The 56,630-nt window shown below is 72.5% G+C and carries 49 protein-coding genes (2 of these 49 only partly in view); 25 read left to right on the top strand and 24 right to left on the bottom strand.

Annotation, left to right across the window (positions count from 1 at the left end; all coding sequences use genetic code 11):
- The 7 genes from AB0K28_RS08020 to AB0K28_RS07990 form a co-directional block, all read left to right on the top strand.
- Positions 1-731 carry the 3' portion of a zinc-dependent alcohol dehydrogenase family protein gene (locus AB0K28_RS08020; RefSeq protein ID WP_345409726.1) on the top strand. The gene continues 238 nt to the left of window position 1, outside the view, so the window shows 731 of its 969 coding nt (coding positions 239-969); its start codon lies off the left edge, out of view; its stop codon occupies positions 729-731.
- 145 nt (positions 732-876) lie between these two features.
- The gene (locus tag AB0K28_RS08015) at positions 877-2,703 is read left to right on the top strand and encodes an ABC transporter substrate-binding protein (RefSeq protein WP_345401969.1); all 1,827 of its coding nucleotides are present in this window, start codon (positions 877-879) and stop codon (positions 2,701-2,703) included.
- A gap of 3 nt (positions 2,704-2,706) precedes the next feature.
- Positions 2,707-3,714, top strand: a complete 1,008-nt coding sequence (locus AB0K28_RS08010) for an ABC transporter permease (RefSeq protein WP_364366512.1) — start codon at positions 2,707-2,709, stop codon at positions 3,712-3,714.
- On the top strand, positions 3,711-4,628 hold the full coding sequence (locus AB0K28_RS08005) for an ABC transporter permease (RefSeq protein WP_345401963.1): 918 nt from the start codon (positions 3,711-3,713) through the stop codon (positions 4,626-4,628). Before AB0K28_RS08010 ends, AB0K28_RS08005 begins: the two co-directional genes overlap by 4 nt.
- Before the next feature lie 3 nt (positions 4,629-4,631).
- Entirely contained in the window at positions 4,632-5,618 is a 987-nt protein-coding gene (locus AB0K28_RS08000) for an ABC transporter ATP-binding protein (protein WP_364366510.1), read from the top strand.
- On the top strand, positions 5,615-6,625 hold the full coding sequence (locus AB0K28_RS07995; RefSeq protein ID WP_364366507.1) for an ABC transporter ATP-binding protein: 1,011 nt from the start codon (positions 5,615-5,617) through the stop codon (positions 6,623-6,625). The genes AB0K28_RS08000 and AB0K28_RS07995 overlap by 4 nt, the downstream gene beginning before the upstream one ends.
- Complete coding sequence (locus tag AB0K28_RS07990) at positions 6,625-7,488, top strand: GNAT family N-acetyltransferase (protein WP_364366504.1); 864 nt, start codon at positions 6,625-6,627, stop codon at positions 7,486-7,488. Before AB0K28_RS07995 ends, AB0K28_RS07990 begins: the two co-directional genes overlap by 1 nt.
- 8 nt (positions 7,489-7,496) lie before the next feature.
- On the opposite strand, the gene AB0K28_RS07985 is transcribed toward AB0K28_RS07990, so the two are convergent.
- On the bottom strand, positions 7,497-8,606 hold the full coding sequence (locus tag AB0K28_RS07985; RefSeq protein WP_364366501.1) for a DUF1343 domain-containing protein: 1,110 nt from the start codon (positions 8,604-8,606) through the stop codon (positions 7,497-7,499).
- A 57-nt stretch (positions 8,607-8,663) separates the two neighbouring features.
- Between AB0K28_RS07985 and murQ the strand changes: the two genes are divergently transcribed.
- From murQ to AB0K28_RS07970, 3 genes are read left to right on the top strand one after another with little or no spacing between them, the layout of a single operon-like run.
- A complete protein-coding gene (gene murQ / locus AB0K28_RS07980) occupies positions 8,664-9,563 on the top strand; it encodes an N-acetylmuramic acid 6-phosphate etherase (RefSeq protein ID WP_345401954.1) in 900 nt (299 codons plus the stop codon).
- 44 nt (positions 9,564-9,607) lie between these two features.
- Entirely contained in the window at positions 9,608-10,669 is a 1,062-nt protein-coding gene (locus tag AB0K28_RS07975) for a serine hydrolase domain-containing protein (RefSeq protein WP_364366498.1), read from the top strand.
- Between the two features lie 10 nt (positions 10,670-10,679).
- The gene (locus AB0K28_RS07970; RefSeq protein ID WP_345401948.1) at positions 10,680-11,060 is read left to right on the top strand and encodes a VOC family protein; all 381 of its coding nucleotides are present in this window, start codon (positions 10,680-10,682) and stop codon (positions 11,058-11,060) included.
- Here the strand turns inward: AB0K28_RS07970 and AB0K28_RS07965 are convergent.
- The gene (locus AB0K28_RS07965; RefSeq protein ID WP_345401945.1) at positions 11,057-11,944 is read right to left on the bottom strand and encodes a TIGR03619 family F420-dependent LLM class oxidoreductase; all 888 of its coding nucleotides are present in this window, start codon (positions 11,942-11,944) and stop codon (positions 11,057-11,059) included. The two genes, AB0K28_RS07970 and AB0K28_RS07965, sit on opposite strands and share 4 nt — an antisense overlap.
- 65 nt (positions 11,945-12,009) lie before the next feature.
- Here AB0K28_RS07965 and AB0K28_RS07960 point away from each other — a divergent pair, with 65 nt between their 5' ends.
- Positions 12,010-12,867 (top strand): phosphotransferase, encoded by an 858-nt coding sequence (locus tag AB0K28_RS07960; RefSeq protein WP_345401942.1) that lies wholly within the window; start codon positions 12,010-12,012, stop codon positions 12,865-12,867.
- Positions 12,868-12,926: 59 nt separating this feature from the next.
- Positions 12,927-13,187: a zf-TFIIB domain-containing protein gene (locus AB0K28_RS07955; RefSeq protein ID WP_364366495.1), complete on the top strand. Its 261-nt coding sequence runs from the start codon at positions 12,927-12,929 to the stop codon at positions 13,185-13,187.
- A 75-nt stretch (positions 13,188-13,262) separates the two neighbouring features.
- On the opposite strand, the gene AB0K28_RS07950 is transcribed toward AB0K28_RS07955, so the two are convergent.
- The gene (locus tag AB0K28_RS07950) at positions 13,263-14,237 is read right to left on the bottom strand and encodes a hypothetical protein (RefSeq protein WP_364366492.1); all 975 of its coding nucleotides are present in this window, start codon (positions 14,235-14,237) and stop codon (positions 13,263-13,265) included.
- A gap of 345 nt (positions 14,238-14,582) precedes the next feature.
- Between AB0K28_RS07950 and AB0K28_RS07945 the strand changes: the two genes are divergently transcribed.
- A complete protein-coding gene (locus tag AB0K28_RS07945; protein ID WP_364366489.1) occupies positions 14,583-16,337 on the top strand; it encodes a long-chain fatty acid--CoA ligase in 1,755 nt (584 codons plus the stop codon).
- Positions 16,338-16,368: 31 nt separating this feature from the next.
- Here the strand turns inward: AB0K28_RS07945 and AB0K28_RS07940 are convergent, their stop codons facing one another.
- The 4 genes from AB0K28_RS07940 to meaB all read right to left on the bottom strand — a co-directional run bounded on the left by AB0K28_RS07940 (position 16,369) and on the right by meaB (position 21,474).
- Entirely contained in the window at positions 16,369-17,460 is a 1,092-nt protein-coding gene (locus tag AB0K28_RS07940; RefSeq protein ID WP_364366487.1) for an acyltransferase family protein, read from the bottom strand.
- Complete coding sequence (locus tag AB0K28_RS07935; RefSeq protein WP_364366483.1) at positions 17,457-18,077, bottom strand: TetR/AcrR family transcriptional regulator; 621 nt, start codon at positions 18,075-18,077, stop codon at positions 17,457-17,459. The genes AB0K28_RS07940 and AB0K28_RS07935 overlap by 4 nt, the downstream gene beginning before the upstream one ends.
- Before the next feature lie 74 nt (positions 18,078-18,151).
- Complete coding sequence (locus AB0K28_RS07930; RefSeq protein WP_364366480.1) at positions 18,152-20,368, bottom strand: CehA/McbA family metallohydrolase; 2,217 nt, start codon at positions 20,366-20,368, stop codon at positions 18,152-18,154.
- Between the two features lie 146 nt (positions 20,369-20,514).
- Positions 20,515-21,474: a methylmalonyl Co-A mutase-associated GTPase MeaB gene (meaB, locus tag AB0K28_RS07925; RefSeq protein WP_364366477.1), complete on the bottom strand. Its 960-nt coding sequence runs from the start codon at positions 21,472-21,474 to the stop codon at positions 20,515-20,517.
- A 111-nt stretch (positions 21,475-21,585) separates the two neighbouring features.
- Here meaB and AB0K28_RS07920 point away from each other — a divergent pair, with 111 nt between their 5' ends.
- Positions 21,586-23,949, top strand: a complete 2,364-nt coding sequence (locus AB0K28_RS07920) for a serine/threonine-protein kinase (protein ID WP_364366475.1) — start codon at positions 21,586-21,588, stop codon at positions 23,947-23,949.
- 234 nt (positions 23,950-24,183) lie between these two features.
- Here the strand turns inward: AB0K28_RS07920 and scpA are convergent, their stop codons facing one another.
- From scpA to AB0K28_RS07895, 5 genes are all read right to left on the bottom strand, one after another.
- Positions 24,184-26,331: a methylmalonyl-CoA mutase gene (scpA, locus tag AB0K28_RS07915; RefSeq protein WP_364366472.1), complete on the bottom strand. Its 2,148-nt coding sequence runs from the start codon at positions 26,329-26,331 to the stop codon at positions 24,184-24,186.
- Complete coding sequence (locus AB0K28_RS07910; RefSeq protein ID WP_345401921.1) at positions 26,328-28,067, bottom strand: methylmalonyl-CoA mutase family protein; 1,740 nt, start codon at positions 28,065-28,067, stop codon at positions 26,328-26,330. The genes scpA and AB0K28_RS07910 overlap by 4 nt, the downstream gene beginning before the upstream one ends.
- Positions 28,068-28,112: 45 nt before the next feature.
- Entirely contained in the window at positions 28,113-28,886 is a 774-nt protein-coding gene (locus AB0K28_RS07905; protein ID WP_364366468.1) for an N-acetylmuramoyl-L-alanine amidase, read from the bottom strand.
- Between the two features lie 77 nt (positions 28,887-28,963).
- Complete coding sequence (gene mtnA, locus AB0K28_RS07900; protein ID WP_364366465.1) at positions 28,964-29,902, bottom strand: S-methyl-5-thioribose-1-phosphate isomerase; 939 nt, start codon at positions 29,900-29,902, stop codon at positions 28,964-28,966.
- 46 nt (positions 29,903-29,948) lie between these two features.
- Positions 29,949-31,823, bottom strand: coding sequence for a potassium transporter TrkA (locus AB0K28_RS07895; RefSeq protein WP_364366462.1), 1,875 nt, complete (start codon positions 31,821-31,823; stop codon positions 29,949-29,951).
- A 213-nt stretch (positions 31,824-32,036) separates the two neighbouring features.
- On the opposite strand from AB0K28_RS07895, the gene AB0K28_RS07890 reads away from it, so the two are divergent.
- A complete protein-coding gene (locus AB0K28_RS07890; RefSeq protein WP_364366460.1) occupies positions 32,037-33,146 on the top strand; it encodes a DUF5925 domain-containing protein in 1,110 nt (369 codons plus the stop codon).
- Positions 33,147-33,191: 45 nt separating this feature from the next.
- Here the strand turns inward: AB0K28_RS07890 and AB0K28_RS07885 are convergent, their stop codons facing one another.
- Positions 33,192-35,726 (bottom strand): hypothetical protein, encoded by a 2,535-nt coding sequence (locus AB0K28_RS07885; protein WP_364366457.1) that lies wholly within the window; start codon positions 35,724-35,726, stop codon positions 33,192-33,194.
- Positions 35,727-36,130: 404 nt separating this feature from the next.
- Positions 36,131-36,256, bottom strand: coding sequence for a hypothetical protein (locus AB0K28_RS07880; RefSeq protein ID WP_364366454.1), 126 nt, complete (start codon positions 36,254-36,256; stop codon positions 36,131-36,133).
- Between the two features lie 83 nt (positions 36,257-36,339).
- On the opposite strand from AB0K28_RS07880, the gene AB0K28_RS07875 reads away from it, so the two are divergent.
- From AB0K28_RS07875 to AB0K28_RS07865, 3 genes are read left to right on the top strand one after another with little or no spacing between them, the layout of a single operon-like run.
- Complete coding sequence (locus tag AB0K28_RS07875) at positions 36,340-37,410, top strand: C39 family peptidase (protein ID WP_364366981.1); 1,071 nt, start codon at positions 36,340-36,342, stop codon at positions 37,408-37,410.
- 4 nt (positions 37,411-37,414) lie between these two features.
- Positions 37,415-39,271, top strand: coding sequence for a prolyl oligopeptidase family serine peptidase (locus AB0K28_RS07870; protein ID WP_364366452.1), 1,857 nt, complete (start codon positions 37,415-37,417; stop codon positions 39,269-39,271).
- Positions 39,268-40,530 carry a M20/M25/M40 family metallo-hydrolase gene (locus AB0K28_RS07865; protein ID WP_364366449.1) on the top strand — a complete coding sequence of 421 codons (1,263 nt, stop codon included), beginning with the start codon at positions 39,268-39,270 and terminating at the stop codon, positions 40,528-40,530. Before AB0K28_RS07870 ends, AB0K28_RS07865 begins: the two co-directional genes overlap by 4 nt.
- Before the next feature lie 3 nt (positions 40,531-40,533).
- Here the strand turns inward: AB0K28_RS07865 and AB0K28_RS07860 are convergent, their stop codons facing one another.
- From AB0K28_RS07860 to AB0K28_RS07850, 3 genes are all read right to left on the bottom strand, one after another.
- Positions 40,534-41,277 carry a DUF427 domain-containing protein gene (locus AB0K28_RS07860; RefSeq protein ID WP_345401900.1) on the bottom strand — a complete coding sequence of 248 codons (744 nt, stop codon included), beginning with the start codon at positions 41,275-41,277 and terminating at the stop codon, positions 40,534-40,536.
- A gap of 40 nt (positions 41,278-41,317) precedes the next feature.
- On the bottom strand, positions 41,318-41,905 hold the full coding sequence (locus AB0K28_RS07855; RefSeq protein WP_345401897.1) for a hypothetical protein: 588 nt from the start codon (positions 41,903-41,905) through the stop codon (positions 41,318-41,320).
- Positions 41,906-42,113: 208 nt separating this feature from the next.
- Positions 42,114-42,581, bottom strand: a complete 468-nt coding sequence (locus tag AB0K28_RS07850; protein ID WP_345401894.1) for an adenylyltransferase/cytidyltransferase family protein — start codon at positions 42,579-42,581, stop codon at positions 42,114-42,116.
- A 171-nt stretch (positions 42,582-42,752) separates the two neighbouring features.
- Here AB0K28_RS07850 and AB0K28_RS07845 point away from each other — a divergent pair, with 171 nt between their 5' ends.
- Positions 42,753-43,205, top strand: coding sequence for an ATP-binding protein (locus AB0K28_RS07845; protein ID WP_364366444.1), 453 nt, complete (start codon positions 42,753-42,755; stop codon positions 43,203-43,205).
- Positions 43,206-43,296: 91 nt separating this feature from the next.
- On the opposite strand, the gene AB0K28_RS07840 is transcribed toward AB0K28_RS07845, so the two are convergent.
- Positions 43,297-44,268 carry a LuxR C-terminal-related transcriptional regulator gene (locus AB0K28_RS07840; protein WP_364366441.1) on the bottom strand — a complete coding sequence of 324 codons (972 nt, stop codon included), beginning with the start codon at positions 44,266-44,268 and terminating at the stop codon, positions 43,297-43,299.
- Here AB0K28_RS07840 and thrS point away from each other — a divergent pair.
- From thrS to AB0K28_RS07820, 4 genes are all read left to right on the top strand, one after another.
- Positions 44,239-45,633, top strand: a complete 1,395-nt coding sequence (gene thrS, locus AB0K28_RS07835) for a threonine--tRNA ligase (RefSeq protein WP_345409717.1) — start codon at positions 44,239-44,241, stop codon at positions 45,631-45,633. The genes AB0K28_RS07840 and thrS overlap by 30 nt on opposite strands.
- Positions 45,634-45,724: 91 nt before the next feature.
- Positions 45,725-47,698 (top strand): TRAP transporter fused permease subunit, encoded by a 1,974-nt coding sequence (locus AB0K28_RS07830; protein ID WP_364366438.1) that lies wholly within the window; start codon positions 45,725-45,727, stop codon positions 47,696-47,698.
- Complete coding sequence (locus AB0K28_RS07825; protein WP_364366435.1) at positions 47,695-48,648, top strand: TAXI family TRAP transporter solute-binding subunit; 954 nt, start codon at positions 47,695-47,697, stop codon at positions 48,646-48,648. Before AB0K28_RS07830 ends, AB0K28_RS07825 begins: the two co-directional genes overlap by 4 nt.
- Positions 48,649-48,668: 20 nt before the next feature.
- A complete protein-coding gene (locus AB0K28_RS07820; protein ID WP_364366432.1) occupies positions 48,669-49,121 on the top strand; it encodes a DUF1850 domain-containing protein in 453 nt (150 codons plus the stop codon).
- Here AB0K28_RS07820 and AB0K28_RS07815 read toward each other — a convergent pair.
- Both AB0K28_RS07815 and AB0K28_RS07810 read right to left on the bottom strand, forming a co-directional pair.
- Positions 49,088-50,059: a magnesium transporter CorA family protein gene (locus AB0K28_RS07815; RefSeq protein WP_364366429.1), complete on the bottom strand. Its 972-nt coding sequence runs from the start codon at positions 50,057-50,059 to the stop codon at positions 49,088-49,090. The genes AB0K28_RS07820 and AB0K28_RS07815 overlap by 34 nt on opposite strands.
- Positions 50,059-50,778, bottom strand: coding sequence for a DUF72 domain-containing protein (locus tag AB0K28_RS07810; protein ID WP_364366426.1), 720 nt, complete (start codon positions 50,776-50,778; stop codon positions 50,059-50,061). The genes AB0K28_RS07815 and AB0K28_RS07810 overlap by 1 nt, the downstream gene beginning before the upstream one ends.
- Positions 50,779-50,859: 81 nt before the next feature.
- Between AB0K28_RS07810 and AB0K28_RS07805 the strand changes: the two genes are divergently transcribed.
- On the top strand, positions 50,860-52,287 hold the full coding sequence (locus AB0K28_RS07805; RefSeq protein WP_364366423.1) for a YibE/F family protein: 1,428 nt from the start codon (positions 50,860-50,862) through the stop codon (positions 52,285-52,287).
- A 48-nt stretch (positions 52,288-52,335) separates the two neighbouring features.
- On the opposite strand, the gene AB0K28_RS07800 is transcribed toward AB0K28_RS07805, so the two are convergent.
- Positions 52,336-53,193 (bottom strand): NAD(+)/NADH kinase, encoded by an 858-nt coding sequence (locus tag AB0K28_RS07800; RefSeq protein ID WP_364366420.1) that lies wholly within the window; start codon positions 53,191-53,193, stop codon positions 52,336-52,338.
- 80 nt (positions 53,194-53,273) lie between these two features.
- On the opposite strand from AB0K28_RS07800, the gene AB0K28_RS07795 reads away from it, so the two are divergent.
- On the top strand, positions 53,274-54,125 hold the full coding sequence (locus AB0K28_RS07795) for a DUF72 domain-containing protein (protein WP_364366417.1): 852 nt from the start codon (positions 53,274-53,276) through the stop codon (positions 54,123-54,125).
- A 3-nt stretch (positions 54,126-54,128) separates the two neighbouring features.
- Here the strand turns inward: AB0K28_RS07795 and AB0K28_RS07790 are convergent, their stop codons facing one another.
- The 3 genes from AB0K28_RS07790 to AB0K28_RS07780 form a co-directional block, all read right to left on the bottom strand.
- Positions 54,129-55,451 carry an enolase C-terminal domain-like protein gene (locus AB0K28_RS07790; RefSeq protein WP_364366414.1) on the bottom strand — a complete coding sequence of 441 codons (1,323 nt, stop codon included), beginning with the start codon at positions 55,449-55,451 and terminating at the stop codon, positions 54,129-54,131.
- A 15-nt stretch (positions 55,452-55,466) separates the two neighbouring features.
- Positions 55,467-56,381, bottom strand: coding sequence for a 5-dehydro-4-deoxyglucarate dehydratase (gene kdgD, locus AB0K28_RS07785; RefSeq protein ID WP_345401859.1), 915 nt, complete (start codon positions 56,379-56,381; stop codon positions 55,467-55,469).
- Positions 56,382-56,515: 134 nt separating this feature from the next.
- Positions 56,516-56,630, bottom strand: partial view of a LysR family transcriptional regulator gene (locus AB0K28_RS07780; RefSeq protein WP_364366411.1) — the final stretch only. 800 nt of this gene lie beyond the right edge of the window; the window shows 115 of its 915 coding nt (coding positions 801-915); the start codon falls outside the window, past its right edge; it ends in the stop codon at positions 56,516-56,518.

The following is a 56,630-nucleotide window of genomic DNA, read 5'->3' as shown; positions in this document are numbered from 1 at the left end:
CGTGGCTGCGCTCGACCTGCGGCCGGTGCCGGTACTGCCGCAGGGGCATGGAGAACCTGTGTCCCGCCTCGACGTACACGGGGTGGGACGCCGACGGCGGCTACGCCGAGTACCTCGTCGCCCGCGAGGACTACGTCTATCCGCTGCCCGGCGACCGCCCGGCCGAGTGGCTGGCGCCGCTGCTGTGCGCGGGCATCATCGGCTACCGGGCGCTGGCCAGGTGCGACCTGCCGCAGGAGGGGCGGCTCGGCATCTACGGCTTCGGCTCGTCGGCGCATCTGACCGCGCAGGCGGCGATCGCGCGCGGGGCCACGTTGCACGTGGTCACGCGGTCGGAACAAGCACGTAGGCTGGCGCTTGAGCTGGGCGCGGCCTCCGCGGACGCGCACCGGCCGCCCGAGCCGCTGGACGCGGCGATCCTGTTCGCGCCCGTCGGCACGCTGGTGCCGCCCGCGCTTGAGGCGCTCGACCGGGGCGGGACGCTCGCCGTGGCGGGCATCCACCTCACCGACGTCCCGGCGCTCGACTACGACCGGCACCTGTTCCAGGAACGCACGCTGCGCAGCGTGACGGCCAACACCAGGGCCGACGGGCACGCCTACCTCGAGCTGGCCCTGTCGCATCCGCCCAGGGTGTCGGCGGTGGCCTATCCGTTCGAGGAGGCGGACAGGGCGCTGTCCGACCTGGCCGCCGACCGGGTCAACGGGGCGGCCGTCTTGGTGTTGACCTGAGGTTTTACTTGATGGCGCTTAGCGTCACTTCCTACACTCATGAAGGAAAGTTACATTAGCCTCACAACCGCTGGAGATTATTGACGCCGATCTGGCGCGATCGTAATGTCCGGTCAATCCCTAGAGACATCCCCCGGAGCGGCAAATGAAGCGACTGGCAGCGGTAGTGGCGTTGCTGGGTCTTGCCACCGCGACTGCGGCGTGCAGCGGTGGCACCACCAACAAGTCCGGCTCGGGCGGTGGAGGCGGGCTCTTCACCACGATCGACGTGAACAGGCCGGGCCTTGAGGCGTCGGCGCCGGCCAACCCGTACAACCCGAAGGGCAACTCCTTCCCCGGCTACAGCTCCATGAAGCTGGGCTGGGTCGTCAACCACCTGACCGACCCGAACAAGGCCCTGCCTGGTCTTGCGGCGAGCTGGGAGCTCGCGGACGACAACTCCGCGATCACGTTGAAGTTGCAGCCCAACGCGAAGTGGTCCGACGGCAAGCCGGTCACGGCCGAGGACGTCAAGATGTCCATCGGCATCGCCTACACGCAGGGCAGCACGGCGTTCTCGACCACCCCGGGCGCGGCGGGCGCCGCCGCGGAGGTCGAAGTGGTCGACCCGCAGACGGTGAAGATCACGCAGGACATGGCCAACCCGAGCCCCAAGTTCGCCCGCGGCGTGCTGGACACCACGATCCTGCCGGCGCACGTGTGGAGCAGTGTGCTCCCCGCCGACTTCTGGGACAAGCTCAAGGCCGCGCGCGGCGACGGCGCCGAGGCCGAGAAGGCCCGTGAGGAGATCTCGTCCCTGGGCGAGAAGGTCATCGCCTTCGCCCCGCCGAAGGACGTCTCCGCCGGCCCGTTCGTGCTGGAGCGGGTCAACCCCTCCGAGGCGCTGCTGGTCAAGAACAAGTACTTCTTCAACGCCGCCAACGTCGCTCCTTCGCAGGTGAAGTTCCTCAACTACACCGGCAACGAGCAGATCTGGAACTACCTCACCGCCGGCAAGCTCGACCACGCCGGGTTCACCGCCGCGCCGACGGACGTGATGAACCGGATCAAGGCCGCCTCCGGCAACGAGGTCATCAAGGGCTACTCGCCGGTGGCCGTGGGCATGGCCTTCAACCAGACCAAGAAGCCGTACGACAACGTGCACGTGCGCAGGGGCCTGGCCTACCTGATCGACCGCGATCAGGTCACCAAGGTCGCCTCGCCCGAGGGCGGCACGGCCGCCGCCACCACCAGCGGCATCCACCAGAAGGCCGCGCAGGCGTGGATCCCTGACACGGTCCCGCAGCTCGAGCCGTACAAGGTGGACCTGGCCAAGGCCGAGACGGAGTTCAAGGAAGCCGGCCTGGTCAAGAAGGACGGCAAGTGGACGCTGGCCGACGGCACGCCGTGGAAGGTCTCCATGCACGCGCCCGCCGGCTTCTCCGACTGGCTGTCGGCGCAGGAGAACATCAAGGGCCAGCTCATCAAGGCCGGCGTGGACGCGGAGGTCGTGACGACCGCCGACTACCCGCTGTACCTGGAGGAGCTGGCGGCCGGCAAGTACGACGTCGGCTTCTGGCTGATGGCGCTCGGCCCCGCGCCGTACGACATCTTCCAGCGCCTCTACGGCGCCTCCAACGGCTGGAACAACGTCGCGGGCAAGGTCACGCACAGCGCCCCCGGCAAGAACAACAACTGGATGGGCGGCCCCGAGGAGATCGAGGTCGACGGCGAGAAGATCAACCCCGGTGAGCTGACCGCCGAGCTGAACTCCGCCGACGAGGAGGCCGCCAAGCCGATCATGGCGAAGCTGGCCAAGGCCGCGAACCAGGACCTGCCGGTCATCCAGCTCTGGGACTACGTGAACACGCAGTTCGTCAACAACAACCGTTTCACCGGCTGGCCCCACGACGACGAGGTCCTGCGAATGGGCACCGGCGTGCTCCCCTCCGGCGTGTGGATCCAGCAAGGTCTGATCAAGGCGAAGCAGTAGCCTATGACGTCCATCGCACGGCGACTCGCGGGCCACCTGGCCCGCGGGTTCGTCATGATCCTCGTTGTCGCGACGATCAGCTTCTTCATCATCAACAACATCCCGGGCGACCCCATGGCCGCCCGCTACGAGAAGCTGATCGAGGGCGGCATGGCCCCCGAGGCGGCTCAGCAGGCGGTGAAGGTGCTGTACGGCTTCCAGCCGGACGGCACGCTGTGGCAGCAGTACAGCGAGTACATCACCGGCCTGCTCCGCCTCGACCTCGGTGTCTCGGTCACCAGGCCCGGCACCCCCGTGCTCGACGTGCTGACCGACGCGGCCAAGTGGACCGTTCTACCGGTGCTGGCCGGCACGCTGCTGAGCTTCCTCGTCGGAATCATCCTCGGCGTGTACGCGGCGATCAAGCGCACCGGCAAGCTCGGCGACGCGCTGTCCATCTCGGGCTCGCTGCTGCACGGCATCCCGCAGTACGTGCTGGCGATGCTGCTCGTGGTGATCTTCGCCACGCTCATCCCCATCCTGCCCGCCGACGGGTCGGTGGACATCCTGTACGAACCGGGGTTCAACGCCGGCTACATCGGCTCGCTCGTCGAGCACGCGATCCTGCCGGTCCTGACGTACGCGCTGTCGGCGTACGGCGGGTGGATCCTGGCGATGAAGTCGAGCGTCGTGACCGTGCTTGGTGACGACTTCATCCTGGCCGCCGAGCTGCGCGGGATGAAGCGTTCGATCGTCTTCAGGTACATCGCGCGCAACGCGATCCTGCCGCTGTTCACCATGCTCGCCCTGTCACTGGGGCTGCTGCTCGGCGGCGCGGTCTTCATCGAGAAGATCTTCAACTATCCGGGCCTCGGCTGGCTGCTGATCAGCAGCGTCACCGACCGCGACTACGCCCTGATGGGCGGCGCCTTCCTGCTGATCACGGCCGGGACCATCATCGCCAACATCGTGGCGGACCTGTTCTACACGGTCATCGACCCGCGGGTGCGCAGCGGAGAGGAGGCGTCGTGAGCGCCACGCTCATTCCGGAGACCGGTGCGGGCACCGGCTCGGCGGCCTCGGCCATGCGCCGCAACTTCTGGCGCGGCGTGTGGCGGGTGATGAGGCGCAAGCCCAGCCGCATGGTCGGCGTCGTCATCCTCGCGGGCTTCGTGATCATGGCGGTCGTCGGGCCCATGCTGCTGCCCGCCAACCTGCCGGGCGACACCAACGCGATCACCCAGCCGCCGAGCTGGGAGCACTGGTTCGGCACCGACCCGCAGGGGCGGGACGTGACCGCGCTGGTCATCAAGGGCTCGCGCTACGTGTTGCTGACCGCCGCGGTGACCGCGGTCATCACGGTCGTCGTCGGCACCGCGATCGGGCTGTTCTCGGGTTTCCGCCGGGGCCGCTGGGACACCGTGCTCATGCGGCTGACCGACATGAAGCTCACCATCCCCGGCCTGCCGCTGCTGCTGGTCCTCGCGACCGTGTGGCGCTTCAGCAGCCCGGTGCAGATGGGCCTCGTGCTCGGCCTGCTCGGCTGGGGCGGCGTGGCGCGGGCCGTGCGCTCGCAGACGCTGTCGCTGCGCGAGCGCGGGTTCATCGAGGCGGCGCGCGGGCTCGGCCTGTCCACGACGCACATCATCGGCAAGGAACTGCTGCCGAGCATGGCGCCGTACATCGCCATGAACATGCTCATCTCGGTCACCGGCGCGGTCTACTCGCAGGTGGGCCTGTTCTTTCTGGGCGTGCTGCCGTACGAGTCGGACAACTGGGGCGTGATGCTCAACCTGGCCGTGTTCCAGGCGGGCGCCATGATCACGCCGAACGCGCTGGGCTACCTGCTGGCTCCGCTGCTGGCGATCCTGCTGCTCACGCTCGGGATCGTGCTCGTGGTGGACGCCATGGACGAGATCTTCAATCCCCGGCTGCGCGAGGAGTAGAGGGTGAGCAACAAGGCGCCCGGAGTGCGCATCGGCGGCCTGACGGTCGTCTACAAGACCCCCGCGGGCGAGCTGCCCGCCGTCAGGGACGTCAGCCTGACGCTGGAGCCAGGCTCGATCACCGGCATCGTCGGCGAGTCGGGATCCGGCAAGTCGACGCTCGCGCTGTCGCTGCTCAACGCCGTGCAGCCGCCCGGCAGGATCGCGGCGGGCAGCGTCGAGATCGACGGGCTGGGCGACGTGGCGGCGCTGTCGGGCGAGCAGCTGCGCAAGGCGCGCGGCAAGCACATCGGCTACGTCTTCCAGGCCGCCCAGAACTCCCTCAACCCGCTCAAGACGGTCGGCAAGCAGCTGCTCGACCTGGGCCGTTCGCACGGGATCGAGGATCTGCGCGGGCTGGTGCGCGAGGCCAAGGAGCTGCTCGGCCGGATGGGCCTGGACGGCGCCCGCGTGCTCGACTCGCACCAGCACGAGCTGTCCGGCGGCATGCGCCAGCGGGTCGGCATCATGCTGGCGCTGGTGCTCAACGCCCACCTGGTGGTGCTGGACGAGCCGACGACCGCGCTCGACATGATCACCCAGGCGAACATCCTGAAGATCGTCCGCGAGGTGCACGCGGAGCGCGGCCTGACCACGCTGGTCATCACGCACGACATCGGCGTGGTGGCCGAGGTCGCCGACCGGCTGGCCGTCATGTACGGCGGCCGCCTCGTCGAGCAGGGCCCGACCAGGGAGGTGCTCGGCGCGCCCAGCCACCCGTACACGCGCGGCCTGATCAAGGCCATCCCGCGGCTCGTCGGCGACATCGACGAGGCGCAGGCGCTGCCGGGCCGGCCGCCCACGCTGGCGACCGTGCCGAAGCAGGGCTGCGTGTTCAGGGAGCGGTGCGCGCTGCGCATGGACGTGTGCGACACCGTGGACCCCGAGGCCGTCGAGCACGGCACGCGTACCGTGGCCTGTCACGCCGTGACCGTGAAGGAGCACGCATGATCACCGGAACCGGCGTCGTCAAGACGTTCAAGCAGCGGGGCAAGGTGCTCGGCGCCCGCGAGGTGCGGGCGCTGCGGGGCGTGGACTTCGCGATCCCCAAGGGCGGCGCGGCCTCGTTCATCGGCGAGTCCGGGTGCGGCAAGACCACGCTGGGGCGGATCATCGCGGGGCTGGAGTCGTACGACGAGGGCGAGATCGCGATCGACGGCGTCGAGCTGTCGGGGCTGAAGCCCAAGCAGCGCCAGCCGCACTTCCGCAAGATCCAGATGATCCACCAGGACCCGTACTCGGCTCTGAACCCGACCAGGACCGTCCACCAGACGCTGTTCGCGCCGCTCAGCCTGCGGGCCAGGCAGACCGGCCGCTCGCGCGCCTGGATCGAGGAGCGGGCCGCCGAGGTGCTCTCGCTGGTCGGCCTCGACCCGGGCTCGGTGCTGTCGCGCTACCCGCACCAGCTGTCCGGCGGCATGCGGCAGCGCGTGGTCATCGCCCGCGCGCTGACCGTGGACCCGGAGATGCTGGTCGCCGACGAGGCCGTCTCGATGATCGACGTCTCGCTGCGGCTGGGCATCCTCGCGCTGCTGAAGGATCTGCGCGAGCGGCTGGGCGTGAGCGTGCTGTTCATCACGCACGACGTGGCGACGGCCCGCTACATCGGCGGCGACGGCGAGCTGTACGTCATCTACCGTGGCCAGGTCGTCGAGCACGGCCCGGTGGACACGATCATCGCCGACCCGGTGCACCCGTACACGCAGTCGCTGCTGTCGGCCATCCCCGTCCTGCACGGTCTTGAGCAGCCGGGCGAGCAGCCCGTGGTGCCGCTGGAGTCGCTGGACGAGAGCCAGGCCGACGAGGGCTGCCTGTTCGCCCGCCGCTGCCCGTTCAGCACCGAGCGGTGCGCGTCGGAGCGGCCGCTGCTGCAGCTCACCGAGGGCGTGCCGCAGGAGCACGCGTGCTTCCACCCCGAGCGCCGCAGCGTGATCGCCCGCCCGATGAGCGAGGTGTGATGACGCACTCCGTGCGGGAATTCGACGCCGGAGAGGCCGCGCGGGTGGCCGAGTCGGCGCTGACGTCCGACGCCGGCGAGGGCGCCGCACTGGTGCGCAGCCTGGCGCGGCCCCCGGCCGAGCGGCGCTGGACCGCGCTGGCCGTGGACGGCGGCGTCGTGATGGCCTCGCTCAACTCGGTGGACCCGGCGATCGGTCACGTCGACCTGCTGGCCGTGGAGCCCTCGGCCCAGGGCGCAGGGCGCGGGCGGGCGCTGGTGCGGGCGGCCGAGGACTGGCTGCGCGGCCAGGGCGCCCGCGAGGCCCGCTTCGCCGGCAACCCGCCCTGCTACGCCTGGCCGGGCATCGACGTGCGCTACACCGCCGCCGCCTGCCTGGCCGAGCGCCTCGGCTACGAGCGCTACGAGGTGGCCTGGAACATGACCGCCGACCTGCGGCACGCCGACCTGTCCGTCGAGGACGAGCTGGCCGGGCTCAAGCGCGCGGGCGTGTCCGTGCACGGCCTCGGCGCGGAGGCGGACCGTGGGCGGGTGGGGGCCTTCGTCGCCGAGCATTGGAACGATCGCTGGGCCTGGGAGGCGGTCAACGCGGCCGGGCTGCACTACGCGGAACGCGACGGCCGCGTCCTCGGCTTCGCGGCCTGGGGAGCGCGGCCGTCCTGGTTCGGCCCCATGGGCACCGCGCCCGACGCCCGCGGTCTCGGCCTCGGGCGCGTGCTGCTGCGCAGGTGCCTGGCCGAGCAGCGGGCCGCCGGGCAGGACCACGCCCAGATCGGGTGGGTGGGGCCGTTGCGGTTCTACTCGCGCGCCGTGGGCGCGCGAGCCGAACGCGTCTTCTGGCTCTACCGGCGCGATCTGGCGTGATGGGCCGGTCAGTACAGAAGTCCTCCCTCAGGGTGGGCGGGCGGCGGGCACAGCTCGCGCGGGTCCCCACCGGCCTCCAGGCACTTCTTGAGCGTGCCGGACCCCCACAGGTGGTCGAGGAACAGCTCAGGGCCCTCCCAGCGCAGCTCGTCCGGGTGGAGGGTGCGGGCCACGTGCAGCATCGACAGGCCCGTCAGCACCGGCCGGAACGCGGCGGGGTCGTGCACGTGGAGCTGCACCCCCCGTACGGGGACGCCGGCGTGCTTGTGGAACGTCGGCGTGAACCACGCCTCCCTGAACCGCACCCCCGGCAGGCCCAGCTCGCCGAGCGCCGGGGCGAAGCGCGCGTCCAGGTACGGCGCCCCGACCAGCTCGAACGGCCGGGTCGTGCCGCGCCCCTCGGAGAAGTTGGTGCCCTCGAACAGGCCGGTGCCGGGATAGACCAGCGCGGTCTCCGGGGTCGGCATGTTGACCGAGGGCATCACCCAGGGCAGCCCCGTGCCGGCGTGGGTCATCTCCCGCCGCCAGCCCTCCATCGTGACGACGGTCAGGTCGAGGTCGAAGCCGTACAGGCCGGCCAGTTCCCCGGCCGTCCTGCCGTGCCGCAGCGGCAGCGGGAAGCGGCCGACGAAGCTCGCGTACGCCGGGTCGAGCAGCGGCCCCTCCTCGACCGTCCCGCCCAGCGGGTTGGGCCGGTCCAGCACCACGAACCGCAGCCCGAGCCGGGCCGCCGCGGCCATGAGGTCGTACATGGTCCACACGTAGGTGTAGAAGCGGGCGCCCACGTCGGCGATGTCGAAGACCAGCGTGTCCACCCCGGAGGCGGCCACCACCGCGTCGAGGGCGTCGCCGGAGAGCTTGTGCGTGTCGTAGACCGGCAGGCCGGTCCGCTCGTCCACGCCGTCGGCCTCGCTGCCCGCGGCCTGCGCGGTGCCGCGCAGGCCGTGCTCGGGGCCGAAGAGCGCGGTCAGGTTCAGGCCCGCCGCCAGCAGGGCGTCGGGTGTGGGGGTCAGATCGGGCAGGACGCCGGTGGGATTGGTGATCAGGCCGAGACGCGTGCCGCCCGCCAGGGCGGGATCCGCGGCCAGCCGTTCGGCTCCTGTTCGTACGTGTGGCATGAACCCATTGTCTGAAAGATATTTACAAGAGAGAAGTAGAGGGTGGAAATTAGCGACATGATTGATCCGCTATCAGAGCCGTCCACCGAGCAGAGCGACCCCCGCTACGCCCAGATCGACAGGCTGCCGACCGTGCAGCTCGCCCGGCTGATGAACCAGGCCGACGCCGCCGTGCCCGCCGCCGTCGCGGTGGTGCTCCCGGCGATCTCGGCGGCGATCGACGCCATCGCCGAACGGATGGGCCAGGGCGGCCGGCTGCTCTATGTCGGTGCCGGCACGTCGGGGCGCTTGGCCGTGCTCGACGCCAGCGAGTGCCCGCCGACGTTCGGCACCGACCCGTCGCTGGTGCAGGGCATCATCGCCGGCGGGCCGGACGCGCTCACCCGTTCCGTTGAGGGGGCAGAGGACGACGCCGAGGCCGGCGCCGCCGCGCTGAAGGACCTGGAGGTGGGACCGCTCGACTCGGTGGTGGGCGTGTCCGCCAGCGGGCGGGCTCCTTTCGTGCTGGGCGCGCTGGCGGAGGCGCGCGGCCGCGGCGCGCTGACCGTGGGGCTGTCGTGCAACGACGACGCGCCGCTGTCGGCCGCCGCCGAGCACGCCATCGAGGTGGTCGTGGGGCCCGAGGTGGTGACCGGCTCGACCCGGTTGAAAGCGGGCACGGCCCAGAAGCTCGTGCTGAACATGATCTCGACGATCTCGATGGTCAAGCTGGGCCGCACGTACGGGAACAAGATGATCGAGATGTCGGCCATGAACAGCAAGCTCGCCGGGCGGGCGCTGCGCATCGTCAGCGACATCACCGGCGCCGACCAGGAGACGGCCGGCGCGGCGCTGGACGCGGCGGGCGGCCAGGCGAAGGTCGCGGTGCTGATGATCAGGCACGGCCTCGACGCCGACGCGGCCAGGGCGCTGCTGAGCTCGCACGGCGAACGCCTCAGCGACGCGCTCAGCGGCTGAGACGTCCGGGCGGGCGGTCGAACTTCACGATGAGGAGGACGGGGATGTCGGACCGGCTGGAGGCGATCCTGACGGCGGCGGTGCCCGAGGTGTGCCCCGCCGCGGTGGCGCTGATCGCCGTGGACGGCTCCGTGGCGGCCCAGGCGTCCGCCGGGGAGCTGGTGCGGTACGCGGACGCCGGCGGCACGCTCGCCGCCGGCCGCCCGCCGGCCCGCCGCGACTCGATCTTCGACCTGGCCTCGGTCAGCAAGCTGTTCACCACGACGGTGCTGCTCTCACTGGCCGAGGAGGGCAGGCTGGACCTCGACGCGCCGGTGACCGCGCACCTGCCGCACGCCGATCCCCGCATCACCCCGCGCCGCCTGCTCACCCACACGGCGGGCCTGCCGCCGACCCGCCGCATCGACCAGGAGCTGCCGGACGCGGACGCCGGCGCCCGCCTGGCCGCCATGGTCGCCACGCCGTCCGCGCATCCGGTCGGCGGCCCCTACCTCTACAGCGACGTCGGCATGATCATGGCCGGCCGCCTGGCCGAGCTGACCGGAGGGGCGCCGCTGGACGTGCTGGTACGCGAGCGGGTCACCGGCCCGCTGGGGTTGCCCGACACGGGCTACCGGCCGGGCCCCGAGGTGCTCGGGCGGGTGGCCGCCACCGAGTGGAAGGCCGAGCGTCCAGTGCCGGGGTGCGTGCGGGGCGAGGTGCACGACGAGACCGCGTACGCGCTCGGTGGCGTGGCGGGGCACGCGGGCGTCTTCGCCCCCGCCGACGACCTGCTGGCCTTCGGCGAGGCGCTGCGGCTGGGCGGCGGGCCGGTGCTGGGCGCGGCGGCCGTGGCGGAGATGACACGCGACCAGGGCGCCGAGGGGGCGCCGTTCCGTCACGGGCTGGGCGTGCGGATCGGCGATCCAGGCATCGTCGGGCCGCTCAAGGACGCGTACGGCCACTCGGGCTTCACCGGCACGTCCCTGGTGGTCGACCCGGCCCGCCGCCTCACCGTGGTGCTGCTGACGAACGCCGTGCACCCCGTACGCGGCCGCGAGGGCGTCAGGGAGCTGCGGAAGGCGGTGGCGGAGGAGGCGGCCCGCCTGTCCGGCCTCTTGACGTAGCCTGCGAAGTATGAGCGTCGAGCTGAACCACACGATCGTCCCCGCGAGGGACCGGGACGCCACGGCGGATTTCCTCGTGGACGTGCTCGGTCTCGAGCCGGCGCCGGTCTACGGGCCCTTCCGCGTCGTCACGCTCGCCAACGGCGTCTCGCTCGACGTCGTGCAGGCCGGCGATGACGTGCCGGGGCAGCACTACGCGTTCCTGGTGAGCGAGGAGGAGTTCGACCGCATCCGGGGCCGGATCGAGGAGCGCGGGCTGACCTACTGGGCCGATCCGTACCACCAGGAGCCGGGGCGGATCAACACCAACGACGGCGGGCGCGGGCTCTACTGGTCCGACCCCGACGGGCACAATCTGGAGATCATCACCGTGCCCTACGGCGGCGGCTAGGGAGCCAGCGCCTCCAGGGCCTCCTCGGCCCTGCGCATCGCCTCCTCGGGGCCGGCGGCCGGGATGTCCTGGTCGAAGTTCAGGTCGTGGAAGACGTCGGTCACGCCGACCGCGCCCAGGGCCGCAACGTCGCGGCGGATCTTGTCGTACGTGCCCGACAGCGGCCGGTCCTCGTCGGCGGCCCGCACCCGCGTCACCCCGCGCACCACGAAGCGGAACGCGCCGGGGTCGCGCCCGGACGCGGCCAGCTCCGCCTTGATCATCTCGATCCTGCCGCCGATGGCCGCCAGGTCCTCCCTGCTGGAGCTGACCCACCCGTCGGCCAGCCGGGCCGCCCTGCGCAGCGCGACGTCGGCCGACCCGCCGAGCAGGACGCGCGGCGGCCCCGGCTCTGGCTTGGGGTCGATGTGGGCGGCCGGCACCCGGTAGAAGTCGCCGCTGTGCTCGACCACGTCGTCGCTCCACGCCCGGCGCAGCAGTTCGACGAACTCCTCGCCCCTGCGCCCGCGCCGCTCCATGCCGACGCCGCTCGCCTCGAACTCCTCGGGCAGCCAGCCCAGGCCGATGCCGGCGGTGACCCGGCCGCCGGACAGCGTCTGCAGGGTGGCGAGCTGCTTGGCCAGCAGGATCGGCGGCACGTACGCGTTGATCACCGCGACGCCGAGCCCGATGCGGCCTGTCACGGCCGACACGTGGGACAGCGTGATCAGCGGGTCGTGGACGGCGCGGTAGGTGGGGCCCATGGTGCTGCCGACCGGATAGAGCAGCCGCTGGAACGTCCACAGCTCCGCGTAGCCGAGCTCCTCGGCCCGGACGGCGACACGGCGCATGTGCTCGGGTGTGGCCCACGGCCCTGACACGGGTACGGCGAAACCGATTCTCATGCGCCCAGTTTTCCCTACGCCGCCGCCGGGAGCCGCGCCACCTGCGGACGAAATAGGCTGTACGCGTGGGTCTCGAGGAGGAGCTGGCGGGCATCGCCGCCGCGTACGGCGGCACCGGAACGCCCGTGTGGCACCCGACGCGCACCGACGTGAAGGTGTTACGGCTGGGCGAGGTCGTGGTGAAGGCCCACTCGGCGCGCGACGACGCCGAGTCGCTGCGGCCACGGCTGCGCGCCGCCGCGTCGGCCGCGGTGAGCGGCGTGATGCTGGCCCCGCTGGTGCCCGAGGTGCTGTCGGCGGCGGGGCGCGCGGTCACGGTGTGGCCGGCCGGGCGGCCGATCTCGCAGGACGACGACCCCGGCGCGGCTCCCTGGGAGGAGGGCGCCCGGCTGCTGGCCAGGCTGCACGCGGTGCCGCTGACGTTCCTGCCGGCGCTGCCGCCCGCCGGAGGCCCGGCCAGGGCGGCCCGCGCGGTCGATCGCATGCCCGGCGACGGGCCGGTGGAGCAGCTGATCAGGCGGGCGTTCAAGGAGCTGCCCGAGCCGCCGCCGCTGCCCGGGCTGCCGACGCACGGCGACTGGCATCTCGGCCAGCTCGTCCACCGCGACAGGTGGCTGCTCATCGACGTCGACGACCTGGGCGTGGGCGACCCGGCGTGGGACCTCGCGCGGCCCGCCGCCTGGTACGCGGCCGGCCTGCTCGAACCGGCCGTGTGGGAGCGGTTCCTCGGCGCCTACCTCGCCTCCGGCGGGCCCGCCCTGGGCCCTGGCGACGACCCGTGGCGGTGGCTCGACGTGCCGGCCAGGGCGCTGACCGTGCAGCTCGCGGCGGTGGCCGTGGTCAACGCGGACCGCGAGGGCCGGGAACTCGACGAGGTCGAACATTCGTTAGTCGAGGCGTGCAACAGAATCGTCAGGGCGTGACGGCGTTGCGCGCGGTAGGTTTCAACCCTGAGACCTCGAAGTCAAGGAGAGCGACTTAGATGCAGTGCCCCAAGTGCCGCGGGAACATGCGGACTTACGAGCGCAACGGCGTCCACATCGAGCAGTGCGACAACTGCCGGGGTATCTTCCTCGACTACGGCGAGCTCGAGACGCTGACCCGGATGGAGTCGCAGTACCACGCGGCTCCCCCGCCCCCTCCGTCGGCTCCCGGGCCGGCCTGGGGAGCCCCCCACCACGGCGGCCACCACTACGGCCACCACCGTCAGCGCAGCTGGGTGGGCATGCTCTTCTCCACCTGATCCTCTTGAGGCCGCGCCCCGCCAGGGAGCGCGGCCTTTCCCGTCGCCGGGCTCCTGGCGGGCCTGGTCGCGGGGCTAGCCCGGGAAGTCCTCGGGGTCCACCGGCGCGGTGCGGGCGTTGCCGCCGCTGATCGTGTGCAGCGTGAGCCGCCAGTCGTGCCAGAGGATCTGCGTCGCCGTGTACGTCGTCTTGAACTTCACGGTCTTCTCGAAGCGTTCGAAGCTGCACTCGCGGGTGAAGGCGCCCGACTTGCCGTCCCAGTCGGTGCCGTGCGTGAAGTAGATCTTGTAGTTGCCGTCGCGCACGCCCTTGACCTTGAACGTCGCCTTCCTGCGCACGTACACGCTGAACACCTTGCTGCCGCCCCTGAGCGCGGTCACCACGGCGTCGAGGCTGCCGCCGTTGTCGATCTCCAGCGAGCTGCGGCCGTCGAGCGTGCCGCCCTTCTTGACGAACGCGCCGTTGCGCAGCCGCCGCGTACGCCGCTCGCCCGCCTTGACCGTCACCACGTCGGCCGGGTAGTCGCCGGCGGTCTGCAGGGCGCGGCCCGCCTTGTCGAGCGCGGTCAGCTTGTCGCCGAGGTCGGTGAGCACCGCCGACGGGGTGCACAGGTCGCGGGAGCCGACCTTGCCCGCCGTCGAGCCGAGGCCGGTGGCGACCTCGCGCAGGCTGGCGACGTACGCCTCGTGCTGGGCGCGTACGGCGTCGGGCGGGGTGAGGGCGGACAGCGCCTCGGCGGCGCCGCTCAGCGCCTCCTCGGCCCGTCCCACCCGCGTGTCGAGCGCCTTGACGCCGCGTGCCTTGGTCAGGCCGCTGATCGCGTCGGTCATCGCCTTGCGCCGGCTCTCCAGCTCGCCCTTGTACGCCTCGGGCGTCAGAGCGGCCGAGGTCTCCTTGCCGTCGGTGGCAGGGGCGGTGCCCTCGCCGCCCGCGACGCCGCTCACCTTCGACTCGCCCCCGGTGGGTGACTCACCGGCCGCTGAGCACGCGCCGAGCGTGGTGAGGGTCGCCAGAGCGAGAACGGAGGAGATCAACCGGGGTGTAGCCACCTGCCACACTATCTCCGGGTTGATCCCCAACCGTCAATTCACGATTCCGACAGTCCCTCCTCCCGGTCCTGCCGCAGCCACCGGGTGATCCCGAGCGTCTCCAGGAACGGCAGGTCGTGGCCGGCCACGATCACTGCGCCCCGGTACGCCGCCGGCGCCTCGGCCGGCCGCCTGACGCCGGGCAGGTCGAGCTTGTCGGTCGGCCCGGTCCCCGCGGAAGCGCTCGCCGCTCGGCCCGCTCCTCCGCGGAACAGGAAGCGTCACGCCCCACGGCATGGCGAGAACCATCGACTGGAGCGCCACCGCCGCCTTAGAGTCGGGCCATCACCCCCCAGGAGGTCAGGCATGTCCAGCATTCCCTCCCTGCTCCGCGACCGGATCGCGGCCACCCCCGACGCCGAGGCGTACCGCGTGCCCTCGGACGACGGGTGGACCTCGTTGTCATGGCGTGAGGTGGGCGACCGGGTGCGCGGGCTGGCCCTCGGCCTGGCGCAGCTCGGCTCGGGCCCCGGCACCCGCGTGTCGATCCTCTGCTCGACCCGCCTCGAATGGATCCTGTGCGATCTCGCCGTGCTGGCGACCGGAGCGGCCACGACCACGATCTACCCGTCCAACACCGCGGCGGAGTCCGCGTTCATCATCAACGACTCCGGCAGCACGATCGTCGTCGCCGAGAACGACGACCAGGTCGCCAAGCTGAGGTCGGTGCAGAAGGAGCTCCCCGACGTCACGCACGTGATCGTCATCGACGGCGCGGCCGGTGACGACGGCTGGGTGATCCCGCTCGCCTCGGTCGCCGCGAGCGAGGGCGACTACGACGCCATGGTGGACGCCATCGCCCAGGACTCCCTGGCCACGCTCATCTACACCTCGGGCACCACCGGCCGCCCCAAGGGCGTCGAGCTGACCCACGACAACTGGCTCTACACCGCCGAGGCGGTCCGCGAGGTCGGCCTCATCTCCCCCAGCGACCTGCACTTCCTGTGGCTGCCGCTGTCGCACTCGTTCGGCAAGCTGCTGGAGGTGGTGATGATCGGGCAGGGCGTGCCGACCGCGATCGACGGCCGCCTCGACAAGATCGCCGAGAACCTCGGCGTGCTGCGGCCGACCGTGATGGCCGCCGCGCCGCGCATCTTCGAGAAGATCCACAACACGGTCGTGGCGAACATGCGCAACGACGGCGGGCTCAAGCTGCGCATCTTCGAGTGGGCGCGCAGGACCGGCATCAGGGTGAGCAGGGCCCGCCAGCGCGGCGTGCCGGTGCCGGTGACCACCCGCGCCGAGTACGCGCTCGCCGACCGGCTGGTCTTCGCCAAGCTGCGCGAGCGGTTCGGCGGCCGGATCCGCTTCTTCATCTCGGGCGCGGCCCCGCTGTCGCAGGACATCGCCGAGTTCTTCGACGCGGCCGGCCTGACCATCCTCGAGGGGTACGGGCTGACGGAGTCGTCGGCCGGCGCCTTCCTCAACCGGCCGGAGTCGGTCAGGTTCGGCACGGTCGGGCTGCCGTTCCCCGGCACCGAGGTGCGCATCGCCGAGGACGGCGAGATCCTCATCAAGGGACGCGGCATCATGCGCGGCTACCACGGCCTGCCCGAGGAGACGGCCGAGGCGCTGGAGGACGGCTGGCTGCGCACCGGCGACATCGGCGAGGTGGACGAGGCCGGGCGGCTGCGCATCACGGACCGCAAGAAGGAGCTGATCAAGACCTCGGGCGGCAAGTACGTCGCCCCGACCTACCTGGAGGGCCGGATCAAGGCGGCCTGCCCGTACGTGTCGCACGTGTTCGTGCACGGCGACCGCCGCAACTACGTCACCTGCCTGGTCACCCTCGACATGGAGGTGGTCAAGCCGTGGGCCGAGGCGGAGTCGCTGCCTCTCGACCCCGAGGAGCTGCGCGAGCACCCGCGCGTGCGCGCCGAGGTCGAGAAGGCGATCGAGCAGGTCAACGCGGGCGAGGCCAGCTACGCCACGGTCAAGAAGTTCGCGATCCTGGCGAGCGACTTCACGGTGGAGACGGGTGAGCTGACCCCCAGCCTCAAGATCAAGCGCAGGGCCGTCGAGGAGCGCCACGGCGGCGTCCTCGACGCCTTCTACAGCTGACGCCTGAGCGCTGCCGGGCCCGGGAAGGGGCTCAGAGCACCCGCTTGGCGCCCGGCAGCGACCGCACCAGATAGGCCAGCCCCCAGCACAGCGGCAGCGCGAGCACCAGCATGATCGCGAACTTGACGATGGCGATCGCCTGGATCCAGCTCAGCGCGTGGCCGAGCCCGACCAGCACGAGCGGGTGCAGGATGTAGACGGTGAAGGCGTGCTGGGCGAGGAAGCGCCCGCGCGGCCCCTGGGTGCCGAACCGCTCCCTGAACAGCACGGTCAGCCCGATGATCATGCTGACGGCGAAGACCGACTCCCACAGCGCGGTCAGCGAGCTGGAGACGAGGCCGGTGGTCACGAGCGAGGCGGGCAGCACGGTCGCGCTCGCCCCGGCGGCCGTGAGCAGCCCGATCCGGCCGGCCCGCGCGGGCAGCGAGGCGAACCAGCCGCGCCGCCAGGCCACGCATCCGGCCGCGAACATGGCGATGTACTGCGGCAGGAAGCTGACCGACGGCAGCCCGAGCACGGGGATGTACGTGCCGGTCGGCACCGGGATCCGCCACAGGGCCGTCACGGCCGCGAGCCCGAGCGTGAACAGCACGACCTGCCGCGTGCGCAACGGCACGTCCGCGCGCTCCGGCGCCGGCCTGCGGGCCCGCCAGGCGGCGTAGACCAGCGCGAACACGATCAGCACCTCGGCGAACCACATCGGGCCCGGGTCCCAGGAGAACAGGTAGAACTGCCAGTACGGCATGCCGGGCAGGTCCGCCAGCGCGCCGAAGTTCACCATCGGGCGCAGCACCACGAGGAAGGCGAGCAGCGGGACGCCGAGCCTGATCAGCCGGTCGCGCACGAACGCGCGCCCGCCCTTGCGCGCGTGGGAGCCCGGCGTGAAGAAGCCGGAGATGAGGAAGAAGAAGCCCATGAAGAACGCCTGGTTGAAGACCACCAGCAGGTCCAGCAGGCTGCCTGAGGGGTCACGGGCCGGCTCCAGGTAGAACCAGACGGGGATGTTGCCGTACGTGAGGGCGACGTGGTGGGCGACCACCAGCACGGTCAGCACGACGCGCAGGTTGTCGACGGCGTGGAGCCTGGTGGTCCTGGTGGCGGGGGCGGCGGTCTCTGTCGTCATGCGCGGCAGGCCCTTTCGAAGAGGTCGGCGAGCTCGGTGGCGTGGGCGTCGAGGTCGTGGTCGGGGTGGGCGGCCCAGTAGGCGAACATGCTGTCGATGGCGGCCGAATGCGTGACGGCCATGACCCGGGTGTCGAAGCTCCTGAACTCGCCGCTCTCCTGGCCCATCCGGTAGAAGTACTCAAACGTCTGGTAGATCGGCTCGCTGGTGTGCACGCCGTAGCGGGGCTGGCCGTCGGCTCCCCTGAAGTTGTTGAAGATCTCTCCGAGGGCAGCGAGCTGGGTGCGGTGGCCGCGCATGTGCTCGGCCACGGCCAGCACGTACGTCCTGAGCAGCTCGCTCGCCGTGGTGCGGCCCTCCATCCTGGCCGCGACGTGCTCGGCGATGCGTCCGTAGGTCCGCTCGACCACCTCTTCCATCAGCTCGTCCTTGCCGGCGAAGTGGTAGGAGATCACTCCCTTGCTGATGCCGGCGTGCTTGGCGATCCGGGCGAGCGACGCCTGACCGTAGCCGGCCTCGGCGATCACCTCGATGGCCGAGGCCACGATCTGCGCCCGCCTGGCCTCCTCGATGAACGAGCGAGACTTCTGGCCGCCCGGCTCATTTTCTGACCGCATGGCCAAAATCTAACACACATGGCCAGAAAGCACGACGACCCCCCGCGTCCGCGGGGGGTCGTCCATCGGGGCGTCTAGGACTCGAGCCGGCTCGTGTAGACCGCCCTGGCCTGCTGCAACAGCGACATGTGGTCGCCGAACTGGTACGGGCTGGCCAGCCGCCCGTGCTGGCGGATGAGCTGCTCCAGCAGGTCGAGCCACTCCAGGCACCACAGCACGTCCTCGCGCCTGGCCACCGGCCGGCCGTCCACGTCCACGTAGACGGGGCTGGTCAGCGCGTAGCCGGTGGCGGTCAGCGTGCGCGGATGCGGCGCGCACAGGACCTCGGCCACCACGTACGTGGACGCGTCCAGCGTCAGCTCGGCCGTCACGGTCAGCGGCTCGTCGCCGCAGTCGCGGCCGTCGGGGGCCAGCCGCTCGGCCCCCGCGCACAGGCCGTCGGCGGTGCGGATGCGGATCGCCACCGCCTCGGGCCCGACGGTGGCGGCCGTGACGCTGATGCGGTCGCCCGCGGTGGCGTGGATGACGTGGCCGGGGCCGTGGCCGTTCACGCTCAGCTCCAGCCAGGGGCCGGTGGTGGCGAACGTGCGGCCCGCGCGTACGGCGGCGGCGAACGAGCGCGCCGTCAGCCCTCCCTCGACCTGCGCGTAGACGCGGGCCCAGCCGGGCGGGTTCGACTGGGTGTCGGAACGGGTGAAGGAGATCATCGCGTCGGTGCCCGCGGTGACGGCCAGCCGGTTGCCCGCGCCGATCAGCCGCCGGTAGACCGCCGCCGTGGCCGGGATGGAGGCGTGGGTGAGCACGTCGAGGCTGTCCACCAGCCCGAGCGCGGCGTCGGCGACCAGCTCGCGGGCGGCGCAGTTGCGCGGCACCGGCGAGACCACGCCCGTGGGCGGGTCGCCGTCGCCGATCGGGGTGCGGAAGGGATGGCTGTAGCCGACCAGCGCGCCGAGTCCGCGCAGCTCGCGCAGCCCGTCGGCGTTCGGCGGCCAGTCGGCGTCGCCGTCGAAGCCCGTGTGGTAGCGGCCTGGGGCCGAGCGCGGCGCGAAGGCGTAGACGTGGCCGAGCAGGTCGTTGCGGTATTCGACGCCCATCCTGGCCACGTGGGTGCCGTCGGACCAGGGCAGGTCGCGGCCGGTCCAGTGTTCGAGCGCCTCCCTGTCGTAGACCCGGCGGCCCGAGACGTTGCCCGCCAGCAGGTTGAGCACGTGGAGGTCCTCGCCGTGCTGGGCGGCGGCCGCGTCGGCGGGCACGGCCACCAGGTCGCCCGCCCAGTTGAGATGGACGTGCAGGTCGCCGCCGTACCAGCCGCGGGCGGCGGCGTCGTACAGGCGGTCCGGGGTCAGCTCGACGAGCCGCTCGGCCCCGGGGCCGGGGGTGAGGGCGAGCTCGCGCTCGCCGTACTCCATGCCCCTGGCCGCCCGCACGGTCAGCGGCAGGCTGGGGACCTCGACGACGAGGTCGTCGCCGTGGAAGTAGGGGCGGCCGTGGTAGTCGTAGCGGTGCGGCACGCCGGAGGGGAACCAGCCGCTGCCGTCCTCGTCCACGACGCTCCACCGGCACGGCGTGCCCGCCGACAGCCGCAGCCTGGCCGCGGGCACGTGGCGTACGAGCGTGTCGAGCCTGACGCGCTCGCCGTCCACCAGGATCGTGCTGTCCTCGTCCACCTCCACCAGCCAGGCGCCGTGCGGCGCCAGCACCCGGCCGGCGCCGTCGACGGCGACCTGGCAGGGCTCCTCGCGCTTGGAGTCGAACAGCAGCGAGATCCGCTCGCCGCCGCGGCCGGGCAGCCCCGCCGTGCGCGCCTCCTGCCAGGGCGCGGCGGACCCGCCGTGCTCGGGCGCCTGCGCCTCACCCGGCTCCACCACGAACGGCACGTGGCCGCGCGCCTGCTCCTTCGTGCCGCCGCCCGCGCGGGAGGTCCGCGTGCCGACCAGCACCGTACGCGGCGCGCCCTCCAGCACCGCGCCGCCCTGCTTGATGCGGACGGCGACGAGGTGGCCGGGCAGCTCACCGTCGAGGGTGTCGCGCAGGACGCGGTCGTAGTCGGGCTCGGCGAGCCGGGCGGCGAGCCGGTCGTGCGGCTCGTCCGGGTGGTCGGCCGCGACGGCCTGGAGGACCAGGGACCAGAAGCGGTCGAAGAGCGCGGGCGGCAGGACCCTCCGCCGGGCGAAGAACTTCACGTAATGGATCTCCGGTTCTCCCCAGGTGATGCCGTGTCGGTCGAGGAGGCGGCCGTACTCCTCGAGCTCGTCGGTCACCCTTCCGGGCAGCATCGATTCCGCACCCATGTGCGCCTCCCCCACGTCGGTTGGGCGCCATCGTGGCATGGTTCACCGGGCGGTTTCGCCGGGCCGGAGCGGGGCGGAGGGGGAATCCTCATCCCCGGGAGAGGTATCTCCACCTGCGGGGTTCCGATGCTGCTCCGCCCGCCGGTTCAGGATCGGGTGAATGCGGACAGAATGCGTTCCGCCGCCAGCGCGGGCGTCAACTCGCCCGCCAGCACCTCGCGCTCGACCTCCGCGCTGATCTCCGCCACCCGGGGGTCGGCGCGCAGCTCGGCCAGCAGCCGGTCCTTGACCAGGGTCCAGGTCCAGCCCACCTGCTGGCGGCGGCGCTTGGCGGCGAGGTCGAGGCCCTCCTGATGGGCGAGCACCTTGGCCCAGACCTCGTCCAGCCCGTCGCCGGTCAAGGCGCTGCAGGTCAGGACCGGGGGTGGGGGCGCGTCGGAGCGCAGCATGCGCAGCGCGCCCGCCAGCTCGCGGGCGGCCTTGCGCGCGGGCAGCTCGTACTCGCCGTCGGCCTTGTTGACCGCGATGACGTCGGCGAGCTCCAGCACGCCCTTCTTGATGCCCTGGAGCTGGTCGCCGGTGCGGGCCAGGGTGAGCAGCAGGAACGTGTCCACCATGTCGGCCACCGCGGTCTCCGACTGCCCGACCCCCACGGTCTCCACCACGACGACGTCGAAGCCGGCCGCCTCCACCACCACCATGGCCTCCCTGGTGGCCTTCGTCACGCCGCCGAGCGTGCCCGAGGTGGGCGAGGGCCTGATGAAGGCGGCGGGGTCGGCCGCCAGGCGGGACATGCGGGTCTTGTCGCCGAGGATGCTGCCGCCCGTCCTGGTGGAGGACGGGTCCACGGCCAGGACGGCCACCTTGTGCCCCTGCCCGGTCAGGCGGGTGCCGAGGGCGTCGATGAACGTGGACTTGCCGACCCCCGGCACGCCCGAGACGCCGACCCTGCGGGCGTGCCCGGTGAGCGGGGTCAGCTCGACGAGCAGCCGTTGCGCGAGCGCGTTGTGGTCGGGTCTGGTCGACTCCACCAAAGTGATCGCGCGGGCGATCCAGGTGCGCGAACCGGCCCGTACGCCGCGGGCGTAGTCCTCCAGCGAATGCACCCTACTTACCCCTTTCTTCGCAGTTGATCAGCCTAACTTCTGACAAATCTTGACTTTTGCCAGTAGGGTGCTGGAGTTCTGATCTCAGCCGTCACAGGAGTCACTCCCCTCATGCCCAATGTCGAACCCCTCCGCGAGGGCGACCCGGCAGCGGTGGGACCCTACCGGCTGGTCGGGCGCCTCGGCGCGGGCGGCCACGGTGTCGTCTACCTCGGTCAGGCACGCAACGGAACCCCGGTCGCCGTCAAGGTGCTGCGCGAGGGGCTCACCGTGGACGACCGCGTGGACGACCGCCTGGCCGCGGCCATCGCCGCCGCGCGCACGGTCGAGCCGTTCTGCCTCGCGCGGGTGCTCGACGCCTCGACCAGCGGCAGGGCGTACATCGTGGCCGAGTACGTGGACGGGCCCTCGCTGCAGCAGGCCGGCCGGCGCGGCGGCGCGGAGCTGCAGCGGCTCGCCGTCGCCACCGCGACCGCGCTCGACGCCATCCACCAGGCCGGCGTCGTGCACGGCGACCTCACGCCGTCCAACGTGCTGCTCGGCCCCGACGGGGCCAAGGTCGTGGACTTCGGCATCGCCGCGGCGCTCGGCTCGGGCATGAAGGCCACCAGCAACATCGTGGGGACGCCCGCGTACATGGCGCCCGAGCAGCTCGCCGGGCGGCCCGTGGGGGCGGCGGCCGACGTGTTCTCGTGGGCGTCCGTCCTGGTGTTCGCGGCCACCGGCGTGCCGCCGTTCGGCGACGACGCGCTGCCCGCCGTGATCAACCGCATCCTGCGGGAGGAGCCGCAGCTCGGCGAGCTGGGCCGGCCGCTGCGCGACATCGTCGCCGCCTGCCTGGTCAAGGACCCCGGGGCGCGGCCGTCGATGCGTGACGTGCTGCTGGAGCTGACGGCGCCCTCGCGGCGCACCCTGGCCCCGCACGCGGCCCCCGACGCCTACGACACGCCGGACAGGCAGGGCGTGCCCCCGATGCCCCGCCGCCGCCCCGCCGAGGCGACGACCCGCGACTTCGGCCCCACCCAAGACCCCGCCTCCGGGGACCCCCACGCCCGCACCGGCGCGGCGCACGGCAGCGAGGCCCCTGGTGTCGCCGCAGGACACTCGCACGACGGCAGACCCTCATACGACGCGCACCTCCACGACTACGACGTGCGTCCCGGCGCCCGGCCGCACGATCCCCACGGCGACGGTCACCCCCGCGACGCGCACGGCGGGGCGCATCCGCACGACCCGCGCGGGCGGGCTCGTCCGCACGACGCTCACAGTGACGTATGGGGTGACGTGCGCGGGCGCGACGAACACCAGCGGCCCGGGCAGGGCGAGCACGACGTCAGCGGGCAGAACGGGCAGACCGCCGCGTCGCTGCAGGCGCTGTTCGACATGTCGTCCACGGTGGAGCCGTCTTCCGGCGAGCGGGAACGGCCCGGAGCGGGCATGGCGCTGGGCGCCCCCGTCGCCTTCGACGCACCGCCCGCCTCGCGCACGGCCGACGGCCACACCTCGGCGGGCGGACCCGGCGGGACGGGAGCGAGCGGGTTCGGGTCCGGCGTCGCAGGCGCACGCTCCGGGTTCGAGGACCGGGCGGCGGGACTCGGCGCCGCGGAGGCCGGGCACGGCGGTTCGGCCAGCGGGCGCGGCGCTGCGGAGGCCGGGCACGGCGCTGCGGCGGATGGGCACGGCGCTGCGGCGGATGGCTTCGGTGCCATCGCCGGTGGATTCGGCGGCGCCGGTGGATTCGGCAGCAGCGGTGGTGACGGCGGGATCGGCGGCGCCGAGGGCGGTGGGCAGGCTGCGGCCGGCGGGCAGGAGAGCGGGAAGGGCGCGGGTAAGGCGGGCAAGCCGTCGCGGCGGCGGCGGGTCAAGACCGTGGCCGTCGCGGGCGTCTCCGGCGTGTCCGTGTGCGCGCTGGCCGGCGCGATCGTCTGGCTCACCCCGACGGAGCCGACCCCCAAGACGGGAGAGGTGCCCGCGAGCAGCGGCACCCCCACCGCACCGGCGGCCACACCATCGGCCACCGCACCGGCCACCGCACCGGCCACCGCACCGGCCGACTCGTCCTCCGATCAGGCCAGGAGCCGGCGCCCCACCCCGCAGTCGGACGGCACCGCGACCACCGTCCCGGCCGACGACCGCACGACCAGCACCACCTCGGGCGCGAACCGGCTCCGCCTCGTCTACGTGCGCCCCGGCGGCACGAGGAGCGGCGACTGCTGGTCGGGCGGCCAGGTGACGCTCCAGGCCCTGGTACGGCGTAGCGGCACCGCGACGACCTTCACCTATGCCTGGCTCGTGGACGGCACGTCGATCGCCCGCTCCTCGGCGGTGATCTCGGCGAACGGCGAGCGCTACCTCGCCGCACCCCGCACCCTGCGCAGCACCGGCGGCGTCCACCGCGTCACCCTGCGCATCACCACCCCGGTCACCGTCGAACGCACGGTCTCGGTCCCCATGTGCGAACAGGGCACCTACTGACCCTCCCGACCAACCCGGCACACACCTCCCGAGCGGCCCAGGCCCTGCACCCCCTGCGGGCCCCCGGGCCCTCACCTTCCGCGCCACCCGGTCCCGCACACCTCCGTGACGGCCGAGGCCCCGCAGCACCCCTGCGGGCCCCCGGGCCCTCGCCTTCCGCGCCCCCAGCCCCGCACGCCTCCTGAGACACGCGGGGTGAGCGGATCCGTCGGCTTGCTCGGGTCCGGCCGGGGCCTAGTGGCGTTTGCTGAGTTGTTCGAGCAGGTCGAGGGCGGCGTCGGCGATCACCGTGCCCGGGGGGAAGATGGCGGCGGCGCCGGCGGCGCGGAGTTCGTCCTGATCGCCGGGTGGGATGACGCCGCCGACGACGATCATGATGTCGGCGGCGTCGAGGGCGGCGAGGGCGTCGCGCAGCGCGGGGACGAGCGTGAGGTGCCCGCCGGCCAGCGTCGAGACGCCGACGATGTGCACGTCGGCCTCCACGGCCTGGCGAGCGACCTCCTCGGGCGTCTGGAACAGCGGGCCGACGTCGACGTCGAACCCCAGGTCGGCGAAGGCGGTGGCGATCACCTTCTGGCCCCGGTCGTGGCCGTCCTGCCCCATCTTGGCCACCAGGATGCGCGGCCTGCGCCCCTCCGTCGCGGCGAAGGCGTCGCAGGCGCGCCGGGCCCGCTCGATGTTGGCGGCCTGGCCTGACTCGTCGCGGTACACGCCAGTGATCGTACGCACCTGCTCGGCGTGCCGGCCGAAGACCTTCTCCAGGGCCTCGGAGATCTCCCCCACGGTGGCCTTGGCGCGGGCGGCGTCCACGGACAGCTTGAGCAGGTTGTGCTCCAGGCCGGGCGCGGGGTGCGAGGCGGCCTTGGTGAGGGCGTCGAGCGCGCGGCGTACGGCGTCGGGGTCGCGCTCGGCCCGCAGCCGGGCCAGCTTGTCGAGCTGGCTGGCCCGTACGGCGCTGTTGTCGACCTTGAGCACCTCGATGTCGCGGTCACCCTCGGCCCGGTACTTGTTGACCCCGATCACCGGCTGCCTGCCGGAGTCGATGCGGGCCTGCGTACGCGCGGCGGCCTCCTCGATGCGCAGCTTGGGCAGCCCCGCCTCGATGGCCTTGGCCATGCCGCCGGCCGACTCGACCTCCTGGATGTGGTCCCAGGCGCGGGCGGCGAGGTCGTGGGTGAGGCGTTCGACGTAGTAGGAGCCGCCCCAGGGGTCGATGACGTGCGTGGTGCCGGACTCCTGCTGCAGCAGCAGCTGGGTGTTGCGGGCGATGCGCGCGGAGAAGTCGCTGGGCAGGGCGAGCGCCTCGTCGAGCGCGTTGGTGTGCAGCGACTGGGTGTGGCCCTGGGTGGCGGCCATGGCCTCGACGCAGGTGCGGGCGACGTTGTTGAAGACGTCCTGTGCGGTGAGCGACCAGCCGGAGGTCTGGCTGTGCGTACGCAGGCTGAGCGACTTGGGGTTCTTCGCGCCGAACCCGGACACGAGCTTGGCCCACAGCAGCCGGGCGGCGCGCAGCTTGGCGACCTCCATGAAGAAGTTCATGCCGATGCACCAGAAGAACGACAGCCGGGGCGCGAACCGGTCGATGCCGAGCCCTGTGGCGGTGCCGGCGCGCAGATATTCGACGCCGTCGGCGAGCGTGTATGCCAGCTCCAGATCCAGCGTGGCTCCGGCCTCCTGGATGTGATAGCCAGAAATGCTGATGGAGTTGAATTTCGGCATCTTCTCACTCGTATAAGCGAAAATATCCGAAATAATGCGCATTGACGGAGCTGGCGGATAAATGTAGGTGTTGCGGACCATGAACTCCTTGAGGATGTCGTTCTGAATGGTCCCCGCGAGCTGCTCGGGCGCGACGCCCTGCTCCTCCGCCGCCACGATGTAGAGGGCCAGGACGGGCAGCACCGCGCCGTTCATCGTCATGGACACCGACATGCGGTCGAGCGGGATGCCCTCGAACAGCTGCCGCATGTCGTAGATCGAGTCGATCGCCACCCCCGCCATGCCGACGTCGCCCGCGACGCGCGGGTGGTCGGAGTCGTAGCCCCGGTGCGTGGCCAGGTCGAACGCCACCGACAGGCCCTTCTGCCCGGCCGCCAGGTTGCGCCGGTAGAAGGCGTTGGAGTCCTCGGCGGTGGAGAAGCCGGCGTACTGGCGGATCGTCCAGGGCTGGTTGACGTACATGGTGGGGTAAGGGCCGCGCAGGTAGGGCGGCGCGCCGGGATACGTCCGCAGGAAGTCCAGCCCGTCCAGGTCGGCGGCGGTGTAGAGGGGCTTGACCGCGATGCCCTCGGGCGTCTCCCACACCTCGCCCTCCGGCTGCGGGCCCGCCGGCCCGTCCGCGGGCAGGGGTTCGAGCGGGATGCCGGAGAAGTCCGGGATCATCGGGTCACCTCCAGGTCGTCGAACGTCTCGCGGAGCACGGCGGGCACGTCGCACCCGGCGTAGAGGTTCGCGTCGATCCCCTCATGACGTCCCTTCCCCGCCAGCCACACCTTCTTCGCACCGGCCTCGCGCAGGGCGGCGGCGACGGAGGCGGCGTGCTGCTCGTAGAGCTGGTCGGTGGAGCACAGGCAGGCCACGGTGGTGCCGCTGGCGGCGAACGCGGCGGCGATCCGCCCGGGGTCGGTGCCCGGCCCGGCCGTCTCGACCGCCAGCCCGCCGGACTGGAAGAGGTTCGCGGCGAACGTGGCCCGCGCGCTGTGCGCGGCCAGGGGGCCGATCGTGGCCAGGAACACCTTGGGCCGCTCGGGCTGCGCGTCGGCCAGGTCGCGCAGCCGCTCGTACGGCTCGGCGTACCGGATCCTGGGCGGCTCCGCCCGCTCGTCCGTGCGGTCGGGAGCCCGCCGGAGCGGTTTCTCGGCAGGGTCGGGGAACTCGCTCACCCCGGTGATGGGGAAGCGGCGGTGCGCGATGTCGTCGTCGCGGCGAGCGCGGGTGGCGGCGATGCGGGCGGCGATCAGCGGCCCCGCCGCCAGGATGCCGCCGGCCGCCTCGATCTCCTGGAAGAAGGCCCAGGCGGCGGAGGCGAGGTCGGCGGTGCGGCGCTCGACGTACCAGGAGCCGCCGGCCGGGTCGATGACGCGCCCCAGCCCCGACTCCTCCAGCAGCAGCGACTGGGTGTTGCGGGCGATGCGGCGGGAGAAGTCGTCGGGCAGCCCGAGGCAGGCGTCGAACGGCTGCACGGTCACCGCCGCCGCTCCGCCGACCCCGGCGCCGAAGCAGGCCAGGGTGGTGCGCAGCATGTTGACCCACGGGTCGCGGGCGGTCATCATCGCGGAGCCGGTGACGGCGTGCTGCCGCTGCCCGCCCGCGTCCGGGGCGCCGCAGACCTCGGCGACTCTGGCCCACAGGCGGCGCGCGGCGCGCAGCTTGGCGATGGTGGCGAACTGGTCGGCGGTGGCGGCGTACCGGAACTCGAGCTGCCCGAGCGCCTGCCCGGCGCTCAGCCCGGCCTCGGTGAGCGCGCGCAGCTCGGCGACGCCGGCCGCGATCGAGCAGGCCAGTTCCTCGGCGTCGCTGCCGCCCGCGTCGTGGTACGGCGTGGCGTCCACGGTGACGGCCCGCAGCCCCGGATGCCGCTCGGCGCAGCGCAGCGCCAGCTCGGCCCCGCCGGTGCCGTACGCCGCCGACGCGCCGAGGTTGCCCGACGGCTCGACGCCGCGTTCCGCGGCCAGCGCGAGCAGGGCCTCGGCGGCCTCGGGGGTCTGCTCCCCCGCTTCCAGGACGACGGGCGCGAGGTCGAGGTAGACGTTCTCCAGCACCCTGCCGAGCGCGCCCACCGGGATGGCGTCGTCGCCGACGACCAGCCAGAGCGAGGTGACGCCGTTCTCCAGATCGGCGAGCACGGCCTCGGGGTCGGCGACGGCGTGCCGCTGGCGTACGTCCCAGCCGCCGGTGACCCGCGCGCCGCGCACGTAGGGGGCGGCGCCCGGGGAGCCGGGGTCGCCGGGCAGGTCATCGGCGTCGTAGAGCGGGGCGATCGTGAGCCCGTCGTACGTCGTCCTGGACAGCGCCTCCTCAGGCGCGGACGTCTCGGCTCCCGACTTGCGCAGCACCTCCGCCGCCAGCGCCCGCCAGTCGTCCCGTGAGGTGGGCGCGAACCCCGCTGCCAGTTCCATGGTTCGGATAGTAGGCGGAACCACCCGAACCCAGTAACCCCGGGCCTAAGCCTCCCAAGTCAGACGCCAGGTGATCGGGCCCACGATGCCGTCGTCGCTGACGTTCTGCTGACGCTGGAAGCTCCGGCACACCTCGCGCGACTCCGGCCCGTACGCGCCGTCCACCGCGAGCTCCCAGCCGCGCCGCCGCATCTGCGTCTGCCAGGTGCGGACGTCCTGGCCCCGCGTGACGGGCGGGTAGCTGAGCAGCCTCCCGGGGAACGGCGGTGCGGTCGGCCCGCCTCCCCCGCCGTCGTCGCCGCCACCCGCCGGGCGCGGCGCGCCGCGTCTGACCCAGGCGTAGAGGGGCTCGCCGGGGCAGTCGGTGGCGTAGCCGTCGCGGTGACCCTTGATCTCCTTGCCCGCGCTGCCGTTCTTCCTGACGAACTCGATGGCGTCGACGACGGCGTGCAGGATGCCGTCGGGCGGTCTGACCAGGCCCGAGTTGCCGACCAGGCCGAGCACGGCGTAGTGGCCGGCGTTCAGGCCCGGGCCGTTGGCGGCGGGCAGGTGGTGCAGGCCCCTGCCCTCGAACACCTTGCGGTGCGGGCAGGCGACGTAGCTGTAGCCGATGTCGATCCAGCCGTTGCCGTCCATGTGGTGGGCCTGGATCGAGCGCACCAGCGCCGCGCAGCGCCCGTGGTCGCCGACGATCGCCTCATCGACCCTGCCGCCGGTGTAGTGAACCTTGACTCCTTTGGTGGAGTCGAGCTGTGTGTAGTCGCCGCGCGGGGCGCGGGCGTTCCAGTCGCGCCGTAACACCAGGTCGATGGCCACCATGAGCTCCGAGAGTCGCTGTCGTGACGACTGAGCGTAACCCGGAGGACGCGGAACGGTCCCGGGATCGGCGATTTCGGTTACGGTCTGATCACCCGCCGGTCGGTCACGATGGCGGTGATGAGGTCGTGGGGCGTCACGTCGAAGGCCGGGTTGAGCGCCTGGGTGCCTTCGGGGGCGATGCGCACGCCGCGTACGGAGACGATCTCGTCGGCGCCGCGGTCCTCGATCTCGATCTTGTCGCCCGACGGGGTGTCCTCGTCGATCGTGGACTCCGGCGCGACCACGATGAACGGCACCCCGGCGCGTTCCGCCCCGAGCGCGAGCGCGTACGAGCCGATCTTGTTGGCCGTGTCGCCGTTGGCGGCGATGCGGTCGGCGCCGATGAGCACCGCGTCGACGTCGGCCCGCGCCAGCAGGTAGGGGCCCGCGGAGTCGGCGATGAGCCGGTGCGGCGCGCCCATCCTGCCGAGCTCCCACGTCGTGAGCCTGGCACCCTGCAGCAGCGGCCTCGTCTCCAGCACCAGCACCTCGGCCAGCCGGCCGCGCTCGTGCAGCGTCTGGACGACACTGAGCGCGGTGCCGCGCTCGACGGCGGCCAGCCCGCCGGTGTTGCACACGGTCATGATGCGCAGCCGGTCGCCTTCGAGCAGGGCGGCGCCGCGCGCGCCCATGGACCGGCTCGCGGCGAGGTCGTCGTCGCGTACGCGCAGGGCGGCGGCCAGCACCGCCGCACGGCCCTCGTCGAGGTGGGCGGCGGCCTGGTCGACGCCCCAGGCGAGGTTGACGGCGGTCGGCCTGGCGGCGCGCAGCGCGGCGATCTGGTCGGGGTCGCCGTCGGCCAGCACGACGCCGAGCGCCCCCGCCACGCCGAGCGCGGGCGCGCCGCGCACCGCCAGCCGCCTGATGGCGTCGATGAGCTCGGCGACCGTGTGGATGCGCAGCATCACGCACTTGTCGGGCAGCAGGGTCTGGTCGATGATCTCGACGGCGTCGCCGACCCAGTCGATGGTCCTCACGACAGAACGCTAACCCATCTCCCACCAGCCATCAGCCCCCGGCTCATCAACGTTCGGCGAGGACGATGACCGAGTCGCTCGTGCCGAGCACGATCGGCCGCGTCTTGTCCGGGTTCAGGACGATGCCGTAGTGCGGCGGATCGTTCCTGCCCAGGTTGTCGCGGTAGCCGATGGCCGTCTCTCCCCTGAGCCGCGCCGACTCCACGACGGTGGAGAACGACACCTCCACGCCCGTCTTGACGTAGTCGGAGGCCGGACGGGGGTAGATCTCCGAGCCGCGCGAGTCGAAGAGGTAGCCGAAGACGTCCGCGAGGTGCCGGTTCTCGGCGAGCTGGGCCAGCAGCAGGCCGATGACGGTGTCGCTGATCACGATGTCGTCGGCCTCGGTGACCTCGGCGAGCGCGCGGTTGTTCTCGTCGTGCATCTCGCTGACGATCGAGTAGTGCTCGCCCAGCGTCTTCTGCATGTCGCGCAGCTGCAGCAGCGTCATGAGCGTGCGGGTGTCGGCGTGGTGCGGGTCGAAGCGGTCGTCGGACAGCACGATGACGTGCTGGAACAGGCCGACGCCGAGCGACTCCAGGGCGAACCTGTCGGTGGTGTCGCAGTCCTTGACGTTGACGGTGAGGTTGCGCAGGCCGGTGAGGTTCGTCCCGGCCGAGGGGTGGTCGGTGGCGACCTCCAGCACCGAGCCCGCGGCGACGTAGCCGTCGAGGTAGCGGATGATCTGCTCGGCGCGGCCGTTCCAGTTGAGCAGCAGCGTGCGCTCCGGCTGGGTGGGCGCCTTCTCCGCCGTGACGATCGCCGCCTCCTCCAGCGCGGGCCGGCCGGCCGCGAGGCGGACGTGCGAGTCGTCGTCGGCGATGATGATGACCTGGTCGCCGTCGTCGATGACGGTGTCGAGCGGCGGGTTCAGCACGATGCCCGACGGGCGGCGCAGGCCGATCACGGACGCGGTCTCGTACCCGTGCAGCGCGTCCCCGTACGTGACGCCGAGCAGCTTCTTCGGGGTGCGCAGGTAGATCTCGCCACCGTCGAAGTTCAGCAGGTCCATGCAGACCACGGACATGCCGGACTGGCGGGAGGACTGCACGATCAGCCGCGAGGCGGTGTCGTCGGAGTCGACCAGGTGCACGTCCTCGCCGCCGGCCAGGCGGGCGGCGGCGAGGTTGCGGCTGGAGGTGAGGGCGGCCACCACCGGCGGGCGCACGCCCTCGCGCTTGGCCAGCGCGAGCAGGATCTTGATGACGTGGGCGTCGGGGTCGTCGCGAGCGGGCGACAGCACGACGACGGAGCGGGCGGTCGAGAGGTTCATCAGCGCGAGGTCGCGCGGCTCGGTCGGCCGTCCCGTACGGCACACCACACGGGTGCCGCCGAGGTCGCCCAGCCGCTCGCGGATCTCCTCCTCCATCTCGAGTTTGTCACGTTCCGCCATGATCGCGATGACGGAGTGCTTCTGGCTGGCCTGCGCCTTGACCAGCTCGGAGATGATCGTGAACACCTGGTCCGACCAGCCGAGGATGACCGTGTGCCCGCGCTCCACGATCCGCGAGCGCCCCCTGCGCAGCCGGTCCACCTTCTGCTTGAGGCCGTTGGACAGCAGACCGACCAGCATGCTGACGATGAACAAGCCGCCGAGCGACATCGCGAACATGATCGCGACGTACGTGATGGACCCCTCGTCGCTGGCGACCTTGCCCGGGCTCAGGGCGTGCATGAGGGAGATCCACAGCAGCTCGCCGGCGTGGTCGACACCCTCGGGCTCGTTGGGCGCCAGCCACAGCGTCAGTCCCGTCACGACCGCCATCAGCGCGACCGACACGATGGCCAGCCACCCGATGAGCGACGCCGTGCCCTTCGACATGGTGTTGTCGAACCAGTACCGAGCCCGTTCGCGGAACGTGACTTTCGACACTTCCCCCATACCTCCGCTTAAGGACTGATTAACCCGACGTCACAAGGTACCGGGCATACACCCCTCTCGCATGGCGAAGCGGTCACAGTTTCCCCGGCGCCACCGGGCTTGGCGCGCCCGGCCCCCTCGTCACCACCCGGCCAGGTACGCTCAAGGAGAACCACTGTCCCCAGCCAGAAAACTCTTCGACATCCGGCCCCTGAGACGGAGATCATCAACGGTATGTCTGTGATTAGGGAGGTGCCGTTCCCCAGCCCGGACTCCTCTGAGCTCCCGATGAACATCTGGATCGACGACGCCGACTCCGCCATCGACGTGATCGACGCTCTGGCACTGTCGCCCTTCGCGACGGGCGTGCAGCCGTGGTCCCGCCTGGCCAACCTGGAGCGCGTACGCCCTGACGCCCCGCTCGCCCCCGCCGGCGGCCGGGTGCTGCGCACCGCCCGGGTCGAGGACGGCTCCGAGTCTCGGCTGATCTGCGGTGACGGCTGGACCCTGCGCGTCGTACGCCACCGCAACCGCACGGCGACGGTCAGCGTCACCGCGGTCGACGAAGACCTGGCCAAGAGCGTGCTCGCGGAGAGCATCGAAGGCGCGGAAGAGGCCGTCCCCGACGTCGACCACGTGGAGATGGGCTTCTGGTGGCGCGGCATGCACGGCGGCACCCGCTCGGAGAAGCCGATCACCGCGCAGCCCTGGGACGAGATCGGCACCAACTACTCGGCGAAGGTCCGCCCGGCGCTCGACCGGCTCATGGCGGTCACCCCGGAAGACGTCAACGGCCGACTCATCCTGCTGCACGGCCAGCCCGGCACCGGCAAGACCACGCTGCTGCGCACGCTCGCCAAGCAGTGGCGCGACTGGTGCCAGGTCGACTGCGTGCTCGACCCCGAGCGGCTGTTCAACGAGCCCGGCTACCTCATGGAGGTCGCCGTCGGCTACGACACCGACGAGGAGTCCCAGCGCTGGCGGCTGCTCGTGCTGGAGGACTGCGACGAGCTGATCAGCTCCGGCGCCAAGGCCCAGGCGGGTCAGGGGCTGTCCCGGCTGCTCAACCTCACCGACGGGCTGCTCGGGCAGGGCCGCGACGTGCTCGTCGCCATCACCACCAACGAAGACCTCACCCGTCTCCACCCCGCCGTCGTCCGCCCCGGCCGCTGCCTGGCGCAGCTCGAGGTGGGGCCGCTGAGCAAGGAGGAGGCGGTGGCGTGGCTGGGCACGCAGGAGGGCGTCGGCCCGTCCGGCGCCACCCTGGCCCAGCTCTACGCGCTCCGCTCCGGCCGCGAGATCACCCCGACCCCGGGCGACGAGTCGACCGGCCTCTACCTCTGACGTCGGGCCCCGGGGGCGCCTTGACAGACGCCCCCGGATCGCCCTTCAGGTGAGGTAGGTGTGCAGGCGGCGGGCCTCACGGACGAAGTTGTTCGAGGCCTTGCGCTGGGCGATCTCGGCCACGCACGGCACCGCGCCGCGCGCGCCCGCCCATCGGGCCGCCCGTAACGCGAACACGAGGCCCTGCGTGTGCCGGGTGTGCGACCGCTCGCCCGGCGCGGGCAGGAAGCCCGGCAGGAACGCGGTCACGATCCGCCACACCTCCCGCTGCGCGCCGAACGCGGCCGCCGCCTCCAAGGTCTCGAACGCCGGGCCGGGCTTGAGCTCCGTACGCTGGATCAGCAGCGCGAGCCGCCGTCCCACGCGCTCGGCGTCCAGCTCGCCGCGCGCGGCCAGCTCCACGACCGGCCGCGCCCGCTCCTCCGCCGTCCCGCGTGCCCGATCCGCGACCAGGTACGCCACCACGAGCGCGAGCGCCTCCCCGGGCGGCCCACCCGCCGCCGCCAGGGCCTGCGCCTGCGCCGTCTCCATGCGCACCCGCCGCCACCGCTCCATGAGATGCGGCACGCAGTGGGCCGCCACCGCCTCACGGTCGGACGGCATCAGATGGGGCCACCACCCCAGATACCCGCCGTGATCGCGCAACCGATGCGCCACGGACCCGCTGAACAGCCCGTCCACGAACTCCAGCCCAGTGGGCCCGGCCGGCCGCAGCCGCGCGCTCAGCTCGTGCGCCCGGTCCAGCACCGGCCCCGCGTCAGCCGCACAACAAGCCCAGCCCTCCTGCCAAGGGCCGGACTCGCCGGCAGCCGCCTCACCGCTTCGCTCACCACCATCGCCGGCTGGAAAGCCGCCACCGCCGGAGTGGCCCGCATCCCCGCCGACCGGGCTGCCGGGCGGGAGGACGTGCACGCCGGGCGCCGGCGGGGCGGGCGGGAGGACGTTCGTGCCAGGCACTGGTGTGGCGGTGTCCGGGCCGCCGAGCACCCGGCATGACCAGATCAGCTCGGCGATCGGTTCCGGCCGCTCGCCGTTCATCCAGCGGGCGGCGACGCGGCCCGCCTCCGAGGTGAGCCGGGCCGCCTGGGCCGCCGCGTGCGGCGGGATGTCGCGGGGCAGCCGCAACAGGGCCTGTTGCAGGTCGGCGGGCAGGGCCTCGACGCCTGCCCGCTCGTAGCCGGACAGGCGTTCCACCAGCATCTCGGGGTCCAGGAGTCCGGAGCCCTCGGTGGGTTCGGCGAGCAGGTAGGGCGGCAGTGTGCCCGCGGCGAGCGCGTCGTGGACCTCGGCCCAGCGTCGCAGCAGGAACAGGTGCGGCCCTGGCACGTCCCCGAGCCCCGGCAGCCGCTCGTCCCCGACCGGTGACGAGCCATCCGCGGCCGACGGGACGACGGTCCCGGTCACGAGGCGGGCGATCGCCTGAGCCCAGTGGCCGATGTCCAGCCAGGGGCCCGGGGGCGGAGGCCGGTGTTCCGTGAGGCGGGTGGTGAGGGCCTCGCGGGCGTGTCCGTACAGGTGGACCACGCCCGCGAGCCAGCGTTCCGCACCCTGCCAGTCGTCCCGCGGGCACGGACCCAGCTCGTACGCCGCCCGCACCGGCGCGGGGAACGCGCCGGCCTCGACGGGTGCGGGCAAGGACACCGGGGTGAAGCCGTCGAGATCGCCGGGCCCGTCCGCCGCGTCCGGGCCGAAGACGGCCGCCAGCGTCTCGGCCAGCTCCTGCGGCAGCACCGCCATCGCCTCCCTGATCGCCCGAGCCCCCTCGGCGGTGAACCGCTTGGCGTGCTTGACCGCCACCCGCACGGCCCGCCCCTGCACGTCGGTGGACTCCGAGCCGAACGCGCAGCCCAGCGCGGGCGCCAGCGCGTCGAGCCCGGCGGCGGGGTCACCGGCGGCGGCCTCGTCGAGCCAGGTGACGCCGGCCGTCTGCAGCTTGCGTTCGGGCCTGAGCAGCAAGGCCCGCACCGCCTCGGTCACGTCGCCGGCCTCCAGGTCGCCGAGCCGCCGTACGTGCCTGAGCACCGGCTCGGCCACCGCGCCGGGCGCGGCAGGCAGCAACCCCAGGTAGGCGCGGCGACGCCGGCTCACCTCGTCGTCCGTGGGCTGGAGCAGCTCATGGAGGCGTACGAAGAAGCGCAGGTCGGCGGGCTGCCCGCCACGCAGGAACCGCCGCAGGCACCCGTCGAGCAGCAGGTCGCGCCCGATCCGCCCGTCGCCCGCCAGCTCGTGCAGCGCGGCCAGCCACGACCGGGGCCTGGGCGGGTCGGCGCGTTCGTCGCGCAGCAGCGCCCCGACCCCCTCGGCGTCGAACATCCGGGGCACGAGGTGGTCGAGCAGCGGGTCGGCGCGCAGCCCCGCGGCGTCGGGCGTGCAGGCGGCCCACGCGACGACGAGCGGGTCGTGCTCGGGCGGGGTCACCCCGGTGTGGCGCAGCAGGGCCAGCACCGTACGGACCCCCTGCCCAGGACCGCCGCGCCGGCGCGGCCCTGGAGCGAGCTTGAGCGCGGCCAGGGTGGCGAACTCGGCCCGCCACTCCGCCGTCCGCCCGGCCAGCCCTGGCCCGAGCAACCAGAGCAGCACGGCGTCACCCGGCTCCTCCGCCCGGCCGCGACTCCGTACTTCTCCGGCGAAGCGCCCGTACCTTTGTGAACGGCTCGTGACGGCGGCCTGGTGGGCGACGTGCGAGCCGCGATCCCATGGGACCTGCGCGCCGTCAAACGGGCCGTCATACGCGCCGTCAAACGGGCCGTCAAACGGGCCGTCATACCGGCCATGCCCGGAAGGAGCGTGACGGCCGTGCCCCAAGGAGGCTCGCGGCGTGGGATCGGAGGGGGTGTAAGGGCTGTGCGCGCCTCGTGGGCCGGGCCGCCACGGGGCGCGGGGGTCGAGGCGGTGGAGGAGGTCGGCGGCCGTCTCGGGGTCGGCGGTGGCGACGGCGGCTGCCACCGCGTCCCATGACGTGGCGAGCGGCTCCTCCCCGACGTTCACGGCGCCGCCTCCCCCGCGGCCCGGGCGCCGGGTAAGGCCGTGTCACCGGCGGGCGTGCGGCCGGGCATGCCGGCCGGCGGGCAGGGCACGGGGTGCGAGTGTGCCTGGAAAGGGAAAGTCATGCCCCAGACCATAGGGTTGATCACCGACACATTCGCCCCGGTACGTAAACCATCCGATGTGCGGCATGCGGCACAAAACCACAATGTGCCTGGTGCTCACCGTCGATCTGGCCCGCGTCGCCTTCACCCGCTTCGCCGTACCGACGGCACAGGAAGGCGCGCAGGAGTGGACCGGTGCGGAGCACCCGATCGGCTTCGCGGCCACCCAGATCATCCCGTCGTGGACGGCCCGCACCCCGCCCGGCTCGTGGATCGAGATCGCGTTACGCGCGAGAGCCCGTTCCGAAGCCGAGGACACCTGGACCAAGTGGTACGTCATGGGCCGCTGGTCCGAGCACGGCGACCCGCGGACGTCGGTGCCCGGCCAGGGCGACGAGGACGGCGACGTGGCGGTGGACACGTTCGTGGCCAGGCGGCCGGTGACCGCCTACCAGGTGCGGGTGACCAGGCACGGCGAAGGCGCCGTGGTGACGGGCCTGGGCGTGATGGCCTCGGCCCTGCCGCCGCACCCGCCCGCCCCCAGCGCTCCCGGCCCGGGCGGCGCGGTGGAGCTGGACGTGCCCCGTCACTCCCAGCACGCGCACGCCGGCCACCACCCGCGCTACGACGGCGGCGGCGCCAACTGGTGCAGCCCGGCCTCGGTGGCGATGGTGCTGGCGTTCTGGGGGCGCGGCCCGGCCCCCGAGGAGCTGGCCTGGGTGGGCGGCGGCGACCCGGCCCCGGCGGTGGACCACGCGGCGGCGGGCACGTACGACGCGAGCTACCAGGGCACCGGCAACTGGCCGTTCAACGTCGCCTACGCCGGCCGGTACGGTTTGTCCGGGTTCGTAACGCGGCTGCGGTCGGCGGCGGAGCTGGAGCCGTTCGTCAGAGCCGGCATCCCGGTGATCACCTCCCAGTCGTTCAAGGCGCACGAGCTGCCCGGCTCCTGCTACAGCACGAACGGTCACATCCTGGTCGTCACCGGCTTCACCGCCGAGGGCGACGTGGTGGTGAACGACCCCGCCGCCCCCACGGACGGCGAGGTCAGGCGGGTCTACCCGCGGGCCGCGTTCGAGCACGTGTGGCTGCGGAGTTCGGGCAGCGGCGGCATCGCGTACGTGCTGCACCCCCCAGACGTCCATCTTCCTCCTAGTACCAACGGCAATTGGTGAGTTCATGAGCATTAGCCCGATCGACGTGGCGAGGACCGACGGCGGTCCCCAGTGGGTGGAGGCGGTGGCCACGCCCGCCGGGGTCGAGGTCTGGTGGGACGAGCCCCGCCCGCACGAGGGCGGCCGGCGCTGCGTGGTCCGCCGCCTGCCGGACGGCACCCGCGTGGACGCCCTTCCCGAGGGCTGGAACGCCCGCAACCGGGTCGTCGAGTACGGAGGCCGCTCCTGGCGCCCGCTGCCCGGCGGCGGCCTGGTCTTCACGAACTGGGCCGACCAGCGCCTCTACCGCCTGGACGGCGCCGAGCCCGTGGCGCTCACCCCGGAGGGCCCCGAGCGCTACGGCGACCTGTACCTGCCGCCGGGCCGCGACGAGGTGTGGGCGGTCAGGGAGACCCACGACGTGCGGGACCTGGTGGCGGTGCCGCTGGACGGCGGCGACGCGCGGGTCATCGTCAAGGCCCAGGACTTCGTGATGAACCCCCGCATCTCCCCCGACGGCCGCAAGGTCTCCTGGATCGGCTGGGACCACCCCAACATGCCCTGGGACGGCACCGAGCTGTGCGTCGCCCCGCTGGCCGCCGACGGCACGGCGGGCCCGCACGAGGTGGTGGCGGGCGGCCCGAGCGAGTCGGTCACGCAGGCCGAGTGGCGCGACGCGACGAGCCTGTACGCGGTCACCGACCCGACCGGCTGGTGGAACGTGCACCTCGTCCCGCTCGGCGGCGGCGAGCCCCGCAACCTGACCCCGATGGAGTCCGAGTTCGGCGTGGCGCCGTGGAAGCCCGGCCTGGCCACGTTCGCGGTCGCGGACGACGGCCGGCTGGTCGTCGTGCACGGCACCGCCGACCGCCGCCGCCTGGGCGTGCTCGACCCCCGGACCGGCGACCTGCGGGACCTGGGCGGCACGGCCACCCACTGGTCGGGGACGGTCTCGGTCGCGGGCGGCAAGGCCGTGGCGGTGAAGGGGACGCCGTACACGCCGCTGCAGGTCACGCTGGTCGGCCTGGACGACGGCGGGCACGAGGTGGTGTCGGCGCCCAAGCCGCTGCCGGACCGCGCGCTGCTGCCGGACCCCGAGGCGGTGACGATCGAGGGCGTGCACGCCCACCTCTACCCGCCGTCCGGCGCGCAGGGTCCGGGCCCGTACGTGATCTTCGTGCACGGCGGCCCCACCGGCAACATGCCGATCCTGCTGGACCTGGAGATCGCCTACTTCACCAGCAGGGGCATCGGCGTGGCGGTGGTCAACTACGGCGGCTCGACCGGCTACGGCCGCGCCTACCGCGAGCGGCTGCGCCACCAGTGGGGCGTCGTGGACGTCCAGGACTGCGCCATAGTGGCGCGCGGGCTGGTCGAGCGCGGGGTCGCCGACGCGGCCAGGATCGCCATCAGGGGCGGCAGCGCGGGCGGCTGGACCACGGTGGCGGCGCTGGTGCACAGCGACGTGTTCGCGGGCGGGGTCGCGCACTACGCGATCACCGACCCGGAGAGCTGGGCCGCCGAGACCCACGACTTCGAGTCGCGCTATCTGGACGGCCTGGTGGGCCCGCTGCCCGAGACGCGGCAGCGCTACACCGAACGCTCCCCGCTCCTGAACGCCTTCCGGGCCTCGGGCCCCTGCCTCATGTTGCACGGCCTGGAGGACGCGATCGTGGACGTGAGCCAGGCCGAGCGATTCACCGCCGAACTGGACAAACATGGCAAAGAGTGGGCCTTGCTCACCTTTCCCGGCGAGCAGCACGGCTGGCGCAGGGAAGAGACCATCGTCGCGGTATTGGAGGCCGAGCTGGCCTTCTACGGGCTGATCTTCGGCATGGAGACCCCCGACGTGCCGCCTCTGACACTGAAGGGGAGAGCGTGAAGAGCGTCGCCGAGATCTGCTCGGACCTGATCAGATTCGACACCACCAATCCGGGCTCGGGAGAGCGGCCGGCGGCCGAGTACGTCGCCACGCTGCTCGCCGACGCCGGGATGGAGCCGGTGGTGTTCGAGTCGGCGCCGAAGCGGACCACGGTCGTCACCAGGATCGACGGCGACTCGCCCGACGCGCTGCTGATCCACGGCCACCTCGACGTGGTGCCCGCCGACCCGGCCGAGTGGCGCATGCACCCGTTCTCCGGCGAGATCGTGGACGACTGCGTGTACGGCCGCGGCGCGGTCGACATGAAGGGCTCGTGCGCGATGACGCTGGCCACCGTGCTCGGCATGGCGGCGCGCGGCGAGCGGCCGAAGCGTGACCTGGTGCTGGCGTTCCTGGCCGACGAGGAGGCGACCGGCGACTACGGCTCGCGGCACGCCGTGGGCGAGCACCGTGACCTGTTCGACGGGGTGAGCGAGGCGATCAGCGAGTCGGGCGGGTTCAGCGTCGCCTCGGGGGACGACCGGGTCTACCCGATCGCGGTCGGCGAGCGCGGCACCGCGTGGATGCGGCTGACCGCGCACGGCGTGGCGGGCCACGGCTCACGCCCGCCCAGGGACAACCCGGTCGCCACGCTGGCGCACGCCCTGTCGCGGGTGGCGTCCTACGAGTGGCCGGTACGCCTGACGCCTCCGGTCGCGGCGCTCATCAGGGAGCTCGGCGAGATCACCGGCCAGCCCGTGGACCTCGACCGCCTCGACGCCGAGGCGGCCCGGCTGGGCGCGCTCGGCCACCTGTTCAAGGGCCAGATCCGCAATTCGGCGAACCCGACCATGCTGGACGCCGGCTACAAGGTGAACGTCGTGCCCTCCACGGCCCAGGCACACGTGGACGGGCGCTACCTGCCCGGCCTCCAGGAGGAGTTCCTCGGCGTGATCGACGAGCTGCTCGGTCCGAAGATCACCCGCGAGTTCGTGAACCTGGAGGACGCGCCGGGCGTCCCCTACCCGTCGCCGTTCTTCGACGAGCTGGCCGGGGCGCTGGTGGCCGAGGACCCGCGGGCGCGGCCGGTGCCGTACGTGATGGCGGGCGGCACGGACGCCAAGTCGTTCGCCCGCATCGGCATCGAGGGCTACGGCTTCGCGCCGCTCATGCTCCGGCCCGACCTCGACTACTTCGGCATGTTCCACGGCAAGGACGAACGGGTGCCGGTGGAGGGCCTGGAGTTCGGCACCCGCGTGCTGACCCGGCTGCTCACCTGAGCGTCAGGCGAACTTGGTCTTCGGCCGGTCCTGCAGCACGCCGTCCACGTAGACGTCGAGCTTCTCGTCGTAGAACGCGACCAGCCCGGCGACCTTCTCGCTCTCGGGCAGCGGCGTGCGGTAGGACCAGGCGAGGTCCTCCTTGCCGTTGACCGACCAGTACTCGGCCGTGCCCTTGTACGGGCAGTGCGTGACGGTGCCGGTCGGCTCCAGCAGGTCGAGCCGTACATCGGTCTTCGGCAGGTAGTAACGCGTCGGCAGCCCGGTCTCGAACAGCAGTCGCGGGCTGTGCGAGTCGGCCACCGTGACGCCGTCCACCTCGATGCGGACGTGGCGCGAGCTGCTCAGGATGTCCACCCGCGTGTACGGGTCGCGCGGGTGGACGAAGACCTCCTCGTCCTCCTCGAACCAGGCGTCCATCGCGTCCCACTCGAACCGCACGTGTCCCCGGATCTCCTCCAGGGGCGAGTCGGGGTAGGCGAGCGCGGCGTCGGCGGCCTCCTTCGTCCCCGAGGTGACGGTGTAGACCACGGCGTCGCCCCGGCTCGGCGAGTGCTTGGTCGCGCCCGTCGGCTTGAGCGCGGACTCGTCCACGTCGGCGAGCGGGAAGTAGTAAGCCGGGTAGTAGGGCACCTCCCAGACCAGGAGGGCGGAGGTGGTGTCGGCCACCACCCGGCCGCCTAGGTAGGTCCTGACACGCTTGGCCGTACGCTCGACGCGCACCCGGCCGCGGTTCTTGGCATCCATATCCCCGCAAACCCGCTCGCGGCCCCGCCTATTCCGGTCGTCAGCCGAGGCCGAAGGCGGCCAGCGTGCCCCACGTCGTCAGCGCGCCGGTCACCGCTCCTGCGGCGACCTGGGGCCAGGTGTGGTGGGAGAGCCTGACCCGCGCCCAGCACACCAGCGCCACCACCGCCGCCCCGATGAGCGCGGCCGGCCAGGCGGGCAGCACGTGCGCGAGCACCACGACCGTGCCCGCCGAGACGGCGGCGTGGAAGGAGATCTTCCAGCGCAGCGTGATCGGGACGGTTACCGCCAGCGCGATCAGCATCGCCGTCACGGTGGCCACGAGCAGCGTCGGGGCGCCCAGCACGACCAGCAGGGCCAGCGCCACCAGCACCGCCGCGACGGCCGCCAGCAGCGGCTTGGTGCGCCGCGTCCGGTCCACGATGTGGTGCGAGTCCAGCAACCCCCTGCGTACGCCCACCGCGATCACCGCCGCCGGCACCCCGCCGCAGAGCATCGACGCCACCAGCCCCCAGGCGGCGCCGCTCCACCCCTGCGCGAGCAGCCCCACGGCCGGCGGCATGACGATGACCAGCACCTGAGGTGCCAGGATGTTCGTCACCCGCCTCGCCACCAGCTCAGCCGTCATGGCACGAAACAGTACGCGATCATGCCCCACACTCACCCCACCAGCCACAAAACCCCAGGTAAGGCACCCCGATCCCAAAGAGCCAAAAAGCCCCGAACAACAGACCAGAAGGTCAGGCTGTCCGCAGGGGCTCAGGTGACAACTCTCCCCAAGCGACGACCAGGAGGTCGGTGATTCACTCACCCATCTGCCTGAGCAAGGCGCGGGGTCAGGTTTTGGAGGCCGCGTTGACGATGCGGGTGGTGGAGCGGCCGGGGATGGCGTCCATCTCCCAGCAGTCGGCCCCCAGGATCGCCGCCGCGGCGGCGCGGGCGCCGGCGTGCGGGTCGCCGGCCGTGTGGGCGAGCGCGGCGGGACGCATCGGGGCGAGCAGGTCGATGTAGTCCTCAGGGCCGTGCGCCTCGGGCGGCCCGGTGACGACGAAGACGCCGGTCACGAACCGGAGCGCGGCCAGCACCTCGGCCCGCTCTTCGGCCGGGTTGACCGGCCGGGTAGGACCTTTCCACGCCCGCACCCGCGGGTCGTCCTCGACGCCGACGACGAGCGGCAGCCCGCGCGCGGCCACCGCACCGAGGTAGCGCACGTGGCCCACGTGCAGGATGTCGAAGACTCCGGTCACGACCGCCGTGCCCGGCCGGTCGTACGGCTGCACCCAGACGGCCTCCAGGCTGCTCACGCGACCTCCTGCTCCCCCATGGGCCTAGACGACTCGTCGATCGCAGCGTACTCGGTCGGCGCGCGAGGCCGTGCAGGCGACCTCGGAAAGGCGATTCCTACCTTTTCGCGATAATCTCCGGGCCCCCTCTGGCGCGTCTCATGACGTCACCGGATTTTGGGGGAGGTCGCCGTGGCACCGCCGGACGCGCACCAGGTGAACGAGGACGACCGGCCAGGCCCAGGCGACCACGTGGTCCGGTTGCCGGGGACGCCGTCGCAGGTCTCCAGGGCCAGGGCGCTGGTGAGGACGGCGCTCGGCCGCGATCATCCGCTCTACGACGACGTGGTGCTGCTGACGAGCGAGCTGGCCACGAACGCGATCCTGCACACCAGGTCGGGCGGCGGGGGCTCGTTCACGGTGAGCCTGGCCAGCTCGCGCAGCGCGGTGCGGGTGTTCGTGACGGACGCGGGCTCGGACGGGCCGCCGTGCGTGTGCCGTACGGGGACGCAGGAGACCAACGGACGGGGGCTGCCGCTGATCGAGGCGCTCAGCCACCGCTGGGGCTTCACCCGCGAGCAGGGCTCGACGACGGTCTGGTTCGAGCTGCTGGAGGAGCCCGTCCCGGCCGGCGTCGCGGTCTGAGTCACCAGCGGTCCGACTCGGCAGCGGTCCGACTCAGCAGCGGTCCGACTCGGCAGCGGTCCGACTCGGCAGCGGTCCGACTCAGCGAAGGTCAGAGGTCGAGCCGGCACAGCCCCTCGGCGAGCGCCTTCGTGGTCAGGCGGGTGCGGCTGTCGCAGCCGAGCTTGGCGAAGATGTGCTCCAGGTGCGTGGTGACCGTGCGCACGCTGAGCACGAGCGCCGCCGCGATCTGCGGGTTGGAGTCGCCGGCCGCGACCCGGGTGAGGACGTCGACCTCGCGCCCGGTCAGGTCGTACGGCAGGGGGCACGGCCGCTCGGCCGCCACCGCCCCCTGGAGCGCCCCCTGGAACCCGACCCCGGCCCTGACCAGCCGCACTTCGTGCCAGCGCCCGTCGCCGCCGAGCCACAGCCCTTGCCTGCTCAGCTCGCGCGAGTCGATGAAGGCCCGCGCGTAGGCGGCCATCGCGGGGTCGTCCCACAGGACGGGCGACACCTCGCGGCCCGGCACCTCGCGCCGCGTGCCGAGCCGGTCGAAGGCCACCGCGCGGAACCCGGCGGGCAGCCCCACGGGGTCGATCACGCACCGGTTGAGGTCGGTGACGTGGGCGAGCAGCGGGCTGACGGCGGCCACCAGCGCGCCGGTGCGCCGCGGGAACGCCTGCCTGGCGGTCAGGTGGAGCAGCCCGGTGAAGCGGCCCTCGTCGAGGAAGAGCGGCGCGGTCAGCCCGGCCCGCCAGCCGTAGGGGGCGAGGTGGCGGCGGAAGTAGCGCTCGGTGCCCGGCTCGGGCATCTCGACGGGCGCGCGGGTGTCGAGGGCCCTGCGGTAGGCGTCGAGCGCGGCGTACTCCTCCGCCGCGTCGTGGTCGATGCGCGGGTGGCCGTCGGAGATCACGCTCTGGTGGCGGCCGGTGGCGGGGTCGTAGGCGACGAACTCGTAGGCGTCGAGCGGGACGACGCGGCGCAGCGCCGCCATCGCGCCGTGGGCGCCCCCACCGCCCGCGACCTGGTAGCCGACCTCGGCGAACGCCTGGAGATGGCGCACGTCAACGGTGATCTGGGCCACGCCTGTCTTTATATCATTTACCGATTTGCGCCCTTGGCTTTGCCGAAACCCGGGGTGCTATGGTCGTGCCATGCAGCAGCGCGCCTACGTCACGACGACGCCGGACACCGTCCCGGCGCGCTGATTCCTTGCTTCCCGGGCGGACGCCCGGGGAGCTGGTCGTTCGCCCTTTCCACGGAAAGGTTGATCATGAACGACCACCGCAGGCTCGGCCGCGAGCTGGGCATCTTCGACACCGACCCGCTGATCGGCTCAGGGCTGCCCTACTGGCTGCCCGCCGGCGCGGCCGTGCGCAAGGCCGTCGAGGACTACGTGCACGAGCTCGAACGCCGCAACGGCTACCAGCACGTCAACTCGCCGGTGCTGGGCAAACGCGAGCTGTACGAACGCTCGGGCCACTGGGCTCATTACGCCGACGACATGTTCCCGCCGATGCTGGTGGGCGGTGAGGAGTTCGTGCTGCGGCCCAGCCTGTGCCCGCACCACGCGCTCATCTACCGCTCCAGGCAGCGCAGCCGTCGCGAGCTGCCGCTGCGCATCGCGGAGCTGGGCGGCATGTACCGCTCGGAGCCGTCGGGCGTGCTGGGCGGCCTGACCAGGGTGCGCTCGATCCAGCTCAACGACGGCCACGTGTTCTGCGCGCCCGAGCAGGCCGCCGCCGAGGTGTCGGCCGCGCTCGACCTGATCGAGGCGGCGCACGCGCGGCTCGGCATCAGGGCCGCCCGCTACCGGCTGTCGCTGCGCGGCGAGGGCGCGAAGTTCGTGGACGACCCGGCCATGTGGGCGCGCTCGGAGTCGGTGCTGCGCGAGGTGCTGAAGGAGCGCGGGCGGCCGTACGACGAGGAGCGCGGCGAGGGCGCCTTCTACGGCCCGAAGATCGACATCCAGATCGCCGACCCGGCGGGCCGCGAGTCGACCCTGTCCACCGTCCAGGTCGACTACTTCCAGCCCGAGCGCTTCGACCTGACCTATGTAGGCGGCCGGCGGCCCGTGATGGTGCACCGCAGCGTGGTGGGCGGCATCGAGCGGCTGGTCGCCCACCTGGTCGAGGTGCACGGCGGCGCCTTCCCCGCCTGGCTGGCCCCGGTGCAGGCGGTGGTGCTGCCGCTGTCGGACGCCGAGCTGCCGGCCGCCGAGAGCCTGCTGCGGCGCTGCCTGGAGTCGGGGCTGCGGGCGGAGCTGGCGCCGGCCGACCGGGGCAGCCTCGGGGCCAGGATCAGGGCGCACCGGCTGGTGCCGTACCAGCTGGTGGTGGGGCCGCGCGAGGCGGCGAGCGGGAGCGCGTCGGTACGGCTGCGCGACGGCTCCCAGGCCGGTGAGGTGCCGGTGGAGGAGCTGGCCGGGCGAGCGCGGCCGTTCGGCTGACGGTAAAGATCAATCGGATAACGGAGGCTTCCCCGATCGTGTAAAGGGCTCGTAAAGTCCGCTGCAACGGCCGAGGTCCGAGGAGGACGGCTTGACCGAGCTGAGCGATCGTGAGGCCGACCTGGTCTCCGCCCACGAGCAGGAGCGCCCGGCGCGCGAGCTGGGCGGTCCGCTCCGTGCCGGGGTGTGGGTCGTGGGCGGGCTGCTGTCGGCGTACTCGCTGCTGGTGGTGTTCCGGCCGGTCGAGGCGATTCAGCACCGGATGACGTTCCTGGCGGTGGCGCTGCCGCTGGTCTTCCTCTGCTACCGCTCGGGGCTGGACGCGGTCGTGCGGCGCCTGCTGCGGCGGCCCGCACCCGAGCCCCGGGACAGCACGAAGCCGGAGCGGCCTGGCGTGGCCGACTGGCTGCTGGCCGCCGCCTCGCTGGCCGTGCTCGTCTACCCGCTGCTCGACATGGACGCCTTCCGCGAGCGCGGCTCCGGAGCGGCGCTGACCGACCTCGACGTGGTGTTCGGCGTGGCGCTGACCGTGCTGCTGCTGGAGGCGGTACGCCGCACGGTCGGCCTGGCCTTCGCCGTCATCTGCGTGGGCTTCCTGCTGTACGCCTACTACGGCGCGTACCTGCCGATCGACTGGACGATCGGGCACCCCGGCTTCGACATTTCGCAGATCGTCTCGCAGCTCTACACCGGCACCGAGGGCTTCTTCGGCGTGCCGATGCAGGTCGCGGCGAGCTACATCATCCTGTTCACCATCTACGGCGCGGTGCTCGACCACTCCGGCGCCAGCAAGTTCTTCATCGACCTGAGCTTCGCCGCCTTCCGCAGGTCGAGGTCCGCGCCCGGCCGCACGGTGACCACGGCGGGCTTCCTGCTCGGCACCGTGTCGGGCTCTGGCGTGGCGACCACGGTGAGCCTGGGCAGCGTGGCCTGGCCGGTGCTGCGGCGGGCCGGCTACCCGAGGGAGGCGGCGGGCGGCATCCTCGCGGCCGGCGGCATCGGCGCGATCCTGTCGCCGCCCACGCTCGGCGCGGCGGCGTTCATCATCGCCGAATACCTCGGCGTCAGCTACCTGCAGGTGCTGCTGTACGCGACCGTGCCGACCCTGCTCTACTACCTCGGCATCTTCCTGGCCATCGAGATCGACTCGCGCCGCTTCGGCACCCGCGCGGTCGAGGTGGACGCGCCGGGCGCGGGGCGGCTGCTGCTGCGCTTCGGCTACCACTTCAGCTCGCTGATCCTCATCGTGGTGCTGATGGCGCTCGACCGGTCGGCGTTCCAGGCGGTGGTGATCGCCACGGTGGTCGCGTTCCTGCTGTCGTTCCTCGACCCGGAGCGCCGGATGGGGCCGCGGCGCATCGGGCGGGCGCTGGCCAAGGGCGCGCTGGAGGTGCTGCCGGTGACCGCGGTCTGCGCGGCGGCCGGCATCATCGTCGGCTCGATCACGCTGACCGGGCTCGGCCAGAACCTCGCCGACATCATCGTGGACGTCGGCGCCGGCAGCCTGATCGCGACCACGGTCATGGCGGCGGTCGCGGTGCTGCTGCTGGGCCTCGCCGTGCCGGTGACGGCGAGCTTCATCATCGCCGCGGTGATCATCGGGCCCGCGCTGTTCGACCTCGGGGTGACGCGGCCCGAGGCGTACATGTTCGTCTTCTACTACGCGGTGCTGTCGGAGGTGAGCCCGCCCACGGCGCTGTCGGCGGTCGCGGCGGCGGCGATCACGGGCGGCAACACGTACCGGACGATGATGATGACCTGGCGGTACACGCTGCCCGCCTTCCTGGTGCCGTTCGCCTTCGTGCTCACCCCCAACGGGCAGGCGCTGCTCGGGCAGGGCCCGTTCGGGACCGTGCTGCTGATGACCGCCGTGTCGGCGGTCGCGGTGGCCGCGCTCGCGGTGGCCACCGGCGGCGCGGCCGCCTGGCCCGAGCGGGTGCTCGCGGCGGTGGCCGCGGTGCTGCTGCTCTTCCTCGAACCCGTCCCCATCGTCGCCGGCCTCGCCGTCCTGGCCGTGGCCGCCGCCGTGCATCTCGTCAGAAGAAGGAGAAGGGACCCAAGGTGAAGCGGATACTCACGATCGTCGCCGCCGCCGTCCTGACCGTGGCCGGCTGCGGGGGCGGTGGCGCGGGCGGTGGCGCGGGCAACCGGATCTCGATCGCCACGGGCGGCACGACGGGCGTCTACTACGTCTACGGCGGCGGCCTGGCCAAGCAGCTGTCGGCCGGCATCGCGAACACGCAGGCCACCGCGTCGGTCACCTCGGCCTCGGTGGAGAACATCAAGCTGCTCGCCTCCGGCAAGGCCCAGATCGGCTTCTCCCAGGCCGACACCGCCGCCGACGCGGTCAACGGCAAGGACGGCTTCACCGCCGAGCAGCCCATCAAGGCGCTGGCCCGCATCTACGACAACTACCTGCACCTGGTGCTCGCCCCCGGCGTCAGCGCGGCCAAGGTCGCCGACCTGAAGGGCAAGCGCGTCTCGCTCGGTCCCGCCAACTCCGGCACGCAGGTGGTGGCGCGGCGCGTGCTGGAGGCGGCCGGGCTCGACCCGGACAACGACGTCACCAAGCAGCAGCTGTCCATCAACGAGTCCGTGCAGGCCGCCAAGGACGGCACGATCGACGCGTTCTTCTGGGTCGGCGGCCTGCCCACGGCAGGCATCACCGACCTCGCGGTGAGCAGGCCGGACATGAAGATGATGGACACCAGCGAGGTGCTGCCGACCATGCAGTCCACGCACGGCGAGCAGTACGTGAGCCTCGACGTCGACCTGGCCGCCACCTACAAGCTGTCCGGCCTGATCAAGACCGTCGGCATCGCGAACGTGCTGCTGGTGCCCGACTCGATGGACGAGCAGCTCGCGTACGACATCACCAAGACGCTGTTCGAGAAGAAGGCCGAGCTGGAGAAGGTGCACCCCGAGGCGAAGAAGCTGGACCCGGCGCTCGGCCAGCAGGTGGCCCCGGTCGAGCTGCACCCCGGCGCGGCCCGCTACTACAAGGAGAAGGCCTGACCCGGCTGGTCCTGGCGCTCGTGGCGGTGGCGGCGCTCGGCGCGGCCGGCGGCCCGGGGCGCCTGACCGTGAACGGCCTGCCCGTCGTGGCGGGCCGCTTCGCGATCGCGTACGTGCATTCGATGTACCGGGCGCCGTCCGCCGAGGTGTTCACCGTGGAGGGCGGCCGGTTCACGATGCGGGCGGTGGTCTCGGCGAGCGGCGGCGTGCTCGACTACTACGCGCTGGAGGGCGAGCGGGCCAGGCTGCCGGGCGGCCGGTTCGTGCTGCGCCTGGCCGAGCCCGTGGCGTACCGGGAGCTGTCGCTGCTGACCACCTCGCTCGGCCGCAGGACGCTGGTCTCGGGAGGGCGCTGCCTGCCGCTCTTTCCGCGCGGCGGCGCCGCCGAGGTGCGGGTGGCGCTGCGGGTCACCCCCGACGTGCGGGGCGGGCCCTGCGATCAGAGCCAGTCCTTCTTCTTGAACACCACGTAGAGCGCGACCGAGGTGAGCCCCATCAGCGCCGTGGACAGCCAGAACCCCCACTGCTCGCCGGTGCCGGGGTAGGGCAGGTTCTGCCCGTAGAAGCCGGTGATCGCGGTGGGCACGGCGATGATCGCCGCCCAGCTCGTGATCTTCTTCATGATCTCGTTGAGCCGGAAGCCCTGCTGCGCCAGGCGGGTGTCGCGGACGTTGGCGAGCATGTCGCGGACCGCGTCCACCCACTCGCCGACGCGCAGCACGTGATCGCGGACGTCCTCGTAGTAGGGAGCCATCACCGGGTCGCCCATCAGCGCCTGGTCGCGCCTGAGCAGGCTGCCGATGACCTCGTGCATCGGCAGCGAGACCCGGCGCAGCTTGGTGGCGTTCTTGCGCAGCACGTACAGGGTGCGCTGCAGGCCCTTGCCGTTGCTCAGCTGCTCGGCGAACAGCGACTCCTCCAGCTCCTCCGCCTCCGCGTCGAGGTCCTGGGCCAGCTCGAACTGGGTGTCCACGACGTAGTCGAGCAGGCCGTGCAGTAGGAACATCACGCCGTGCCCCGCCAGGTGCGCGGCGGCGTCCCAGCGCCTGACCACCTCGGCGATGTCGAAGTGCCCGCTCTCGCGGACGGTGACCAGGGCGTTGGCGGTGACGAAGACGTCCACCTCGACGGCGTGCACGCGGCGGTCGTCGTCGAAGTGCACGCCGTAGGCGGCGATGAACAGGTGGTTGTCGTAGATGTCCAGCTTCGGCCGCTGGTGTCCGGCCAGGACGTCCTCCAGGGCCAGCTCGTGCAGCCCCAGCTCCTCGCCGATCAGGGCGAGGTCGGCCGGCGACGGCGCGCAGAGGTCGAACCAGACCGTGGCGTCCCGGTCGCCCACGTACCGGGAGACGTCCGCGATGGGGAAGCCCTCGCTCTCCAGGCGGCCGTTCCGGTAAAGACGGGTGTGCACTAGCCGAGTCTGGCAAGAAGTGCGGCGAAACGTCGCGCGTTGTGCACGGCTGCTCCTCCCGGGTCGTTGTTGAAGTAGACGTAGGCGTCGGGCCAGCCGGCCTCGGCGACGCGGGCGGCCCACGTCCGCAGGGCGCGCTCCCCGTACGCGTAGGCCGACCTGCCCTGGTGCAGGCGGAGGTAACCCCACGTCGCGGTACGCCAGAACGGCGCCTGCGGCCGGCCCAGCCGGTCGGCCCAGCACAGCGCCGCCGCACGCGACTCCAGCACCGCCCGCGCCTCATCGGTCCACCAGGACGGGTGCCGCGGCTCCACGGCCACCCTGGTGCCGGGCGGGAAGCAGGCCAGGCAGCGGTCGAGCAGCCCCGGGTCGGCCTTGAGAGTGGGCGGGAGCTGCAGCAGGATCGGCCCCAGCTTCTCCTCCAGCCCGGCGGCCGCGGCCATCAGCCTGGCCACCGGCTCCTCAGGCTCGTTCAGCCGCCTGATGTGCGTCAGGAACCTGCTGGCCTTGACCGCCATCACGAACCCCGGTGGCGTACGCTCCCGCCAGCCGGCGAACACCTCCCTGCTCGGCAGCCGGTAGAACGCGTTGTTGCTCTCGACGGTCGGGAACTCCCCCGCGTACGTCTCCAGCCACAGCCGCTGCGGCACCCCCGGCGGATAGAGCACCCCGCGCCAGTCCTTGTACTGCCACCCTGAGGTGCCGGCCAGCCATGTCATGCCGTTGCGCCTACCCCGCCCCGCGAGGTGCAGTACTGTCCTACTTCGTCGGCCAGTCGGCCAAGGAGGACCTCTCACGCGATGGGCGCCAACCACGCTCACGGCACCACCGTCACCGAAGCGGGCGGTTCACGGCGTACGGTGACGGCCGGGCTGGCCGTCCTGGTGCCGCTGGCGATCGTCACGCTGGCCGCGCTGATCTGGCTCTGGCCCGAGGGCACCGCCGCCGGGCCCGCGCCCGAGTCCGGCGTCCAGCGGCTCACCGGCACGGTCGTCAGCGTCACGCTCGGACGCTGCCCCGACGCCCCCGAGGGCGCGCCCAGGCCCGACCCGGCCACCTGCGGCGAGGCCGTCGTCAAGGTCGGCGACGGGCCCGACCTGGGCAGCGAGGTGGAGCTCCGGCTGCCGGGCGGGCCGGGCGCGCAGCGCTTCACGCCGGGCGACGACGTGATCCTGCTGCGCGACGCCGACGGCGCCTACCAGCTCTCCGACCACGACAGGTCGCTGCCGCTGTGGTTGTTCGGCGTGGCGTTCGCGCTGGCGGTCATCGCCTTCGGGCGCTGGCGCGGGGTGACCGCGCTGGCGGGGCTGGCGGTGACGTTCGTGCTGCTGCTGACGTTCGTCATCCCCGGCATCCTGGAGGGCCGGCCGCCGATGCTGGTGGCCATCGTCGGGTCGGCGGCGATCATGCTGACCGTGCTCTACCTGACGCACGGCTTCTCCCCGTCCACGTCGGTCGCCGTGCTGGGGACGCTGGCCAGCCTGGCGCTGACCGGGCTGCTGTCGTACGCGGCGCTGGGGGTGGCCAGGCTCAACGGCGTCACCGACGACAGCGCGCTGATGCTCGGCATGAGCCTGAACATCGACACGCAGGGCCTGCTGCTGGCCGGGATCATCATCGGCGCGCTCGGCGTGCTCGACGACGTCACCGTCACCCAGGCCGTGACGGTGGCCGAGCTGGCCCGCGCCAACCCGTCGTACGGCTTCGCCCGCCTCTACCGCGCGGCCGGGCGCATCGGGCGCGCGCACATCGCGTCGGTGATCAACACCATCATCCTGGCGTACGCGGGGGCGTCGCTGCCGTTGCTGCTGCTGTTCAGCATCGGCGCGCAGCCCCTGGGCGAGGTGATGACGACGCCGGTGATCGCGCAGGAGATCGTGCGCGGCGTGGTCGGCACGCTCGGGCTCATCGCGGCCGTCCCCATCACCACGGCCCTGGCCGCCCTGGCCGCCACCCGCTCCCGCGCCACCCCGCCCCAGGACCCCGCGCCCCAGGACTCCCCGGCCCGTGACCGCAAGTCTCGCGGCCGGGACGACGACGGCCCGTCGGACTTCTTCGCCCCGCAGGACCAGGACCCCGGCGACTTCTTCGCGCCACAGGAGCGGGACCCCGGCGGCTTCTTCACCCCCCGCCCGGCCGGTCCGCCTCCGGGAACGACACCTGCCGGCAAGACGTCACAGGCGGAGCCCCAGCGCCCGGCGCGCCACCGCCGCCGCGCAGGAACCTGACGCCGCGCCAGTGTGACGCGGGCGCCCCCAGCCGGCCCTGGCCTGGGCTCAGTCGGCTTCGATGCTGCCGTCCACGCGGAGCTTGCGGCGGGCGCGTTCGTAGAACGTGGTGCCCAGCCGGACCACCTTGGCCGCGCCGGGCCAGGCGGTCACGGTGAGGCTGTCGCCGGGGGCGAGGTGCCCCTTCACGGCGCCGTCCACCTCGACGGCCAGCCGCCCGCTGCTCGGCAGCACGTGGAGGCTCACCTGTTCGTCGGCGGGCAGCACCAGGGCCCGGTTGAACGCGGAGTGCGCGGCGGCGGGCACGACCAGCACCGCCTCCACGCGGGGCGAGACGATCGGCCCTCCGGCGGAGAAGCTGTAGGCGGTGGACCCGGTGCTGGTGGCGACGATGACGGCGTCGGCGGAGTAGCGCACGAAGGGGCTGTCGGACGGGGTGACGGCGACGTTGGCCAGCCCGTGGCCGGGATAGCGGACGAGCGCGATGTCGTTGAACGCCGTCATCTCGGTGCCGTTGACGCTGGTGCGGATGGCCATGCGCGGCTCGATCGTGTATTCGTGCCGGTCGATGGCCGACAACGTCTTCGGCAGCTCGTCCACGTCGATCTCGGCGAGGAAGCCCAGCTTGCCGAGGTTCACGCCGAGGATGGGCGTCGGCCGCCCGGCCAGCAGCCGCATCGTCCGCAGCATGGTGCCGTCGCCGCCCAGCCCGACGAGCAGGTCGGCCTTCTCGACCAGCGCGTCGGTGTCGACGGGTACGGCGGTGCAGTCGATGCGGCCCACCTCCTCGGGCAGGCCGAGCACCGTGGCACCCTTGTCGGCGGCCCACCGCAGGATGGTGTCGATCGCCTTCTTGGAGTCGCGCTGGGGGTGCAGCACCAGCCCGACCGTCCCGACCATGCCCATGCCGCCACCTTACGTGGAGCGCCGTCATGGGGACGCAACGGGGGATCTTGCCTTCGCGGGTGTCCGGTAGCGTCGTGGCCATGCGGCTTCATGTGGGATGCGCGATGTGGGCGAACGCGCGGTGGCAGGGGCGTTTCGTGCCCGCCCACCTGCCTCAGGCCGAGCGGCTGAAGGCGTACGCGGGCTGGTGCGACGCGGTCGAGGGCAACACCACGTTCTACGCCACGCCGGCCCGCGCCACGGTCGAGTCGTGGGCGGCGCAGACCTCGCCCGGCTTCCGCTTCGTCGTCAAGCTGCCCAAGGCCGTCACCCACGAGCACCGGCTGATGGGCGGCGAGGCGGAGCTGAGCGCCTTCCTCGACGCCATGGAGCCGCTCGGGCCGCGCGTGCACGCGTTCTGGGTGCAGGTGCCCGGCTCGTTCGGGCCGTCCGACGTGGGCACGCTCGCGGCCTTCCTGCGCCGGCTGCCGCGCGGCGTGCGCTGCGCCGTGGAGGTCCGCCATCCGGCGTTCTTCACCGACGAGCGGGCGGGCCGCCTGCTCGAACGGATGCTGGACGGCGCGGGCGCCGAGTGGGTGCCGTTCGACACCACGGTCATGTTCGCCGCGCCGCCGTCCAGCGCCGCCGAGCGGGAGGCGTGGGAGCGCAAGCCACGCCTCCCCCGCCGCATGCGGGCGCTCACCGCCCACCCGATCGTGCGCTACCTCGGCCGCGACGACGAGGAGCGCACGGTGGCGGGCTGGCAGCCCTGGGTGCCGACGGTCGCCGGGTGGCTCCGCGAGGGCCGCTCACCGACGGTGTTCATCCACACCCCCGACAACGCCGACGCGCCGGCGCTGGCCCGCCGCTTCCACGACGAGGTACGCGCCCTCGTCCCGGACCTGGCCCCGCTCCCCGACCCGGAGCCGCACGAGCCCCTCACGCTGTTCTGACCCTCAGCGCACCAGGCAGGGGCGTTTCGGGTCGAATGTCCAGTCCTTGACCAGGTACTGCATGGCCACGGAGTCGTCGCGGGCGCCGAGGCCGTGGCGCAGGTAGCGGTCGTGGGCCTCGGCCAGGGCGTCCCTGTCCAGCTCGACCCCGAGCCCCGGCGTGTCGGGCACCTGGACGGCGCCGTCCGTGATCGGGAAGGGCTTGGTGGTGAGGGCCTGGCCGTCCTGCCAGATCCAATGCGTGTCGAGCGCCGTGATCTCGCCCGGCGCGGCGGCACCGACGTGGGTGAACATGGCGAGCGAGATGTCGAAGTGGTTGTTGGAGTGCGATCCCCACGTCAGCCCGAAGTCGTGGCAGAGCTGCGCGACGCGCACCGAGCCCGCCATCGTCCAGAAGTGCGGGTCGGCCAGCGGGATGTCGACCGCGTCCGAGCGTACGGCGTGGGCCAGCTCCCGCCAGTCCGTGGCGATCATGTTGGTCGCGGTCGGCAGCCCGGTGGCCCGCCGGAACTCGGCCATCGTCTCCCGCCCCGAGAAGCGGCCCTCGGGGCCGCACGGGTCCTCGGCGTAGGCCAGGACGCCTCCGAGGTCCCGGCACAGCCGTACGGCGTCGGCCAGCGGCCAGCCGCCGTTGGGGTCGAGCGTGACGCGGGCCTCGGGGAAGCGGCGGGCCAGCGCCCTGACCGCCTCGACCTCCTCCTCGCCGGCCAGCACGCCGCCCTTGAGCTTGAAGTCGGTGAAGCCGTAGCGCTCCTGGGCGGCCTCGGCCAGCGCGACCACCGCGTCGGGGGTGAGCGCCTCCCGGCGGCGCAGCCGCGACCACCGGTCGTCGCCCTCGTCGTCCACGAGGTACGGCAGGTCCGTCCTGCCGGGGTCGCCGACGTAGAACAGGTAGCCGAGCATCGGCACCCGGTCGCGCTGCCTGCCCTCACCCAGGAGGTCGGCGACGGGCAGGCCGAGGTACTGGCCGTGCAGGTCGAGCAGGCCCGACTCCAGGCCGGTGACGGCGTGCACGGTGGTGCGCAGGTCGAAGGTCTGCTGCCCGCGCCCGCCGGCGTCGCGGGCGGCGTAACGGCCGGCCACGTCGCGCAGCAGGGCGCGGTAGCGGGCGACCGGCTGCCCGGCGAGCAGCGTGCCGGCCTCCTCGATGGTCCGCCTGATGGCCTCGCCGCCGGGCACCTCGCCCAGCCCGGTACGCCCGTCGGAGTCGGTGACGATGACGACGTTGCGGGTGAAGAACGGCCCGTGGGCGCCGCTGAGGTTGAGGAGCATGCTGTCGTACCCGGCGACCGGGACGACCTCGACGCTCGCGATGGTGGGCGACATCTCGGGACGATCCCCCTAGCTGATCTTGTTGATGAGCGCGGTCAGCTCGGCGAGCTCGCCCTCGGTGAGGTCCTGCAGCGGCGGGCGCACGGGCCCGGCGGGGCGGCCGACGGCGGTCAGCCCGGCCTTGATGATCGAGACGGCGTAGCCCTTCATCCGGTCGCGGATGTCGAGGTAGGGCAGCACGAACTCGCGGATGCGCCGGTAGACGGCCTCCCGGTCCTGGGCGCGCACGTCGGCGTAGAAGTCGAGCGCGTACTGCGGCACGAAGTTGAAGATGGCCGACGAGTACGTGCTCATGCCGAGCTGCAGCAGCGGCAGCGCGAACGTCTCGGCGGTGGGCAGGCCGCCGATGTAGGCCAGGCGGTCGCCGACGGAGGCGTAGATGCGGGTGAGGTTCTCGATGTCGCCGACGCCGTCCTTGAAGCCGATGAGCGTCTCGTTCCGCTCGACGAGGGCCGCCACGGAGCGGTCGTTGAGCACGGCGTTGGCCCGGCTGTAGACGATCACACCGAGGCCGGTGGCGGCGCACACGGCGGAGACGTGCTCGACCAGGCCCGCCTGGCCGGCCTCGGTGAGGTAGGGCGGCATCAGCAGCAGGCCGTCGGCGCCGGCCGCCGCGGCGGCCTTGGCCTGGGCGACGGCGTTGGCGGTGCCACCGGTGGCCGGGGCCATCACGGGGACGCGCCCGTCGACCTCGTCCACGGCGGCGCGGACCACCCGGTCGATCTCCGCGCCGGTCAGCGAGAAGCCCTCACCCGTGCCGCCCGCGGCGAACAGGCCGGCGACGGGGTAGCCGCTCAGCCAGGACAGGTGCTCGCGGTAGCGCGGCTCGTCGAACTCCAGGTCGCCGGTGAAGTGGGTGACGGGGAACGACAGCAAACCGCTCTTGAGCTGGGTGGCGAGCTCCTGCGGGGAGTAACTGGACACGATGAGGCTCCTCGCTCGACATGCGGCCGTGGGGTTTCCCCGCATCGGCTGAAAGGTCTGACGTCCGACAGGCTAAGAAGGAGGAGTGATTCCTGTCCAAGTGCGATTCTGTATCCGGCGATGCCTTAAGAGCATCATGCCTCCAGGTCGGGCAGCAGGTCGAGCACCCGGCCGAGCGCGGGGTTGGTCGAGTCGCGGTCCCAGATGACGTGCAGCTCGACGGGTTCGCCGATGGCCGTGCCGGCGTCG

It is taken from the genome of Nonomuraea sp. NPDC049504, from assembly GCF_040676845.1.
Taxonomy (GTDB): Bacteria; Actinomycetota; Actinomycetes; order Streptosporangiales; family Streptosporangiaceae; genus Nonomuraea; species Nonomuraea salmonea.
This window is presented reverse-complemented; position numbering and strand designations above follow the sequence as displayed.

What these genes read in the sequence shown, in the direction of transcription:
- AB0K28_RS07895 (WP_364366462.1), bottom strand. Translation starts at nt 31,823, where the DNA reads ATGGGGGAAGTGTCGAAAGTCACGTTCCGCGAACGGGCTCGGTACTGG.
- AB0K28_RS07940 (WP_364366487.1), bottom strand. Translation starts at nt 17,460, where the DNA reads ATGACGACAGAGACCGCCGCCCCCGCCACCAGGACCACCAGGCTCCAC.
- AB0K28_RS07905 (WP_364366468.1), bottom strand. Translation starts at nt 28,886, where the DNA reads ATGGTGGCCATCGACCTGGTGTTACGGCGCGACTGGAACGCCCGCGCC.
- AB0K28_RS07995 (WP_364366507.1), top strand. Translation starts at nt 5,615, where the DNA reads ATGATCACCGGAACCGGCGTCGTCAAGACGTTCAAGCAGCGGGGCAAG.
- AB0K28_RS07860 (WP_345401900.1), bottom strand. Translation starts at nt 41,277, where the DNA reads ATGGATGCCAAGAACCGCGGCCGGGTGCGCGTCGAGCGTACGGCCAAG.
- AB0K28_RS07985 (WP_364366501.1), bottom strand. Translation starts at nt 8,606, where the DNA reads ATGCCACACGTACGAACAGGAGCCGAACGGCTGGCCGCGGATCCCGCC.
- AB0K28_RS08010 (WP_364366512.1), top strand. Translation starts at nt 2,707, where the DNA reads ATGACGTCCATCGCACGGCGACTCGCGGGCCACCTGGCCCGCGGGTTC.
- AB0K28_RS07855 (WP_345401897.1), bottom strand. Translation starts at nt 41,905, where the DNA reads ATGACGGCTGAGCTGGTGGCGAGGCGGGTGACGAACATCCTGGCACCT.
- AB0K28_RS07805 (WP_364366423.1), top strand. Translation starts at nt 50,860, where the DNA reads ATGGGCGCCAACCACGCTCACGGCACCACCGTCACCGAAGCGGGCGGT.
- AB0K28_RS07965 (WP_345401945.1), bottom strand. Translation starts at nt 11,944, where the DNA reads ATGAGAATCGGTTTCGCCGTACCCGTGTCAGGGCCGTGGGCCACACCC.
- AB0K28_RS07990 (WP_364366504.1), top strand. Translation starts at nt 6,625, where the DNA reads ATGACGCACTCCGTGCGGGAATTCGACGCCGGAGAGGCCGCGCGGGTG.
- AB0K28_RS07945 (WP_364366489.1), top strand. Translation starts at nt 14,583, where the DNA reads ATGTCCAGCATTCCCTCCCTGCTCCGCGACCGGATCGCGGCCACCCCC.
- AB0K28_RS07880 (WP_364366454.1), bottom strand. Translation starts at nt 36,256, where the DNA reads ATGACTTTCCCTTTCCAGGCACACTCGCACCCCGTGCCCTGCCCGCCG.
- murQ (WP_345401954.1), top strand. Translation starts at nt 8,664, where the DNA reads ATGATTGATCCGCTATCAGAGCCGTCCACCGAGCAGAGCGACCCCCGC.
- AB0K28_RS07975 (WP_364366498.1), top strand. Translation starts at nt 9,608, where the DNA reads ATGTCGGACCGGCTGGAGGCGATCCTGACGGCGGCGGTGCCCGAGGTG.
- AB0K28_RS07795 (WP_364366417.1), top strand. Translation starts at nt 53,274, where the DNA reads ATGCGGCTTCATGTGGGATGCGCGATGTGGGCGAACGCGCGGTGGCAG.
- AB0K28_RS08015 (WP_345401969.1), top strand. Translation starts at nt 877, where the DNA reads ATGAAGCGACTGGCAGCGGTAGTGGCGTTGCTGGGTCTTGCCACCGCG.
- scpA (WP_364366472.1), bottom strand. Translation starts at nt 26,331, where the DNA reads ATGATCCCGGACTTCTCCGGCATCCCGCTCGAACCCCTGCCCGCGGAC.
- AB0K28_RS07920 (WP_364366475.1), top strand. Translation starts at nt 21,586, where the DNA reads ATGCCCAATGTCGAACCCCTCCGCGAGGGCGACCCGGCAGCGGTGGGA.
- AB0K28_RS07790 (WP_364366414.1), bottom strand. Translation starts at nt 55,451, where the DNA reads ATGTCGCCCACCATCGCGAGCGTCGAGGTCGTCCCGGTCGCCGGGTAC.
- AB0K28_RS07800 (WP_364366420.1), bottom strand. Translation starts at nt 53,193, where the DNA reads ATGGGCATGGTCGGGACGGTCGGGCTGGTGCTGCACCCCCAGCGCGAC.
- thrS (WP_345409717.1), top strand. Translation starts at nt 44,239, where the DNA reads ATGGCGCACGTCAACGGTGATCTGGGCCACGCCTGTCTTTATATCATT.
- AB0K28_RS07955 (WP_364366495.1), top strand. Translation starts at nt 12,927, where the DNA reads ATGCAGTGCCCCAAGTGCCGCGGGAACATGCGGACTTACGAGCGCAAC.
- AB0K28_RS07810 (WP_364366426.1), bottom strand. Translation starts at nt 50,778, where the DNA reads ATGACATGGCTGGCCGGCACCTCAGGGTGGCAGTACAAGGACTGGCGC.
- AB0K28_RS07935 (WP_364366483.1), bottom strand. Translation starts at nt 18,077, where the DNA reads ATGCGGTCAGAAAATGAGCCGGGCGGCCAGAAGTCTCGCTCGTTCATC.
- AB0K28_RS07890 (WP_364366460.1), top strand. Translation starts at nt 32,037, where the DNA reads ATGTCTGTGATTAGGGAGGTGCCGTTCCCCAGCCCGGACTCCTCTGAG.
- AB0K28_RS07930 (WP_364366480.1), bottom strand. Translation starts at nt 20,368, where the DNA reads ATGGGTGCGGAATCGATGCTGCCCGGAAGGGTGACCGACGAGCTCGAG.
- AB0K28_RS07910 (WP_345401921.1), bottom strand. Translation starts at nt 28,067, where the DNA reads ATGGAACTGGCAGCGGGGTTCGCGCCCACCTCACGGGACGACTGGCGG.
- AB0K28_RS07870 (WP_364366452.1), top strand. Translation starts at nt 37,415, where the DNA reads ATGAGCATTAGCCCGATCGACGTGGCGAGGACCGACGGCGGTCCCCAG.
- AB0K28_RS07875 (WP_364366981.1), top strand. Translation starts at nt 36,340, where the DNA reads ATGTGCCTGGTGCTCACCGTCGATCTGGCCCGCGTCGCCTTCACCCGC.
- AB0K28_RS07970 (WP_345401948.1), top strand. Translation starts at nt 10,680, where the DNA reads ATGAGCGTCGAGCTGAACCACACGATCGTCCCCGCGAGGGACCGGGAC.